This window comes from Aeromonas sp. 600479 (genome assembly GCF_049175515.1).
Taxonomy (GTDB): domain Bacteria; phylum Pseudomonadota; class Gammaproteobacteria; order Enterobacterales; family Aeromonadaceae; genus Aeromonas; species Aeromonas veronii_A.
Genome location: NZ_JAAKVF010000002.1, coordinates 341,844 through 399,000 on the forward strand (window position 1 = coordinate 341,844; position 57,157 = coordinate 399,000).

At 61.4% G+C, this 57,157-nt stretch carries 50 protein-coding genes and 1 pseudogene (2 of these 51 only partly in view); 25 read left to right on the forward strand and 26 right to left on the reverse strand.

What is annotated here, in order from left to right; translation table 11 throughout:
• Together G5149_RS04275 and G5149_RS04280 are read right to left on the reverse strand one after the other, a co-directional pair.
• Positions 1-293 carry the 5' portion of a hypothetical protein gene (locus G5149_RS04275; protein ID WP_216979154.1) on the reverse strand. Its footprint begins 82 nt before the window's first position, so 293 of the gene's 375 nt are visible here — the first part of the coding sequence; the start codon lies at positions 291-293; its stop codon lies off the left edge, out of view.
• Positions 294-734: 441 nt separating this feature from the next.
• Complete coding sequence (locus G5149_RS04280) at positions 735-920, reverse strand: DUF2892 domain-containing protein (protein WP_337073604.1); 186 nt, start codon at positions 918-920, stop codon at positions 735-737.
• 88 nt (positions 921-1,008) lie between these two features.
• On the opposite strand from G5149_RS04280, the gene G5149_RS04285 reads away from it, so the two are divergent.
• The 9 genes from G5149_RS04285 to G5149_RS04325 are packed head-to-tail and all read left to right on the forward strand — an operon-like array spanning position 1,009 to position 10,690.
• Positions 1,009-1,323: an ArsR/SmtB family transcription factor gene (locus G5149_RS04285; protein ID WP_124243227.1), complete on the forward strand. Its 315-nt coding sequence runs from the start codon at positions 1,009-1,011 to the stop codon at positions 1,321-1,323.
• Positions 1,323-1,736 carry a YeeE/YedE family protein gene (locus tag G5149_RS04290; protein WP_421211734.1) on the forward strand — a complete coding sequence of 138 codons (414 nt, stop codon included), beginning with the start codon at positions 1,323-1,325 and terminating at the stop codon, positions 1,734-1,736. The genes G5149_RS04285 and G5149_RS04290 overlap by 1 nt, the downstream gene beginning before the upstream one ends.
• A gap of 13 nt (positions 1,737-1,749) precedes the next feature.
• Positions 1,750-2,196 (forward strand): YeeE/YedE family protein, encoded by a 447-nt coding sequence (locus tag G5149_RS04295; RefSeq protein ID WP_160881858.1) that lies wholly within the window; start codon positions 1,750-1,752, stop codon positions 2,194-2,196.
• Positions 2,197-2,232: 36 nt separating this feature from the next.
• Complete coding sequence (locus tag G5149_RS04300; protein ID WP_337073603.1) at positions 2,233-3,270, forward strand: efflux RND transporter periplasmic adaptor subunit; 1,038 nt, start codon at positions 2,233-2,235, stop codon at positions 3,268-3,270.
• Positions 3,263-6,427 (forward strand): efflux RND transporter permease subunit, encoded by a 3,165-nt coding sequence (locus G5149_RS04305; protein ID WP_421211735.1) that lies wholly within the window; start codon positions 3,263-3,265, stop codon positions 6,425-6,427. The genes G5149_RS04300 and G5149_RS04305 overlap by 8 nt, the downstream gene beginning before the upstream one ends.
• Before the next feature lie 27 nt (positions 6,428-6,454).
• Complete coding sequence (locus G5149_RS04310) at positions 6,455-7,594, forward strand: efflux RND transporter periplasmic adaptor subunit (protein ID WP_421211737.1); 1,140 nt, start codon at positions 6,455-6,457, stop codon at positions 7,592-7,594.
• Positions 7,587-8,276: an ABC transporter ATP-binding protein gene (locus tag G5149_RS04315; RefSeq protein WP_201986045.1), complete on the forward strand. Its 690-nt coding sequence runs from the start codon at positions 7,587-7,589 to the stop codon at positions 8,274-8,276. The genes G5149_RS04310 and G5149_RS04315 overlap by 8 nt, the downstream gene beginning before the upstream one ends.
• The gene (locus tag G5149_RS04320) at positions 8,277-9,491 is read left to right on the forward strand and encodes an ABC transporter permease (RefSeq protein ID WP_421211739.1); all 1,215 of its coding nucleotides are present in this window, start codon (positions 8,277-8,279) and stop codon (positions 9,489-9,491) included. It begins immediately after the preceding gene.
• Positions 9,491-10,690, forward strand: coding sequence for an ABC transporter permease (locus G5149_RS04325; RefSeq protein WP_421211741.1), 1,200 nt, complete (start codon positions 9,491-9,493; stop codon positions 10,688-10,690). Before G5149_RS04320 ends, G5149_RS04325 begins: the two co-directional genes overlap by 1 nt.
• On the opposite strand, the gene G5149_RS04330 is transcribed toward G5149_RS04325, so the two are convergent.
• On the reverse strand, positions 10,687-13,149 hold the full coding sequence (locus G5149_RS04330) for a diguanylate cyclase domain-containing protein (RefSeq protein WP_421211743.1): 2,463 nt from the start codon (positions 13,147-13,149) through the stop codon (positions 10,687-10,689). The genes G5149_RS04325 and G5149_RS04330 overlap by 4 nt on opposite strands.
• Positions 13,150-13,768: 619 nt before the next feature.
• Here G5149_RS04330 and G5149_RS04335 point away from each other — a divergent pair.
• Positions 13,769-14,785, forward strand: coding sequence for a lipoate--protein ligase A (locus G5149_RS04335; protein ID WP_421211745.1), 1,017 nt, complete (start codon positions 13,769-13,771; stop codon positions 14,783-14,785).
• A gap of 218 nt (positions 14,786-15,003) precedes the next feature.
• Positions 15,004-16,698 carry a pyridoxal phosphate-dependent decarboxylase family protein gene (locus tag G5149_RS04340; RefSeq protein WP_421211747.1) on the forward strand — a complete coding sequence of 565 codons (1,695 nt, stop codon included), beginning with the start codon at positions 15,004-15,006 and terminating at the stop codon, positions 16,696-16,698.
• 146 nt (positions 16,699-16,844) lie between these two features.
• Here G5149_RS04340 and G5149_RS04345 read toward each other — a convergent pair whose 3' ends face one another.
• From G5149_RS04345 to yiaY, 3 genes are all read right to left on the reverse strand, one after another.
• A complete protein-coding gene (locus G5149_RS04345; RefSeq protein ID WP_103250592.1) occupies positions 16,845-17,474 on the reverse strand; it encodes an NAD(P)H-binding protein in 630 nt (209 codons plus the stop codon).
• 184 nt (positions 17,475-17,658) lie between these two features.
• Positions 17,659-17,997, reverse strand: coding sequence for an outer membrane protein assembly factor BamE (bamE, locus tag G5149_RS04350; RefSeq protein ID WP_005344334.1), 339 nt, complete (start codon positions 17,995-17,997; stop codon positions 17,659-17,661).
• A 137-nt stretch (positions 17,998-18,134) separates the two neighbouring features.
• On the reverse strand, positions 18,135-19,286 hold the full coding sequence (gene yiaY, locus G5149_RS04355) for an L-threonine dehydrogenase (protein ID WP_421211750.1): 1,152 nt from the start codon (positions 19,284-19,286) through the stop codon (positions 18,135-18,137).
• Between the two features lie 392 nt (positions 19,287-19,678).
• On the opposite strand from yiaY, the gene udp reads away from it, so the two are divergent.
• Positions 19,679-20,434, forward strand: a complete 756-nt coding sequence (gene udp / locus G5149_RS04360; RefSeq protein ID WP_005337975.1) for a uridine phosphorylase — start codon at positions 19,679-19,681, stop codon at positions 20,432-20,434.
• 140 nt (positions 20,435-20,574) lie between these two features.
• Here udp and G5149_RS04365 read toward each other — a convergent pair whose 3' ends face one another.
• Positions 20,575-21,303 carry an RluA family pseudouridine synthase gene (locus tag G5149_RS04365; RefSeq protein WP_421211751.1) on the reverse strand — a complete coding sequence of 243 codons (729 nt, stop codon included), beginning with the start codon at positions 21,301-21,303 and terminating at the stop codon, positions 20,575-20,577.
• A 222-nt stretch (positions 21,304-21,525) separates the two neighbouring features.
• Here G5149_RS04365 and rihA point away from each other — a divergent pair, with 222 nt between their 5' ends.
• Both rihA and G5149_RS04375 read left to right on the forward strand, forming a co-directional pair.
• Positions 21,526-22,461, forward strand: a complete 936-nt coding sequence (gene rihA / locus G5149_RS04370) for a pyrimidine-specific ribonucleoside hydrolase RihA (protein WP_421211753.1) — start codon at positions 21,526-21,528, stop codon at positions 22,459-22,461.
• 33 nt (positions 22,462-22,494) lie between these two features.
• A complete protein-coding gene (locus G5149_RS04375; protein ID WP_421211755.1) occupies positions 22,495-22,962 on the forward strand; it encodes a hypothetical protein in 468 nt (155 codons plus the stop codon).
• 101 nt (positions 22,963-23,063) lie between these two features.
• Here the strand turns inward: G5149_RS04375 and G5149_RS04380 are convergent, their stop codons facing one another.
• The 3 genes from G5149_RS04380 to G5149_RS04390 form a co-directional block, all read right to left on the reverse strand.
• On the reverse strand, positions 23,064-23,360 hold the full coding sequence (locus G5149_RS04380) for a winged helix-turn-helix domain-containing protein (protein WP_005344341.1): 297 nt from the start codon (positions 23,358-23,360) through the stop codon (positions 23,064-23,066).
• Positions 23,357-23,887, reverse strand: coding sequence for a DUF1523 family protein (locus tag G5149_RS04385; RefSeq protein ID WP_005344342.1), 531 nt, complete (start codon positions 23,885-23,887; stop codon positions 23,357-23,359). The genes G5149_RS04380 and G5149_RS04385 overlap by 4 nt, the downstream gene beginning before the upstream one ends.
• Positions 23,888-24,237: 350 nt before the next feature.
• Complete coding sequence (locus tag G5149_RS04390) at positions 24,238-25,860, reverse strand: methyl-accepting chemotaxis protein (RefSeq protein WP_421211756.1); 1,623 nt, start codon at positions 25,858-25,860, stop codon at positions 24,238-24,240.
• Between the two features lie 232 nt (positions 25,861-26,092).
• On the opposite strand from G5149_RS04390, the gene G5149_RS04395 reads away from it, so the two are divergent.
• Positions 26,093-26,725, forward strand: a complete 633-nt coding sequence (locus G5149_RS04395) for a LysE family translocator (RefSeq protein WP_069554739.1) — start codon at positions 26,093-26,095, stop codon at positions 26,723-26,725.
• Positions 26,726-26,798: 73 nt separating this feature from the next.
• Here the strand turns inward: G5149_RS04395 and G5149_RS04400 are convergent, their stop codons facing one another.
• The 8 genes from G5149_RS04400 to G5149_RS04435 all read right to left on the reverse strand — a co-directional run bounded on the left by G5149_RS04400 (position 26,799) and on the right by G5149_RS04435 (position 34,262).
• Complete coding sequence (locus G5149_RS04400; protein ID WP_421211758.1) at positions 26,799-28,007, reverse strand: cation:proton antiporter; 1,209 nt, start codon at positions 28,005-28,007, stop codon at positions 26,799-26,801.
• A 153-nt stretch (positions 28,008-28,160) separates the two neighbouring features.
• On the reverse strand, positions 28,161-29,264 hold the full coding sequence (locus G5149_RS04405) for a beta-N-acetylglucosaminidase domain-containing protein (protein WP_421211760.1): 1,104 nt from the start codon (positions 29,262-29,264) through the stop codon (positions 28,161-28,163).
• 43 nt (positions 29,265-29,307) lie between these two features.
• Positions 29,308-31,035 carry a potassium/proton antiporter gene (locus G5149_RS04410; RefSeq protein ID WP_337073590.1) on the reverse strand — a complete coding sequence of 576 codons (1,728 nt, stop codon included), beginning with the start codon at positions 31,033-31,035 and terminating at the stop codon, positions 29,308-29,310.
• Between the two features lie 269 nt (positions 31,036-31,304).
• Entirely contained in the window at positions 31,305-31,451 is a 147-nt protein-coding gene (locus G5149_RS04415) for a hypothetical protein (protein ID WP_005337933.1), read from the reverse strand.
• Positions 31,448-32,137 (reverse strand): M15 family metallopeptidase, encoded by a 690-nt coding sequence (locus G5149_RS04420; protein ID WP_421211762.1) that lies wholly within the window; start codon positions 32,135-32,137, stop codon positions 31,448-31,450. Before G5149_RS04420 ends, G5149_RS04415 begins: the two co-directional genes overlap by 4 nt.
• Positions 32,134-33,261 carry a succinyl-diaminopimelate desuccinylase gene (gene dapE / locus G5149_RS04425; RefSeq protein WP_421211764.1) on the reverse strand — a complete coding sequence of 376 codons (1,128 nt, stop codon included), beginning with the start codon at positions 33,259-33,261 and terminating at the stop codon, positions 32,134-32,136. The genes G5149_RS04420 and dapE overlap by 4 nt, the downstream gene beginning before the upstream one ends.
• Positions 33,262-33,280: 19 nt before the next feature.
• Positions 33,281-33,631, reverse strand: a complete 351-nt coding sequence (locus G5149_RS04430; protein ID WP_288726945.1) for an ArsC family reductase — start codon at positions 33,629-33,631, stop codon at positions 33,281-33,283.
• 316 nt (positions 33,632-33,947) lie between these two features.
• Entirely contained in the window at positions 33,948-34,262 is a 315-nt protein-coding gene (locus tag G5149_RS04435; protein WP_005344357.1) for a hypothetical protein, read from the reverse strand.
• Between the two features lie 285 nt (positions 34,263-34,547).
• Between G5149_RS04435 and dcuC the strand changes: the two genes are divergently transcribed.
• Both dcuC and G5149_RS04445 read left to right on the forward strand, forming a co-directional pair.
• Positions 34,548-35,924, forward strand: a complete 1,377-nt coding sequence (gene dcuC, locus G5149_RS04440) for a C4-dicarboxylate transporter DcuC (protein ID WP_040066062.1) — start codon at positions 34,548-34,550, stop codon at positions 35,922-35,924.
• 134 nt (positions 35,925-36,058) lie between these two features.
• Positions 36,059-37,198, forward strand: coding sequence for a M20 family metallopeptidase (locus G5149_RS04445; protein WP_337073586.1), 1,140 nt, complete (start codon positions 36,059-36,061; stop codon positions 37,196-37,198).
• A 138-nt stretch (positions 37,199-37,336) separates the two neighbouring features.
• On the opposite strand, the gene G5149_RS04450 is transcribed toward G5149_RS04445, so the two are convergent.
• The 4 genes from G5149_RS04450 to asnS all read right to left on the reverse strand — a co-directional run bounded on the left by G5149_RS04450 (position 37,337) and on the right by asnS (position 42,151).
• The gene (locus tag G5149_RS04450; RefSeq protein ID WP_337073585.1) at positions 37,337-37,993 is read right to left on the reverse strand and encodes a hypothetical protein; all 657 of its coding nucleotides are present in this window, start codon (positions 37,991-37,993) and stop codon (positions 37,337-37,339) included.
• 174 nt (positions 37,994-38,167) lie between these two features.
• Positions 38,168-39,511 carry an anaerobic C4-dicarboxylate transporter gene (locus G5149_RS04455; protein WP_005337916.1) on the reverse strand — a complete coding sequence of 448 codons (1,344 nt, stop codon included), beginning with the start codon at positions 39,509-39,511 and terminating at the stop codon, positions 38,168-38,170.
• Positions 39,512-39,884: 373 nt separating this feature from the next.
• Complete coding sequence (locus tag G5149_RS04460; protein ID WP_337073584.1) at positions 39,885-40,640, reverse strand: ABC transporter substrate-binding protein; 756 nt, start codon at positions 40,638-40,640, stop codon at positions 39,885-39,887.
• A gap of 110 nt (positions 40,641-40,750) precedes the next feature.
• Positions 40,751-42,151: an asparagine--tRNA ligase gene (gene asnS, locus G5149_RS04465; protein ID WP_216979129.1), complete on the reverse strand. Its 1,401-nt coding sequence runs from the start codon at positions 42,149-42,151 to the stop codon at positions 40,751-40,753.
• A 194-nt stretch (positions 42,152-42,345) separates the two neighbouring features.
• Here asnS and G5149_RS04470 point away from each other — a divergent pair, with 194 nt between their 5' ends.
• Positions 42,346-42,696 carry a hypothetical protein gene (locus tag G5149_RS04470; RefSeq protein WP_337073583.1) on the forward strand — a complete coding sequence of 117 codons (351 nt, stop codon included), beginning with the start codon at positions 42,346-42,348 and terminating at the stop codon, positions 42,694-42,696.
• A gap of 23 nt (positions 42,697-42,719) precedes the next feature.
• Here the strand turns inward: G5149_RS04470 and G5149_RS04475 are convergent, their stop codons facing one another.
• On the reverse strand, positions 42,720-43,532 hold the full coding sequence (locus G5149_RS04475; RefSeq protein ID WP_216979127.1) for a HAMP domain-containing protein: 813 nt from the start codon (positions 43,530-43,532) through the stop codon (positions 42,720-42,722).
• Positions 43,533-43,708: 176 nt separating this feature from the next.
• Positions 43,709-44,983, reverse strand: a complete 1,275-nt coding sequence (bioA, locus tag G5149_RS04480; RefSeq protein WP_421211767.1) for an adenosylmethionine--8-amino-7-oxononanoate transaminase — start codon at positions 44,981-44,983, stop codon at positions 43,709-43,711.
• Positions 44,984-45,176: 193 nt separating this feature from the next.
• On the opposite strand from bioA, the gene bioB reads away from it, so the two are divergent.
• The 5 genes from bioB to htpX all read left to right on the forward strand — a co-directional run bounded on the left by bioB (position 45,177) and on the right by htpX (position 49,990).
• Positions 45,177-46,265 carry a biotin synthase BioB gene (bioB, locus tag G5149_RS04485; RefSeq protein WP_337073581.1) on the forward strand — a complete coding sequence of 363 codons (1,089 nt, stop codon included), beginning with the start codon at positions 45,177-45,179 and terminating at the stop codon, positions 46,263-46,265.
• Entirely contained in the window at positions 46,262-47,458 is a 1,197-nt protein-coding gene (gene bioF / locus G5149_RS04490; RefSeq protein ID WP_421211770.1) for an 8-amino-7-oxononanoate synthase, read from the forward strand. Before bioB ends, bioF begins: the two co-directional genes overlap by 4 nt.
• On the forward strand, positions 47,451-48,266 hold the full coding sequence (gene bioC / locus G5149_RS04495; RefSeq protein WP_421211772.1) for a malonyl-ACP O-methyltransferase BioC: 816 nt from the start codon (positions 47,451-47,453) through the stop codon (positions 48,264-48,266). The genes bioF and bioC overlap by 8 nt, the downstream gene beginning before the upstream one ends.
• 60 nt (positions 48,267-48,326) lie before the next feature.
• On the forward strand, positions 48,327-49,004 hold the full coding sequence (gene bioD / locus G5149_RS04500; protein WP_005337893.1) for a dethiobiotin synthase: 678 nt from the start codon (positions 48,327-48,329) through the stop codon (positions 49,002-49,004).
• A 113-nt stretch (positions 49,005-49,117) separates the two neighbouring features.
• On the forward strand, positions 49,118-49,990 hold the full coding sequence (htpX, locus tag G5149_RS04505) for a protease HtpX (RefSeq protein WP_005337890.1): 873 nt from the start codon (positions 49,118-49,120) through the stop codon (positions 49,988-49,990).
• Between the two features lie 76 nt (positions 49,991-50,066).
• Here htpX and G5149_RS04510 read toward each other — a convergent pair.
• Together G5149_RS04510 and G5149_RS04515 are read right to left on the reverse strand one after the other, a co-directional pair.
• Positions 50,067-51,778: pseudogene (locus tag G5149_RS04510) on the reverse strand (methyl-accepting chemotaxis protein).
• Between the two features lie 213 nt (positions 51,779-51,991).
• Positions 51,992-53,794: an MOSC N-terminal beta barrel domain-containing protein gene (locus G5149_RS04515; RefSeq protein WP_337073577.1), complete on the reverse strand. Its 1,803-nt coding sequence runs from the start codon at positions 53,792-53,794 to the stop codon at positions 51,992-51,994.
• A 428-nt stretch (positions 53,795-54,222) separates the two neighbouring features.
• On the opposite strand from G5149_RS04515, the gene G5149_RS04520 reads away from it, so the two are divergent.
• Both G5149_RS04520 and nifJ read left to right on the forward strand, forming a co-directional pair.
• Positions 54,223-55,869 (forward strand): NAD(P)-binding protein, encoded by a 1,647-nt coding sequence (locus G5149_RS04520; RefSeq protein ID WP_421211775.1) that lies wholly within the window; start codon positions 54,223-54,225, stop codon positions 55,867-55,869.
• A protein-coding gene (gene nifJ, locus G5149_RS04525; protein ID WP_421211777.1) for a pyruvate:ferredoxin (flavodoxin) oxidoreductase crosses the window boundary here: on the forward strand, positions 55,866-57,157 show its 5' end (the start). 2,284 nt of this gene lie beyond the right edge of the window; the window shows 1,292 of its 3,576 coding nt (coding positions 1-1,292); its start codon is at positions 55,866-55,868; its stop codon lies off the right edge, out of view. Before G5149_RS04520 ends, nifJ begins: the two co-directional genes overlap by 4 nt.

Below are 57,157 nucleotides of genomic sequence, written 5' to 3' on the forward strand. Positions count from 1 at the left end.
TGCACCAGATAGCGGCGTTGGGGTGGAGAGCAGTGCACATTGAGTACCAGCTCACGCCCGCCGCTGCGACCCGGTTTCATCGATTGCATCGGTTGTAGCCCGGCCGGTTGCAGGGTGTGGTTCACCATATCCAGCACCTGTTCCATATCTGCACGATCCTCGCAGCGGATCTGCAGCCGGTAGTGGTGCTGGCGCGGTTTGCCGCCCAGCCAGCGTGGCAACATGCCGCGCCCCAGCTTGCTCAGCAGGGGATAAGTCCGGTTGGATACGGACAGAGTTGAAATAAAACGCATAGCAGCCTCCTTGTGGGAAGCAGAAACTATGCAGGCAAGGTGTCATGGCAAAGCCAGATCACCTGACGTCAAGTGTGAAATAAAGAGAAGAGGGGAGTGGATTTCCGCTTCTCGCAGGGCTGCGAGTTGCGGCAGAAGAAGACCTGCGGCTAGCTCGCAACCTTGGTACCGACGATGAGGGTCGGTCTACAACTGTCACTTGATGAGTTGCCCACTGATGGTCTCCGCTGTGTTAAGAACGGCAAAATGGTACTCATCCAGAGCGGTGAGGTAAAGCCTTATCGCCCTTTCAGCAACATTTAGATACAAGTTTGTCAATAATGGTGCCGACTGGTTATCTCCATAAGCATCACGGAGCGACGATAGCCATCGCTGCGCGATGACGCCCCGCTAGCAGAACCTATGCCCGATAGCAGGAGTTCCCCTGTCTTGCGCGACCTGTTACTTCAGCCCCAAGCGCTTCAGGATCAGGGCTGCCGGGCAGAACCCAGTGAACGCACTCTGGATCAGGTTGACCCCGACAAAGACGCTTAGCCAGACAAAGCCCGGATGCACCCAGGTGGTAAGGATCAGCGAGAGCAGCAACATACAACCCGCGACGATTCTGACTCCGTTATCTACTGTCATGGTCTTTCTCCCCATATATTTTAGATATTGCTAATTTAGTGTTGTTTTATACAATAGAACAAATATCAGCAATTGCTAATTTACTTCTATGAGCCAATTCGACGAGATGAACAGACATGCGACAGCCGCCGCCTCCCTGCTCAAGGCGTTGGCTCACCCTGAACGCCTGCTGGTGCTCTGCCAACTGGTGGAAGGGGAGAAGGGAGTCGGGGAATTGCTGGCCCACAGCCAGCTGGGCCAGTCGGCCTTCTCCCAGCAACTGTCGGTATTGAAGCGCTACGGCCTTATCCGTTCGCGCAAGGTCTCCCAGCAGATCTACTACTCGCTGGTGAGCGAGGCAGCTGCCGATGTGCTGGGGGCGCTGCAAACCCATTTTTGTCACTCGGAAAATAAGGAATCTTGATGATGGAAAGCCAATGGCTGCTCTCTTTGGGCGGCGGCATGCTGGCAGGGCTGTCGGCCCTGATCCTGATGTTGTTCAACGGCCGGGTGGCCGGGATCAGCGGCATTTTGGCCGGTGCGCTGCAACACCGTGCACCGTGGCGGGTGCTGTTTCTGCTGGGGCTGGGGGCGGGCGCCTGGTTGGCGCTGACTCTGGGTTGGGCCACCATGCCCGCATTCACCACCTTGCCCGGTTGGCCTGTTGTGCTGCTGGCCGGTTTGCTGGTTGGCATCGGTACCCGTCTTGGCAATGGCTGCACCAGCGGCCACGGCATCTGCGGCATGGGGCGGCTCTCCCTGCGCTCCATTGTCGCCACCCTGACCTTTATGGCGGCTGGCTTTATCACCGTCTTCATCACTCATCATCTGCTGTAAGGGGCTGATTGCCATGAAATTGCTGACAAGTTTGTTCGCGGGCCTGCTGTTTGGACTGGGGATGGCCATCTCCGGCATGGTGGATCCCGCCCGGGTCACCGGTTTTCTCGATCTGGCTGGCGCCTGGGATCCCAGCCTCGCCTTCGTGATGGGGGGGGCCCTGCTGGTCTTTATGCCGGGTTACTTCCTGCTGGTGAAACCCCGTCGTCAGAGTGTGCTGGGCGAGCCCATCGCGGCAGTACCTGCCCCCACGCTGGATCACCGCCTGATCGGTGGTGCCGCGCTGTTCGGTATCGGCTGGGGATTGGTGGGTATCTGCCCGGGGCCTGCCTTGAGTCTCATTTCCAGCGGCCAGCCCATGATAATGTTGTTTATAGTGGCCATGGTGGCCGGGATTTTGCTTGTTGATCGGGTTTGGGTGAAGGTGCGGGAGAAGCGCTGCCACCCCCGCTCTGTCTGAACGGATTGCCCCTGGTGTCGGGGAAGGAGGATTATCATGGAACAGATCCGCGTGCTGGGGGCCACCATGCTGGCCATGGTCTCCGCTCTTGTCTCTCCGATAACATGGTCTGCCGAGGCGAATGGCGATGCAACCCTGACCCTTGCCCCTCGTCAGGTGACCGACTGGCTGACGCTGGATGGCACCGTCAGTGCCATCAATCAGGGGACGGTGGCGGCCCAGACCAGCGGCCGGGTCTCCCGCATGCTGGTGGATGTGAACGATCAGGTGCAGGCGGGGCAGCCGCTGCTGGAGATCAGCGGCAAAGAGCAGTTTGCCGCCGTCACGGGGGCGCAGGCGCGGCTGGCGCGGGCGCAGGCCCAGCAAGTGGAAGCCGAGCGTCAGCTCGCCCGCTTTCAGGCGCTGATTGCCAAGGGGGTGATCACCCGCGCCCAGCTCGATAATGCCCAGGCGACGGATCGTGCCGCCCGCGCAGAGGTCAATGCCGCCAACGCGGCCCTCGCTCAGGCCCGCGAGGCCTACGGCTATACCCGCATTCTGGCTCCCTATGCCGGAGTGGTGACCAAACGGCTGGTAGAGCTGGGGGAGACTGTCGCCCCCGGTACCCCGCTGCTCTCCGGCTTCTCTCTAGACACACTGCGGGTGGAGGTGGAGTTGCCCCAATCCGCGCTGACGCTGGCTCGTGAGCCTGCGGATGTGCAGGTGCTGCTGCCGGATGGCAGGGCCGTTACCCCGGTCAAATTGACCCGCTTTAACTATGCCGACAGCCAGAGCCACGCCTTCAGGTTGCGCCTCGACTTGCCGCCGCAAACCGCTGCGGTATTGCCCGGCATGTGGCTCAAGGTTCAGCTCAAGCAGGGTGAGCGTCAGGTGTTGCAGGTGCCAGTACGCGCCCTGCTGCGGCAAGGGGAGTTCAATGGCGTCTATCTGCAGCAGCCCGCTGGCTGGGCCCTGACGCCGGTGCGGGTCGGCCATTGCTTTGAAGGGCAGTGCGAGATCCTGGCCGGGCTGCAAGCCGGTGACAAGCTGGCCCCCGATGCCTGGGCGCAGCAGCAGGAGGTGGCCCATGAGTAGCGAGCTGAACGGCAACAAGGAGAGGCTGGGGCCTGCCGGTCGGCTGGCTGCGCTGTTTCAGGGCTCGGCCATCACCCCGCTGCTGGCGCTGGTGGGGCTGCTGCTCGGCCTGTTTGCAGTGCTGGTGACCCCCAAGGAGGAGGAGCCGCAGATTGATGTCACCTTCGCTGATGTCTACATTCCCTTCCCGGGAGCCACTCCGGCTGAAGTGGCCTCTCTCGTCACCACCCCTGCCGAGCAGGTGGTCTCCCAGATAAAGGGGATCGATACTCTCTACTCTTTTTCCCAACCCGATGGCGCCCTGCTGGTGGTGGTGTTCAAGGTGGGGGTGAGCCGCGAGCAGGCTATCGTCGATCTCAACAACCAGCTCGACTCCAACCGTGACTGGTTGCCACAGGGGATCGGGGTCGGTCAGCCGCTGGTAAAACCCCGGGGGATCGATGATGTCCCTATCGTCAGTCTGACCTTATGGAGCAAAGAGGGGAGCAAGCAACTGGGGGCACCCGAGCTGACCCAGGTCGCCCATGAGCTGGAGACCGAACTCAAGCGCATTCCCGGTACCCGCGATATTTACACGCTGGGCAGCCAGAGTGCCGTGTTGCGGGTGATGCCGGATCCGGCGGCCCTCAGCGCCCACGGCATCAGCTGGGGCGATCTGAGCCAGCGACTGGCGGCCGCCAATCAGGTAGGCACGACACAGGCCACCTGGCAGGACAACAGTGAGATCAAGGTGCAGGTGGGGCAGTTCCTGCAAAGCGAGCAGGAGGCTAGAGAGCTGGTGGTGGGGCTGCACGACGGCAAGCCGGTCTATCTGGGGGATGTGGCCAGGGTCTCTCTGGGTCAGGAGACCCCGACCAAACGCAGCTGGATGGGGCTGGGGCAGGCCAGTTATCCGGCGGTGACCCTGGCCATCGGCAAGCAGCCGGGCCAGAACGCGGTCGATGTGGCCAAGCGGGTGGAGGCGCGGGTCGAGAGTCTCAAGAATCGGCTTATTCCGGCCGGGGTCGAGGTGACGGTGACCCGGGACTACGGCGTCACCGCCGAGACCAAATCCAACACCCTGATCGGCAAGCTGATTTTTGCCACCACGGCGGTGGTGCTGCTGGTGCTGGTGAGCATGGGCTGGCGCGAGGCGCTGGTGGTGGGCGTTGCCATCGTCATCACCCTGGCGCTGACTCTCTTCGCCAGCTGGGCCTGGGGCTTTACCCTCAACCGGGTGTCACTGTTTGCGCTGATCTTCTCCATCGGCATTCTGGTGGATGACGCCATAGTCGTGGTGGAGAACATCCACCGCCATCGCGGTTTGGGCAAGGGGGCGCTCAAGGATCTGATACCGGGGGCGGTGGACGAGGTGGGGGGGCCGACCATACTGGCGACCCTGACCGTCATCGCGGCCCTGCTGCCGATGGCCTTTGTCAGCGGGCTGATGGGCCCTTACATGAGCCCCATCCCCATCAATGCCAGCATGGGGATGCTTATCTCCCTGCTGGTGGCCTTCATCTTCTCCCCCTGGCTGGCGAGCCATTTACTCAAGGGGGAGGTGCACGGTGCCCACGGCGAAGCCAAGGCGGGTCTTTTTCACCGGCTGATGACCCCTTTTCTGATCGGTGATGGCGCCAAGCGCGCCAGACGCAAACTCTGGCTGGGGGTGTTGCTGCTGGTCGGGGCGGCCGCCGCCATGCCCATGGTGCAGTGGGTGGTGCTCAAGATGCTCCCCTTCGACAACAAATCGGAATTTCAGCTGGTGCTCGATATGCCGGAGGGGGCGACTCTGGAGCAGACCGAGCGCACTCTGCTGGCGGTCGGGCGGGAGCTTGCCAAGGTGCCCGAGGTGAAGGATTACCAGATCTACGCCGGTACCGCGGCCCCCATCAACTTCAACGGGCTGGTGCGCCACTACTTTATCCGCAGCGGTGCCAACGTGGGGGATATTCAGGTCAATCTGGTGGACAAGCATGAGCGCCATCGCAGCAGCCACCAAATTGCCCAATCGGTACGAGCCCCGCTGCAGGCCATCGCCAGTGCGGCAGGGGGCAACCTGAAAGTCGTTGAGGTGCCCCCCGGCCCGCCGGTCTGGTCTCCCATCGTTGCCGAGATCTATGGCCCGACTCAGGCCGCCCGCGAAGCGGCCGCTCGCGCCGTACAGGCCCGTTTTGTGGCCACGGCGGATCTGGTGGATGTGGATATCTATCTGACCGACCCGCAGCCCAAGTGGCGGCTGGTGGTGGATCGCAGCAAGGCGGCCCTGCTCGGAGTCGATCTCGGGGATCTGGTGAACACCCTCAATGGCGGGGTGGGTTATCAGGATGCCAGCTGGCTGCAGGGGCACGGTGCCAAGTATCCGGTGCCGATCCGCATCGAACTGGCTCCCGGTGACAAACGGGATCTGGCGGGCGTACTGGCCCTCAAGGTGCGCAGCCAGAGCGGCCAGCTGGTGCGGGTCTCCGAGCTGGTGAATCGCCGTGATGAGGTGGTCCCCAGCTATATCATGCACAAGAACATGCAGCCTATGGTGATGGTGGTGGCCGACATGGGTGGACATACCGACAGCCCGCTCTACGGCATGTTTGCCGCCGGTGCCGACATCGACCTGCCCCAATATTACGTGCAGCAGCCCGATAAATTGGGAGAGGTGGCGCTGTTGTGGGACGGGGAGTGGAAGATCACCTACGAGACCTTCCGCGACATGGGGCTAGCCTACGGGGTGGGGATGATCCTCATCTACCTGCTGGTGGTGGCCCAGTTCCGCTCCTATCTGGTGCCGCTCATCATCATGGCTCCCATTCCGCTCACCATCATAGGGGTGATGCCGGGCCACGCCCTGCTGGGGGCCCAGTTTACCGCCACCTCGATGATCGGGATGATCGCCCTGGCCGGGATCATCGTACGCAACAGCATCCTGCTGGTGGACTTTATCGAGCAGCAGCGCAGCGCCGGGGTGGCGTTCGAGCAGGCGGTAATCGAAGCGGCGCAGGTGCGGGTCAAACCCATCATGCTGACGGCGCTGGCGGCGATGATCGGGGCCCTGTTTATCCTCGACGATCCCATCTTCAACGGGTTGGCCATCAGCCTGATTTTCGGGATCCTGGTCTCCACTTTGCTCACCCTGGTGGTGATACCCTTGCTCTATTATGCCCTGCTCTCCCGACGCACATGACGGGAGTCACTAGCGAAAGGATGCGCGATGAAGAGAGGTTGGTTGTGGTGGGGAAGTGGCGCTGTGGTGGCGGTGGCTGCTGTGGCATGGTGGTGGCGACCGCAGCCGACGTCGATCAGGCTGGCTGAGGTCGGGCGGGGGGATGTGCTGGTCACCGTGGTCAATACCCGGGCCGGCACCATCAAGTCGTGTCAGCGAGCCGGACTCAGTCTGCCCGGTGGCGGCGTGGTGGAGCAGATCGCCGTCAAGGCCGGGGAGCGGGTAGCCCGGGGAGATCTGCTGCTGACCCTCTGGAGTGACGATATTCACGCCGATCTCGCCCGGGCCCGCGCCCAGCAGGCCCTTGGCAAGACCCAGCGCGAGGAGCGTTGCAGCGAGGCGGACTACTACGAGCGGGAGGCCAACCGGCTGGCCACCTTGCTGGCCAAAAACCTCACCTCCCGCACCCTCGCCGAGCAGGCCCAGAATCTGGCCGATACCCGCCGCTATGTCTGTCAGGCATCCCGTCAGCAGGAGCGGGTTGACGAGGCGCAGGTCGCCCAGGTGGAGGCACGCTTGAGCGAGCGCCGCTTGCTGGCGCCGTTTGCCGGAGTGGTGGCGGAGGTCAACAGCAAGCTGGGCGAATACATGACCCCCTCACCGCCCGGAGTGGCCATGCCCCCCGTTATCGATCTCATCGACGATCGCTGTCTGTATGTCTCAGCCCCCATCGATGAGGTGGATGCCGCCCGCCTCAAGGTGGGGCAGCCTGCCCGGGTACTGCTCGACGCCATGCCCGGGCGCGATTTTGCCGCCACCGTCACCCGCATCGCCCCCTATGTGAAGGAGCTGGAGAAGCAGGCCCGCACCGTCGAGGTGGAGGCATCGCTCACTGCCCTGCCCACTGATGTGCCCCTGCTTATCGGCTACAGCGCCGATCTTGAGGTCGAGGTGACCCGCGCCACCGATGTGCTGCGGGTAGCGGCCAGCAGCCGGGCCGACGATGGCAGCGTGCTGCGGCTGGAAGGGGATAAGCTGGTGCGGGTGGTACCCCGCTGGGGCGTGGAAAACTGGAACTGGATTGAGGTGGCCGAGGGGCTCGCCGCCGATGATCGGCTGGCAGCCCAGCCCGGACAGATTGTCGGGGAGGGCCCTTTCAGCGCCGCCACGGAGCAGACGGATGAGTGATCTCATTCGCCTCGAGGCCGTCAGCCGTCGTTTCACTCTGGGGGGAAGCGAGGTGGCCGCCCTCGATCGCGTATCCCTGCGGGTTGCCGAGGGTGAGTATCTGGCGGTGATGGGCCCCTCGGGCTCCGGCAAATCGACCCTGCTCAATGTGCTGGGGCTGCTGGATCGGCCCGACGATGGGCGTTACTGGCTGGGAGGGGAGGATACCGCCACCCTGTCAGAGCCGGCGCTGGCCCAGCTGCGCGGTCATCGCATCGGCTTCGTGTTCCAGTCGTTTCACCTTATCTCCCGCCTCACCGCCCGTGAAAACGTCGAGCTGCCGCTGATGTTGTGCGGGATCGCCCCCGTCGAGCGCCATCGCCGCAGCCAGCAGTTGCTGGGGGAGCTGGGGCTGGAGAACCGGGCCGGACACCGCCCTGCCGAGCTTTCCGGTGGTCAGCGTCAGCGGGTAGCCATCGCCCGTGCCATGGCGATGGCGCCGCGGCTGATCCTGGCCGACGAGCCCACCGGCAATCTCGACTCCCGCTCCGGGGAGGAGGTGATTAGCCTGCTGGAGGGGCTCAACCGGGAGCAGGGGATCACGCTGGTGGTGGTGACCCACGATCCGCGCCTCGGTGATCGGGCGGGCAGGCGGATCCTGATGAACGATGGCCGCATCAACATTGATAGCGGCGGTGGCTGAATGCGGCGCCCCGATGTGATCCGCTTTGCCGCCGTGGCCCTGCTGCGCCAGCGCTCACGGGCGCTGGTCTTGATCCTGGCGGTGAGTTTGAGCGTCACCTCGGTGCTGCTGCTCACCGCGCTGGGGGAGGGGGCGAGGCGCTATGTGGCCGACCAGTTCAGCTCCCTTGGCAAGGATCTGCTGGTGATGTTCCCGGGCCGCAAGGAGACCACCGGCGGGCTGCCGCCGGTCACCGGCAACAGTCTGCGGCAGATCACACTCGATGACATGCACTACCTTGGCCAGCATCAGCCAAACGTGCGGCTGGTGCCGCTGGTGATGGGCTTTGCCGAGGCCAAGCAGGGGGCGCGGCTGCGCCAGACTATGCTGCTTGGCAGCAGCAACGGGCTGCGCGATACCCACGGGCTGGAGCTGCTCTCCGGCCGCTGGCTACCGGGGGATGCCGCAGAGGATCGCCCGGCCGTTCTGCTCGGGGCCAAGGTGGCCCGTGAGCTGTTCGGTCAGGCCGATCCGGTCGGCCTGTGGCTGCGTTTTGACAATCGCCGCTTTCGGGTGGTGGGGGTCTTCACCAGCCAGAGCAGCAATCTGGGGATGGACATGGCCGAAGCCGCGCTGATCCCGGTCGGTAGCGCCATGCGGCTGTTCAACACCGAGGGGCTGTTTCGGCTGCTGATCCAGCCGCTGGCGGGGCAAGCGGTGCCCCCGCTGGTCAAGCGACTGGAGCAGCTGATGCAATCGCGCCACGGGGTGCTCGATGTGACCGTGGTGCGCCGTGACGCCATGCTGGCCACCTTCTCCACCATTCTCTCGACTCTCACCCTGGCCGTTGCCGGTATCGGCGCCATCAGCCTGCTGGTCTCTGGCATCATGATGATGAATCTGGCGCTGATCAGCACCCGCCAGCGCACCGGCGAGATCGGCCTGCTCAAGGCGCTGGGGGCCGACAGTCGCCAGATCCGCCAGCTGTTTTTGTGGGAGGCGCTGCTGCTAAGCGGCAGTGGCGCGCTGTTTGGCACTGTGTTGGGCTATGCCCTTGTTGCACTCGCCGGAGTGATTTGGCCCGGATTTCCGGCGGCGGTCCCTCTGCTCGCTACTTTCTGCACCATACCGGCGGCCCTGCTGACCGGGCTGTTTTTTAGCTGGCTGCCCGCCTCCCGGGCGGCACGGCAAGATCCGGTCAGCAGCCTGCGCAGCGGGCAGTGGAGCGGTGGCTGATGCGCGCCGCCGATCTGCTGTTCTGGCTCTGGCGCGCCTTGCTGGCGGGGCGCAGCCGCAGTCTGCTGTCGGCGCTCGGCATTGCCATCGGGATCGCCTCGGTGACCCTGCTCACCGGCATCGGCGAGGGGCTCAGGCTCTATCTGCTCGACAGCTTCTCCCAATTTGGCACCCGGTTGATCGCCGTGACCCCGGGCAAGACCGAAACCGCAGGCGGCCCGCCCGGCATCCTCTCCAGCAGCCGTCCCCTGCTGCTGGAGGATGGCGATGCCCTCGCCAGATTGGCAGGGGTAGAGGCGGCGCTCCCTGTGGTGCAGGGGCAGGGGGAGGTGCGCAGCCGCGGACTGACCCGCAGTACCGCTATTCTGGGCACAGGCTCGGCGGCGCTCTCCGGCTGGCGACTCACCCTGGTGCAGGGACGTTTTCTGCCCGCGGACGACAGTGCCATGCCCCGCGCCTATGCGGTGCTGGGGGCCAAGGTGGCGGCTGAGCTGTTTCCCGGTGGCGATGCGCCTGGGAGTCTATTGCGCGCTGGTGATCGCCGTTTTCGGGTGGCCGGGGTGCTGGCGCCCAAGGGGCAATTTCTCGGCTTTGATCTGGATGACATGATCTATCTGCCCGCCGCCCACGCCCAGGCGCTGTTCAACAAGGAGGGGCTGCAGGAGATCGACGTCATCTATCGCGCTGGGCAGACGGAGGCCGATATCACCGCCCAGATCCGGCGGGTGCTGATCGCCCGCCACGGCGCCGAGGACTTCACTCTCGCCTCCCAGCAGGACATGCTGACCAGCCTCGACAAGATCCTCTCCATCATCAAGCTGGCGGTGGGCGGGCTCGGCATTATCTCGCTGCTGATCGGGGCGGTCGGCATCTTCAGCATCATGAGCATCGCCCAGCAGGAGCGGATCCCCGAAGTGGGCTTGCTAATGGCGCTGGGCTGCCCACGGCGGCGCATTCTATTGCTGTTTCTGCTCGAAGCCGTGGTGCTGGCACTGCTGGGCGGGGCTATGGGACTGGCCCTGCTCGGCGGGCTCAAACTGCTGCTCGGATTGCTGGCGGCCGGCTTGCCGCTCACCCTTCATCCTCTCTATCTGCTGTTGGCGCTCGGTTGCAGCGCCCTGGTCGGTCTGCTGGCCGGGGTCGCACCCGCCTTGCGGGCAGTACGCCTCGATCCCGTGGTCGCCCTGCGGGGAGACTAGGCGGCCCCTTCCGCAATAGGCAAGCAGCGTTCTGGTCTGAACTGGGGGAAGTAACGACGATCCGCCTGACTCATGTGTCCGACCACCAGCTCCTGAATGATGAAGTTGAGCAGCTCGTCGTTGCCCAGCGTCCCCGCTTTGGCGGCGAGGAGCAACTGGCTTGCCTTGTTGAGCAGGCGCAGGTGATCCTGACGGTGACTGGCGAGTTCCCGATAGTCGATCTCCACCAGCATCTGCTCTTCAAAAGCGAAGTGATGGCGGGCCATCTCTAACAGTCTCTCAAGACTATCCAAAAACGGAGCAGGGTTGTCGTGCTGAGCTTTCATCCGCTCCAGCAGCCGATTGGTCAGCACGAACAGCTGACGATGCTCGGCATCGATACGCGGGTGACCGCATTCGTGGCCGGGTTGCCACAGCAGGGCACCCTGTTCCGGATCAAGGCCCGGGGTAAAGAGGCAGACCCGGCCGCGGCCGCGATGCTTCGCCTGATACATAGCCTGATCGGCGTGGTGCATCAGGGTTTTGGCATCCTCCCCGTGCTCGGGATAGAGCGCCAGCCCGATACTGCTGGAGATAAGCAGCTTCTGCTCCTCCAGTTGGAATGGATGGCGCAACTGCTGGTGCAGCTTGTCGGCCACCGCCAGCACTTCGTCGCCAGTCTCCGGCAGCAAGATAACGAACTCGTCGCCCCCCAGCCGTGCCACCAGGTCCTGTTTGCGCACGCAGTGGCTCATCCGCTCGGCCACCAGATTGAGCAAGATATCCCCGGTTTCATGGCCGAAGGTATCGTTTATCGGCTTGAAGTGATCGAGATCGATAAACATCACAGCCAATGGACGAGGCGTCTCCTGCTCCAGCAGCTCCTTGAGTCGTTGTTGCAGCAAGCGGCGATTGGGTAGGCCAGTGAGGGAGTCATAGAAGGCGAGGCGGCGCATCATCTCCTCCCGCGCCGCCCGCTCGGTGATATCCCGGGTGACCCCGAGGATCGCCTCCGGTTGGGTCTTGTGGTTACCATGAAGGGTAGTAATGGTCTCGGTCGCTACCAGATGGCCGTCCTTGTGGCGCAACTGGGTGCGAATGACGCGGCGGGTCTGGTCATGCTCTCCCCGTAACCATGCCTCCAGGGTGGCAGAGAGCTCTTCGCGCAGCAGTTGTCTTGAAGCATCCGGCAGCAGCTGTTTGAGGGGCAGGGCAAACAGCTCGGGGGCCTCGTAGCCGCTCAGGGAGGCGATGGCCGGACTGATATAGCGAAAGCGCAAGCTGGCGGCATCCATGGTCCAGATCACATCGGCGCTGTTCTCCGCTACGAAGCGGTAGTGTTGCTCACTCTGGGCCAGCTCGCGGGTTAGCCGCTGGCGATCCAGCGCCTCCTGACGCAGGCGCAGGTAGAGGTGCAAGAAGATGCCGAGTAATGTCATCAGGGTAAAGGTGATAAGCATGGCCACCGCCACGCTCTTGTCGAGCAGTTGCCGTTGCTGGCGCAGCCGCTCCTGCGTGGGGTCGTAGATAAAGCGGTCGAGGTTTGGCAATACCGTGAGCATGCCTGCCTCCAGATAGGTTTTGGCGATCTGCTGCCAGCGCTCCTGTTGCATATACCCGGGTTCGATAAGGTCCGGTTGCATCAATTCTCTGGTTTCGCGGGCCTCGAACTCAAGCTGTTCACGACTTGCAGCGTTGGGATACAGCGCCATGATCAGGTTGATCATCTCTTCGGGGTGTTCCATTGCATAGCGCCACCCCTTGAGGCTGGCCTGCTGGAAGGCGTATACCCGATCCTGTCGGGTGATCAGCTCCCGCTCGGAGGTAAACAGGTTGTCGCCGTAGAAGTCAAAGTCGATGGTGCGCGGACTGAAGACCCGATAGGGGATCCCTTTTTGTTGCAGATAGAAGGGCTCGGTAGTGCTATAGGCACTGATGGCATCCACCTTGCCCGCCAGCAGTGCTTGTATCCCCTCTTTGTAGGGGAGGGTGACCCAGTCGCGGCTGCGGGTCTGGTGGGAAAGGTAGGTCAGCAGCTCGTTGGAGCCTGGCTCCAGCATCAGTCGCTTGTTGGCCAGATCGGCCGGGTTGCGAATATCTGGCCGATCCCGCGTGAGCAGAACCAGAGGCGAGTGCTGCAGCAGTGCGGCGAGCACCACTACCGGACGACCGGCAGCCCGATCCAGCAGCAGATCACTGCCGCTGATGCCAAAATGGGCCTTTCCCGAGATCACCTCGCTGACCACATCGGTGCGGGAATCCGCTTCGCGCAGGGTCACTTGCAGACCGGCCTCCCGATAAAACCCCTTGGCGATGGCCGCATAGTAACCAGCAAACTGGAACTGGTGTTGCCATGGCAACTGGACGATGACTTGCTCCCGGGCTCGCACGGGGATTGAAGTCAGAGTGGCGATAACCATACCGACCAGCATTGGCAGAAACCAGCTGAGGTGCTGGCGAGGGGCTGCGTTCTCCGTCATACAATGTTTCTCTCGGGAGCTGTGTCCAGGGTCTGTTGATGTCTCTGCACTAGCCACACAGCCCGCAGGGCCGGGGCTGTGGTGTCGCGCATTGCCGTGATTGGCGCGATTATCGGGTGAACTCCACTTTTGGGGAGCGATCAACCTTACCTCTCGTTCCTCGCTGCGCGTTAGAACGGACCATGGTCGCGGTCGTGGTGAAACAGCAGCAGATTCTAAGCTGGACTCAAGCACTTCTTTGTAACCTGCAAGGGGAGAACAAGTCTCTGCAACGAGGCATCGGTGGGTTGGGTAGTCATTTTGTTGTCATTCATCACACTGGATATATACATGCTGTTTCTCGCAAGCCAGGTGATTAATAAGAGATCCATATGGCTTATCTCTGTGGTCGCATTCTAGCCATTTTCTCCCGTTTTTATTGTTTCGATTGCGGCTTAACCGCGATTCCTCGGTGGTTGCACGTCAGGCTGTGTCGTTATATCAATAGATACTTTTATGGGGCGGTCAGGTGTAACGCAAATGTGTCACACCTGCTGCACATCGGTTAATGCGTAACGGGCCAGTGATGGGACCCCGTCAGTGTTATCATGCTGCTCCCTGTTCCGGATAAGGTCTTTTTATGTCCCGCTTGCGTCTGCTTGTCTCCGACTCTCACGATCCCCTGTTCAATCTGGCCGTAGAGGAGTGCATTTTCCGCCAGATGGACCCCGGCCAGCGGGTGCTGTTCCTCTGGCGCAACGCCAATACCGTGGTGATCGGCCGGGCCCAGAATCCGTGGAAGGAGTGCAACACCCGCCGAATGGCGGAGGACGGGGTGACCCTGGCTCGCCGCAGCAGTGGGGGGGGCGCCGTGTTTCACGACCTTGGCAACAGCTGTTTTACCTTCATGGCGGGCAAGCCGGAGTATGACAAGAGCGTCTCCACCGCCATCGTGCTGGACGGGCTCAAGCGATTGGGGATCGAGGCGTTTGCCTCCGGTCGCAACGATCTGCTGGTGGTCACCCCGGACGGGGAGCGCAAGGTATCGGGGTCGGCCTATCGGGAGACTCTGGATCGCGGGTTCCACCACGGCACCCTGCTGCTGGATGCCGATCTCGGCCGCCTTGCCAACTACCTCAACCCCGACCCCAAGAAGCTGGCGGCCAAGGGGATCACCTCGGTGCGCAGCCGGGTGGCCAATCTGTGCGAACTGCAGCCGGGGATCGACCATCAACAGGTGAGCGAGGCGCTGCAGGAGGCCTTTTTCCATCATTACGGCGCGCGAGTTGAGCCCGAGCATATCTCCCCGGAGCAGATGCCGGATCTGCCGGGCTTTGCCGAGACCTTCGCTCGCCAGCGCAGTTGGGAGTGGAACTATGGCCACGCGCCCGCCTTCACCCATCTGCTGGAGGAGCGGTTCAGCTGGGGCGGGGTGGAGCTGCACTTTGATGTGGAGAAAGGGGTCATCACCCGGGCGCAGCTCTTTAGCGATACTCTGGAGCCGGCCCCGTTTGATCGGCTGGCGGCCGAACTGGCGGGTTGCGGCTATCGAGCGGAGGCTGTTTCCGCGCGCCTGCTGCCCTGGCTGGCGGCCTTTCCGCAGCAGCAGAGTGAGCTGACGGAGTTTGCCGAGTGGCTGTTGGCCTCCCTGCGTTGAGGGCTGCGCTGATGGCGGTCCGGTAGTGAGGGCGCTGTCAGCCAGGATGGGAGCAAGATCACGAAATATAAAGAGGCGCCTCAAAGGCGCCTTTTTGCCAGCCCTTGTGATGGCTGATACATGACAAAAAGTAGGGTAGGCCATTAGATATTGTCACTGTTGGCCCCGCTGACACAGGGGTATAACGGCCGCACACTTGCTGTACTAATGGTATAAAAATGAGTGACTTAGTTTATCTTAAAGACGACAGCGTCAATGCCGTCCACCCCGATTTCTCCGCCCGTTTCGCCACCGTCAAAGCCAACTTTTTCTCGCGTAATCCCGATCTCTGGCCCGTTTTTCGCGAACCCGGATTTGCCACCCTCAACGAATTTCGGGCCCGTGGCCTGGCGCCGGATGCCCGCCTGAACGCCTGGCCTGATGGCCGTGCCCGCCTGGCCGATCTCTGCGAGACCATGCCGGTGCCCGCCACCATGCGCACCCCGGGCGAGCCGATGGCCGAGTTGCTGTTTGCCGCTGCTCTATCGAAGGATTGGGAGAACCCCTCCAGCGTCGAGAACGTCATCACCATGTCAGCGGATCCCGCCATTTACGGTGCCCAGTTGGGCATTCTGGCCAACCCCAATCTGGTCTACTCCGAATATGCCGGGGTCGCCGAGGAGCTGGAGAAGAAGGTGGTGCGCCAGATTGCCCTGCTGGCGGGTTATGACCCCGAGCGTGCCACCGGCATCTTCACCCAGGGGGGGACCTTCTGTAACCTCTACGGCTACCTGCTCGGCATTCGCAAAACCTTGCCCGAAGCCAAGCACAAGGGGCTCGGCCACTATCAGGATTACCGCATCATCAACTCCCAGGGCGGTCACTACTCCAACATCACCAACCTCTCCCTGCTCGGGGTCGACATCGAGAACAAGACCATCCGCATTCAGGTGGGGGAGAACAATGACATCGATCTCGACCACCTCGAACGCACCCTGACCGCCTGTTTTGCCCTGAAACACGTGGTGCCCACCATCATGCTCACCATGGGCACCACCGACACCTTCGGGGTAGATCAGGTGAAACCCGTGTTCGAGCTGCGCAATCGCCTCTGCGAGCAGTTCGAGGTGGCGGTCAAGCCCCATATCCACGTCGATGCCGCCATCGGCTGGTCGATGATCTTCTTCCTGGGTTACGACTTTGCCGCCAACCCGCTCGCCATCAACAGCGCCACTCTGGCGGGGATCGAGCGCAACGTGGTGCGCTTTGCCGAGCTCAAATATGCCGACTCCTTCACCGTCGACTTCCAGAAGTGGGGCTATGTGCCCTACACCTCCAGTCTGGTGATGATCAAGGAGCAGGATGACCTCAAGGCGATGGAGAATGACCCGGAGAACTTCTCCTACTTCGAGCGGGATATTCAGGGCCAGACCCACCTGCAATCCACCATTGAGTGCTCCCGCGGCGCGAGCGGCCTGTTCGGTGCCTATGCGGCGCTCAACTATATGGGGGTCGAGGGGTATCGCACCGTGCTGGCCCACTGCCTGCAAAATGCCAATTACTTCCGCTTCCGGTTAAGCCAGCTGGGCAACGTCAAGCTGGTGGCGCAGGAGAATCAGGGGCCGAGCGTCGGCTTCAAGATCTACAACCCCGAGTGGGTGAGCGATCCGGAGGCCGAATTCGCCTTCGAGCTGGCCCGCTCCAGCGACCCTGCCTACAAGGCGCGGTTGCAGCGCAACACTGACTACCACCGCAGCCTGTTCAAGGGGCGCGGCAAGGTGGGGCTCTACACCAACTGGGTGGAGGCGGTGGCCCACTCTGACTACGATGCCCGCGGCAAATACTCCTACATCGCCGGGGAGAAGGCGGTCTTTATGAATCCTGCCTGCACTCGCGAGCAGATCGACGCCTTTATCGACCATATTCGCGGTTGATGGCGGTTGCCCTGACTGCCGAGCGCGGTCAATGGTGGCAAGAGATGGTTGGGGTGTATCACGCCAACAGATAGACAAAGGGCAAGCCGGTTGGCTTGCCCTTCTGTTTTCACGACGGTATGCGAAAGCGGTGGAAAAGGCCGGGCTCAGAGGGCCAGCAGTTGCTCATTCTCGACAATCTCGCACCCGGCGGGCAGTTTCGAGAGGGCGATCATGGCGTGGGCCACCTGACGGGCCTCGATGGCGCGCCAACGGGCGAGCTTGCCCACCAGCAGTGGCCGAAACAGCGGGTAGATGGTCTGAAAGATCTGCTCGGAGAGGCGCGGTGGCTGGCGATCCCCGAGCAGCATAGCGGGCCGTACGATGGCGAGCCGTGGCCAGGATTGGGCCAGCAGGGCCTGCTCCATCTCCCCCTTGGTACGCGGATAGAGAGCCGGGGACGATGCACTGGCCCCCATGCTCGAGACCACGATAAGGCGCTGACAGCCGTGACGGCGGGCCAGCTCGGCAAAGGCGACCACATAGTCGAGATCGACCCGGCGAAACGCCTCGGCAGAGCCTGCTTCCTTGCGGGTGGTGCCGAGGGCACAGAAGGCGATATCCACCGGGCGGGAGAGGGTGACGCTGGCCAGATCATCAAAATTGACCGGTAGCCAGTGGTGCGCCTCCTTGCCCGGCTTGCGACAGAGCAGGGTCAGTTCATGTTCGGCAGGCAGTTGCTGCACCAGTTCGCGACCGATCAGGCCGCTGGCTCCGGCAATCAGGATCCGGCTCATGGGGATTCTCCCTGTGTCATTCGATGGTGTTGAGGTTATGGTGGCTGCTCATCAGCATCAGCCAATTTGCAGGCAGCTGCAATGGGAGGATATGACACGACATTCCCTGACAGGATAACGGGCGGGATACATAGTGCGGAGGCTGGATAAAACAAAACCGGCACGAGGCCGGTTTTGCGGTATATCAGAGCGGGGTATTGAAAGCTGCTGGCAGCGGGAAGTCACCCGTCACTGTGGTCAGCCTGTCATTGGCGAAGGTGACGGTGAGCTCCTTGCGCTCTTTCTCACCGCGCCCCGGCTGGAACTCATAGAGGTAGTACCAGGTGTTGGGATCAAAGCCGTCACGCAGCATGGGGGTTCCCAGTACATAGCTGACCTGCTCGCGGGTCATCCCCTGGCGCAGTTTGTCGACCTGTTTTTGTTCCACATAGTTGCCCTGGGGAATATCGATACGATAGACCAGGCTGCAACCGGAGAGGGTGAGGGCGGTCAAGGCCGCGGCAATCAGGTGTTTCATCCGCATATCGAGTTCAGATCATCCATACAGTCTTTTTTGGCTCGGCAAATCATACCGACTCCCTCCACGGAAGTAAAAAGCCATTGATCCATCAGCCAATAAAAAGGGTCGCACTGCGACCCTTTCTGGCAATCAGGCTACAATCACATTGCAGCGCGGAAGATGGCGACGATCTCTTCGTGGCTCGCCTGTTTCGGGTTGGTGAAGCCACAGGCATCTTTCAGGGCGTTGCTGGCCAGGGTATCGAAGTCATCGGCCTTGACGCCGAGCTGCTCCAGACCGGTCGGGATCTTCACATCCAGCGCCAGTTGCTTGATGGCGGCAATGGCAGCGGCGGCGCCCTGCTCGTCGCTCATGGCGCTCACGTCCACCCCCATGTAGCGGGCCACATCCTTCAGACGTGCGGCGCTAACCTGGGCGTTGAACGCCTGAACGTGGGGCAGCAGCACGGCGTTGCAGACACCGTGGGGCAGGTCATAGAAACCACCCAGCTGGTGGGCCATGGCGTGCACATAGCCCAGGCTTGCGTTGTTGAAGGCCATGCCGGCCAGGAACTGGGCATAGGCCATCTGCTCGCGGGCGTGCAGATCATCGCCGTGGTGAACGGCGGTGCGCAGGTGCTTGGCAATCAGCTCGATGGCCATCACGGCGCTGGCATCGGTTACCGGGGTGGCGATGGTGGAGACGTAGGCCTCGATGGCGTGGGTCAGGGCATCCATACCGGTGGCGGCGGTGAGACCAGCCGGCTTGGCCAGCATCAGCTCGGGATCGTTGACCGACATCAGCGGGGTAACGTGCTTGTCGATGATGGCCATTTTCACGTGGCGGGCTTCGTCTGTGATGATGCAGAAGCGGGTCATCTCGGAGGCGGTACCGGCGGTGGTGTTGATGGCGATAAGCGGCAACTGCGGCTTGGCGGAGCGATCCACCCCTTCGTAATCCTTGATGCTGCCACCATTGGCGGCCACCAGCGCGATGCCCTTGGCACAGTCGTGGGGCGAGCCGCCACCCAGCGAGATGACGCAGTCGCAGCCGTTGGCCTTGATCATCGCCAGACCCGCTTCGACGTTGCTGGTGGTGGGGTTGGGTTTGGTCTCATCGAAAACTGCGCTTTCAATGCCATGTTCAGCCAACAGGGTGGTGAGCTTGGCGACCACGCCGATCTGGTTGAGAATTTTGTCGGTAACGATCAACGCCTTGCGATAGCCGTAACCTTTGATATCGGCGGCGGCCTCTTGCAGACAGCCGGCACCCATCAGGTTGATTGCGGGAATATAGAATTTGAATGTAGCCATGATGGACTCCCTGTGGTTAGCCATTAAGTGGTAGTTTGGCGCCAACATAACATCGTCAGAGGGGATGGAAAGGGGTCAATGGTATCTGCTTTACAACTTTATGGACTCGATCACGTACCGAAAACATGGGGCCAGACAGGGATTGACAAGCGCTATTGCCCGTTCATGGGAAGAAAAACGTTTTTCAATTAATTCATCAGGTTAGCAAACGTTTTGCGTGGAATTTGTGACTGTCAATGCGTGGAAGTGTGAGGCGCTTCAAGGAATTGGAAAGCGCTTTCGACCATAGTTGGCGCCTCCCCGAAGAGGGGGGTAAAGGCTTGAAAGTATCATAAAGAATCATCTTAACTTGTGCCCTGACCATGCTGGCAGGGGGCAACCAGGAGTCCAATATGTCTGATGTATTTCACTTGGGTTTGAAGAAAGCGGATCTGCAAGGCGCCACCCTGGCGATCGTCCCCGGTGACCCCGAGCGCGTGAAGCGTATCGCAGAGCTGTTGGATAACCCGGTGCACCTGGCCAGCCATCGTGAATTCACTACCTGGCGCGGCGAGATGGACGGCAAGGCCGTGATCATCTGCTCTACCGGTATCGGTGGCCCGTCCACCTCCATCGCGGTAGAAGAGCTGGCCCAGCTGGGCATCCGCACCTTCCTGCGTATCGGCACCACTGGCGCCATCCAGCCGCACTTGAACGTGGGTGACGTGATCGTGACCACCGGTTCCGTGCGCCTCGACGGTGCCAGCCTGCACTTCGCACCGATGGAGTTCCCGGCTGTTGCCGACTTCGACTGCACCACCGCGCTGGTGAACACCGCCAAAGAGATGGGCTCCAAGCTGCACATCGGTGTGACTGCCTCCTCTGACACCTTCTACCCGGGTCAGGAGCGTTACGACACCGTATCCGGCCGCGTAGTGAGCCGTTTCCAGGGTTCCATGAAAGAGTGGCAAGCCATGGGCGTGCTGAACTATGAGATGGAGTCCGCAACCCTGCTGACCATGTGCTCCAGCCAGGGCCTGCGTGCCGGTATGGTGGCTGGCGTTATCGTCAACCGTACCCAGCAAGAGATCCCGAACGCCGAGACCATGGCGAAAACCGAATCTGATGCCATCAAGATCGTACTGGGCGCTGCCCGCAAGCTGATCTGATAGCACCACAAAGAGTGGGGGGTGGGGGCCGTTGCGAAAGCGCGGCCCCTATCTTTATCCGCCGTTTGCCGCTTTTCCTCTCCCGTCACGCCTTTCACTGATCCCGTCGCACTCGCGCTTATTGTTCCTACTTGTTGCACTTAAAAAGGCGCAGCACAGCGTACTTGCATCGGCTCGCCGCTCACCGGATGAGTAAAATCCAGCTCGCTGGCGTGCAGCATCAGCCGCGGCGCCTGTTCGCAGCCGGGCGGCAGCAGGCCACCATAGAGATCGCAGCCGAGGATGGGGTGGCCCAGCAGCTGGCTGTGGATCCGTAGCTGATGGGTGCGGCCGGTCTCCGGCACCAGTCGTACCCGGGTCAGTGGCACGGTCTGCCCCTGTATCTGCTGCGCCAGCCGCTCAATCACCTGATAGTGGGAGCGGGCGGGTTTGCCGCTGGCGGCGCAGATCTTCATCAGCGGAAAGAGGGCCGGATCCTTGGCGATGGGGGCGTCGATAACCCCTTCGTCGTCAATCAAATGACCGCAGAGCAGGGCGCTGTAGGCTTTGCTCACCGCCCGCTGACTGAACTGCTGGCAGAGCAGGGCATTGATGGCCTTGTTTCTGGCCACCACCATGATGCCTGAGGTGCCAAAATCTAGGCGATGCACCAGGGTGTAGCCGGGGAAATCCTGCACCAGTCGATAGTGAACCGAGTCGAGGTTCTGCGGATTTTTGCCCGAGAGGCTCAGCAGGCCGCTCGGCTTGTTGATGAGCAGCAGATGCTCATCCTCAAACAGGATCTCGATGGCGGCACTGCAGGGCGGGGCGATAAAGGTGTCGACGATAACAGACATAGGGCACACGGGCTGGAAACGGGGGACGATCATACCCGAACCGGCGCGGCCGGGCGAATGGGTGGTGCGCTGCCTCGGAAAATGAACGGCATGACGTCATGCAACCTCTTGATAATGAGCCGCTTTGAGCGATGCGGCGTGCCGTGCAAACCGCCCAGGTCAGCAACAAGGCCCCGTTTTGTGACCCCTTCCCGAGTTCATCCGAGGCTTGCTTGTTAAGGTATGGCTCCCTGTTATGTTGTAAGGACCCTTTCCATGGCACTGCCCGTTATTCTCGATTGTGATCCCGGCCACGACGACGCCATTGCCCTCATTCTGGCGCTGGCCAGCCCTGAACTTGAGGTGCTGGCGGTCACCACGAGCGCGGGCAACCAGACACCGGACAAGACCCTCAACAATGCCCTGCGCATCCTTACCTTGCTGGGACGGGATGATATTCCGGTGGCGGCTGGGGCGCCGAAACCGCTGGCCCGCGAGTTGATTATTGCCGACAACGTCCATGGCGAATCGGGCCTCGATGGCCCCAAACTGCCGGATCCCGCCTTTGCGCCGCAGGGGATGACGGGGATCGAGCTGATGGCCAGATGTCTGCGCGAGAGCCCGGAGCCCGTGACTTTGGTGCCGACCGGCCCGCTCACCAACATCGCCCTGCTGCTGGCGGCCCACCCCGAGCTCAAACCCAAGATCGCCCGTATCGTGCTGATGGGGGGCGCCGCAGGGACCGGCAACTGGACGCCGGCGGCGGAATTCAATATCTATGTGGACCCGGAAGCGGCCGATATGGTGTTCAAGTCGGGTATCCCCATCACCATGTGTGGCCTCGATGTGACCCATGAGGCGCAGGTGATGGACGAGGATATCGAACGGGTACGCGCCATCACCAATCCGGTGGCCCAGTGTGTGGCCGGTCTGCTCGATTTTTTCATGATCTACCATCGGGACCCCAAGTGGGGATTTGCTGGCGCGCCGCTGCACGACCCCTGTACCATTGCCTGGTTGCTGGCTCCCGAGCTGTTCCACGGGGTCGAGTGCCGGGTCGATATCGAGACCCGGGGGGAGCATACCGTGGGGATGACGGTGGTGGATCGTTATGGTCTGACCGGCAAGCCAGCCAATGCGCTGGTATTGTTGGGGCTGGATCGTCCGGGCTTTATCGATCTGCTGGTGACGCGGCTGCGGGCGTTTGACTGAGCGCCGGTTCATTTTTGCAAGAAGGGGCGGGGAATGTGGAAGAGAGGCTTGGCGCTGCTGGCCGGGTTGCAACTGACAGGCTGTGCGACGCCATTCGAGCGGATGTGGCAGGGGCTGGCGAGCTGTGAATTTACCGATCTCTATGTGAATGAGACGGGCAGGGCCGCCAATCTACAACTGGCCAATTACACCCCCTACAAGGTGAGCGACGGCTTTGCCTGGTACAAGGTGCACGAGGAGCTGCACGGCCTGCCGGTGGTCGGTTTTATCGTGCCCGCCTCCAGCTTCGAAGTGCACGCCCTGTTTGTCGATACCCCCATCGCCAACGCCCGCCGCTTGACCCATAACGCCTACGGCAGCGAGTTTGGCGACGAGCAGAAGCATGACGAGGGTGTGGCGCCCCTGCTGCTGCGCGACCCCAACAACCCCAAGCGATCCATCATCGACTGCACCCGTGGCGAGTCTGACGGGGAGCTTGAGGATTCGGCATTGCCCGAGTAGGGCAACCTACCACACCATCGGCCTGAAAAAAGAGGGGCCAGCCTTGCCGGCTGGCCCCTCTTTAATTCAACGCTGGGTGTGATTGCAGAGCAGTTCCCGGATCAGGGATAGCTCAGCGTCTCTTTGATAAGCGGCAGCTGGGCCTTGATCCACGCCGGATTGATGGGGCCCCAGTCGCTGATGCGGTAGTGCCCCTGCAGGTGGCGCGCCCCCTCGGTCTGCTCGAAGGCGCAGCTGATATCGAGTTCGGCCAGCGCGCTTAGAGTATCCTGCGCGGTGCGGCGTGGCATGCCGGTCGCTTCCATGATGGCGGGCACCGTATCCGTGCCCTGACTGATCAGCCAGGCCACGTAGAGCCGCCGGTAGAAGCTGGTGCGGGTCTTGCTCGGCTCGCTCATATCTCGTCCTCAAGACGATCGAAGTAGCGCCAGGTTGCGATGGCGGCTTTGCCCATCACCAGTGCCCAGAGACCGAACCAGAACCAGCGGAAGAAGCTCCAGGTGGAAGCATCAGGCTCGGTACTCTCAATCTTGGTGACGTTGGGGAACATGGAGAACATGTTGATGCGCCAGCCGTAGGAAGTAATGATGGCCAGACGCTTTTCAAACTCCATCGACTTGGCCTTGGCCTGCACGTCGGCGGCGTTGAACTTGAAGTAGAAGGGCCAGCCCCACTCGGTATCCTCATTTCTGAACACCCGGATCTTCTCGCCGGGGCGTTCGGTATAGATGTAGTAGACGTCGGTGGTCGGGCCGTCAGCCGGGTTCTTCTGGCTGATGGGACCATCCTTGTCGGTGCGCTTCACCTCGACCCCGGTGATGGTGGCGATGGTGTGCTCTGGCAGGTAGTAGTCGAGCCAGGCGGCAGAAATGAGGGCGATGAGCCCAAGGGCAATAAAGGCGGGTTTCTTGAATCTCAGGCTCATGGTGTTCTCACGTGAGGGGAAGTGACGTGCCTCTACCATACTCACATTTGCCCCCTCAGCCCAGCCCCTTATGGCTCCGCAAGCCAAAAAATGGCGTTTAAAACAACTGCCTCCTGCACCACGCTTCGTGGTTAAACCTGTCGCAATGCGTTGTTCGGACGGTTACCGGAGGAGGGGAAAAACGTGTTGATTGACACTCTATGGAGGCGTAAGGGGCGTGTGTGAAGGGACATGTGGCCGAATAAATAAAGCCCCTTATTTTATAAATAAAGCCCCTTATTTATAAAATAAGGGGCTTTATTGCTATCCAGAGGCCTGTGCCGGCCTCTTTTTATCTTTCAGGCCGCGTGTCAGAGCTGGAAGTGAGAGAGCTGCTTGCGCTGCTGCTCGGCCAGCTCCGAAAGCTCGTGGCTGGCGCTGGCGCTCTGGCTGATGCCGGCGGAGCTCTGGCTCACGATCTCGTGAATATTGGTGATGTTGCGGTTGATGTCGGCAGTGACGCAGGACTGCTCCTCGGCGGCAGTGGCGACCTGGGCGTTGGCGTCGTTGATCTGGCGTACTGCACCGGTAATGCCGCTCAGCAGATCCTGCACCTGAGCTGACAGGCGTTGGTTATGACCGAGGATCTCCAGGGTTTCCTGCACGCCGTTGTTGGCGGATTGGGACTGGCTCTGCAGCCGCTCGATGATGGCCTGGATCTCCTTGGTGGAGTCCTGAGTACGGGCTGCCAGCATTCTCACTTCGTCGGCGACGACGGCAAAACCGCGTCCGGTTTCGCCGGCACGGGCCGCTTCGATGGCAGCATTGAGCGCCAGCAGGTTGGTCTGCTCGGAGATCCCCTGAATCACTTCAATCACCTTGCCGATCTGCTCGGACTGGGATTTGAGCTGGGCTACGATGGCGGCGGCATCTTCCAGGCTGCCTGCCATCCGGCTGTTGGCTGCGATGCTTTCGGTAAAGAGGGCTAGCCCCTGTTCAACCCTGCCATTGGCCTCCCGCGCCAGCTCATCGGCGATAGCGGCGTTGTGGTTGACGTTGTCAGCGGTGCTGGAGAGTTCGGTCACGGCGGAGGCGACCTGTTCGATCTCGCTGTGCTGCTGCTTTGCATTGGCCTCGGACTGGGTCATCACGGCGGCCAGCTCGGTGGCGGCGGAGGCGACGCTGTTGCTGATCCCGGTCAGGTTCTCGATGGTGCTACCAAGTTGCCCCAGAGTGAGGTTGATATCTTTGGCCAGACGGGTCAGCTCGTTGTTGCCCTCCGCTTTGGCGCGCACGTTGAAGCGCCCTTGCGCCACGGCGTGCATCACCTCTTGCAGCTGACCGATGGGGCTGACGATGCGACCGGAGAGGACCCAGCCGCAGATCAGCGCCGCCAGCAGGGTACCAGCGGTGAGCAGCAGGGTACGTAGCAGGGTGGCGTCATAGTGAGCCTGCTCTTCGGCCAGCTCTTGCTGGATCAATTGGTTGATGTGGGCTGACATACTGTCGATCTGTTTGATCAGCTGCTCACCCAGTTCGCGGAAATGGAGGCGGGCCGCCTCGTAGGCGACCGGATCGCCACCTCCCTGATGCTTTTCTGCCAGTAACGGCAGCATATTATTTCGGGTGTGGCTGAGGTAGGCCTGCAGGGCTGCAGCGACCTGACGGTTATCCTGCTCGGCACCGGGGACAACCAAGCGACCGAGGATGGCATTGATCTCCTGCTCGGCGCTGTTGAGGTTCGCGGGCAGTGCGGCAAACAGCTTGGCATCGTACAGGCCATAGATGGCGCTGGTGCGCAGCCGGTAGGTGGTGTGGATCAATGTGGCAATATCGTCCTTGTGCCGGACTACGCTCTGGGTCGTCTCATCTATGTCACGGATGGCATCGTCCAGCCCCTGTTTACTGATGGCGATCATTACCATCATCAGCAGGCTGGCCAGCAGCAGCGGTATCAGGACCTGGACACGTATTGATAGATTATTCAATGACATAAATGGCTCTAATCCGAAATGGGAGGAGCTGACATATTACACATCTACGTCAGGAGCTGTCACAGTCTTTTATTGCTGAAATTTGCTGAAGAAAAGGTTTTTCCTTGTGCGAAAGGCACCATATAGGCATGATTGAGCGCTTAATCCCCTGAATATGTGGTACAACTGGCCGGGTTGTGTCAACCCTGTCCCGTTTTCGTGATTTCTCGCTCTCGTCATATGGAGGTGTGCTGTGTCCAGCTGGATCGATCCGGCCATTCTGGCTCTGTTTATTCCGACCTTTTTCTTTGTCTCGGTGACCCCCGGCATGTGCATGACCCTGTCGATGACGCTGGGGATGAGCCTGGGTGTGCGTCGCACCCTGCACATGATGTGGGGGGAGCTGATCGGCGTCGGCCTGGTCTCGGTGCTGTCGGTGATCGGGGTCGCTGCCATCATGCTCAACTATCCGGGGATCTTCGCCGCCTTTAAATACGTAGGGGGCGCCTATCTGGTGTGGCTAGGTATCCAGATGTGGCAGGCCAAGGGGAAGATGGCCATTCCGGCGGATCTCTCGGCCGGTCAGCAGACCAGCGCCATGGGGCTGGCGGTGCAGGGTTTTGTCACCGCCATTGCCAACCCAAAGGGATGGGCCTTTATGATCTCCTTGCTGCCCCCCTTTATCTCCGCCGACAAGCCGATGGCGCCGCAGATCAGCGCGCTGGTGGCGCTGATCCTGGTCATCGAATTCTCCTGCCTGCTGCTCTACGCCAGCGGCGGTCGTACCCTGCGCCACTTCCTCGCCAAGAGCGGCAACGTCACCCTGATGAACCGCATCGCCGGTACCCTGATGTTGGGAGTGGGGGTCTGGCTGGCGCTCGGTTAAGAGCCGTCAGTGACCCATGCCACCAAAGAAAAATGCCACCGGTCGGTGGCATTTTTAATGGGCGCAGGGTGGCTCAGCGCGGTTTGAAACGCTCGACCCAGGGGGTGGCGGTGAGGCCGTGCAGGACGACGCTCAATATGATGGTGCAGAGCACAGTGGCGATGATGGGCCGCTGGCCGATAAGGGCAGGCTGGTTTTGCAGCACCATCACCGCAAAGACGATGCTGGCAAGGCCCCGCGGCCCGAACCAGCCGATAAAGAGCTTGAGCTCGGGCTTGAGGCCGGTGCCGATGAGGCTCAGCCAGACCGGCACCATCCGCAGCAGGGTGAGGCTGGCAATGGCATAGAGCCAGTATTGCCAGTGCAGCAGCTCGGGCAGGATGGGCATCAGGGTGGCACCAAACACCATCCAGATCACCACGGAGAGCAGGTCGCCGTAGCCTTCGCAGCTGTCCATATAGGCGTGCTTGTGCTCGCCCAGGCGGCGTCCCATTAGCAGGCCACCAACGAAGGCGGCGATAAAGCCGCTCCCTCCGAGAGTCTGGGCCAGCGCAAAGCAGAGCAGGGCCAGCCCCGGCATGGTGAGCTGGCGCCAGAGCGGCAGTTGCCAGCCGTTGAGATAGGAGATTTTCAGCAGCCGGATAGTGAGGCTGGTCAGTACATAAGCGACCAGGAGGCCAATGCCGATCTCCTCCAGCATCAGGGTGAGGGCCAGAGTGGCGGTGCCTGCATGCTGTTCGGTGGGGGCAATAAGAGCCAGCAGCAGAAGCAGCACCGGTACGCAGATGCCGTCGTTGAGGCCACTCTCCTGATTGAGCCCTTCACGCACCGGTGCCGGTACGGCCGGGTTGCTTACCACCGCCTTGCCGAGCGCCGCATCCGTGGGGGCAAGAATGGTGGAGAGGATAGCCATCTCCAGCAGTGGCAGGTCGGGGAAGATCCAGTGACCAAACAGGGCACCACAGAGCAGGGTAAGAGGCAGGCCGATCATCAGCAGCCGGATGGGGAGCTGCCGGTTGGCCAGCAATACTTGCCAGTTGGTGTTGGCGGCATCGTTGAACAGCACGATAACCAGCGTCAGCTCGGCCAGCAGCTTGATGCCGTCACTGTCGATAGAGAGGGAGAGCAGCTCCAGCCCGCCAGGCCCCAGCAACCAGCCGGTCAGCAGAAAGAGCAGGGGGCCGTTGACCAGTTTTGATTCGAAGCGCCCCGCGATCAGGCTGTAGATCAGCAAGAAGGCGGCGATCACCGCCAGATTCTGGTAAAGCAGATGTGTATCCATACAAGCTCCCTTGAAACCATCTTGTCAGGGCTGTTTAACTGCCATCCTGGCCCCGGGTTATGCCCGATATTCTCAGTGATTAACTCTTCGTTGCCGTAACTGTGCGCACACCTTGTCCAGAGTGGCTGTGCCCATCACGCCTGCCGAGGCAGATCAATCGGTCAGACAGTCGGGGTCGAACACATACTCCCCGTCCAGCCAGCGCACGATTTCGTCGACACAGGATTGGTCGCGAAACGGCAGGTAGCGGGCCTTGAGATGGGCCACCTGCTCAGGGGTCAGCTGGGCCAGCCCTATGTCCTGAAACAGCGGCAGGTCGGCCTCGATCATCGCCGAGATCTGCGGGCCACAGGTGGCGTTGAGGGCGGCGTGCAGCGCCTTGCCGGGGTCGTACTGCTTGCCGAGTCGGTAGCTCATTGGCAGGGTGGCGAGGGGCAGGGCGGAGAGCGCCGCCTGCTTCATCGGGTTGACCGCATGGCCAGAGACCAGCTCCGCCAGCTCGGCGGGGCGGTTCTCGAAAGCGCGCAGGTGCAGGTAGCTGCTCGCCTTGCTGCCATCGTTAACCGGGTAGTTGTCCCAAAGGAAGGGCTTGCGGCCGAGCAGGTCGGTCACCTGCTTGAGGTGGCTGGCCGGATATTCGCTGGAGCAGACCTTGGGGCCGGTCCAGAAGATCTCGAAACGGCGGTCGAGTTGCTCGCCAAGCTCCTCCAGATAGCGGGGAGGCATGGCGCCAAACACCTTCTCCAGCACCGGATCGGTCGAGTAGTAGCTGGGACAGAAGATGAGGCGGGTCGCCTTGCTGTGGGCCGCGATATCGTGGGCGATGGTGAGCTGGTGACGGGCCAGATCCGGGGTATCCCCCTTCATGTCGTCAAACAGCACCGCCAGGATATCGGGCTGGAGCATCTCGTCGATGAGGCGCACTTTCTCAAGCAGCGCCGGGCGTTTGCGATCGTAGTCGTGATGGGCCCCCATGGGGCTTAAGCCCACCCCGAAGGCGAGCCCGTTGGCGCGGCACTGGCGCGCCAGCTCGGCGAGATCCGCCAGCTGCTGCTCGGGCCAGGGGAGGGCCCAGTGCTTGCGCAGATAGCCATCCTCTTTCGGTGCATAGATATAGAAGCCGTAACCGTGGCGTGGCAGCCACTGTGCGTAGCGGGCGCGGGCCTGCCAGCTCCATCCCTTGCCAAAAAAACCTTCAATGACCCCCAGATTGGCAGCTGGGGGGAGGGGGCCGGACAGCAAACTTTGATATGGCATAACGCTCTCCCTTCTTGCAGGGGACTTGATACGGGACGGTCGGTCAGACCGGGTCCTCTTCCTGAAAGCGCACCCCGATTTTGCTCGGCACGCTCTCGTCCATTTCGGCCACGGTCCAGATCAGGCCCTGCCATTCGATGTTGTCACCGACCACCAGATTATCGCCCAACTGGCTGGCAATAAAATCACCCAGTGTCTGATCCGCCACCTCGCTCACATCCAGCCCGTAGAGAGGGGCGAGATCCACCAGCCGCGCGGCTGCTTCCAGCAGGAAGTCACCGAAGAAGCGGGGGCCGAGATCCTGCTCCGGTGCCTGACTGAACAGCTGGCCTAGGGCGGGGAGGTCACGTTCGTGACCGATCACGCAGAGGATGTCATCGGCCTGCAGACAGGTACTGCCCGAGGGGTGGAGCAGCTCGCGGCCACGAAACAGGGCGCAGATCCGGGTGCCGGCGGGCATCTGCAGATCCCGCAGCGGCGAGCCGATGCACCACTTCTCCTCCCCCAGCTGGTAGACGAAGGTCTCCCACTGGCTGTCGAGATCGATCTCGAGCCCCGAGCGGTTGATGGGCGACGGTGGTGCCGGCACCTCCACCCGCGCCAGTTTTGAAGCCAGCGGCAGCGAGCTGCCCTGCAAAATCAGCGAAACCAGCACCACGAAGAAGGCGACGTTGAAGTAGAGCTGGGCGTTGGGCAGCCCCGCCATCATGGGGAACACCGCCAGAATGATGGGCACCGCGCCGCGCAGGCCGACCCAGGAGATAAACCAGCGCTCGCGGGGGGCGAAGTTCTTGAACGGTAGCAGCCCGATCCAGACCGACACCGGGCGGGCAAACAGGATCATCCAGGCTGCCAGCGCCAGTGCGGGCAGGGCGATGGGTAGCAGCTTGTGGGGCGAGGCGAGCAGCCCCAGCACCAGAAACATGCCGATTTGGCTCAGCCAGGTGAGTCCATCCAGTACCGACAGGGTTGTGCTACGGCTGCGCAGGGAGAGGTTGCCGAGCAACAGACCTGTGAGGTAGATGGCAAGAATGCCGCTGCCGCCTACGGCAGTAGTGAGGGCAAAAATGAGCAGGCCGCCGCTGACGGTGAGCAGCGGATAGAGCCCCGGGGCCAGGCGGGCGGTGTTGATGAGGCGCCACAGCAGCCAGCCGCCGCCAAGGCCGATCCCGGCACCAAGGCCAAACTGCTTGACCAGTTGTAGCAGCAGGAAGCCCGCATCCAGCCCCTGCTGGGCGGTTGCAAGTACCTCAATCAGGGTGACGGTGAGAAACACCGCCATGGGGTCGTTGCTGCCTGACTCTATCTCCAGGGTGGCGCTCACCCGCTCGTTGAGACTGCGCCCGCCGAGCAGGGAGAAGACCGCCGCCGCATCGGTGGAGCCGACGATGGCTCCGATCAGCATCCCCTGCATCAGGTTGAGGTCAAACAGCCAGGCGGCGGCCAGGCCCGTCAGGCCGGTGGTGATGGCCACCCCGACCGTGGCCAGCGACAAGGCTGGCCAGAGTGCCACCCGAAACGAGGAGACCCGGGTGCGCATGCCGCCGTCAAGCAGAATGATGGCTAGCGCCAGGTTGCCTACCAGATAGGCGACGGAGTAGTCGGCGAAGTGGATGCCACCTGGACCATCTTCACCCGCCAGCATGCCGACGGCGAGGAAAATGACCAGAATGGGAATGCCGAGGCGGGAAGAGAGTGCGCTCAACAGTACGCTGGCTCCCACCAACAGGGCAGCGACAAGAAAGAAACTGTTGATGGTAGCGGCATCCAAGGGCGAACTCCTTCTTGGTAATGTGCAAAGTAGGCACATTATATGCAGTTAGGTCCCCTTTGTGTGGCTTATTTGTGCATCAATTTGCACTTTTTTACATTTTTTGCCTCATGGCTACGCCATATTCTGACTGTGACGGGGTTAACGAAAGCAGTGTAAAAGGTGCATCGATATCGGGATGCGCAGGGAGGAGCGGGCGGGGAAAAGCGAAATGACACGGCAGAGGAAGAGGGGAGCACAAGGGCGCTCCCCACGGGATGGAGCGGGACTCAGTCGTCCTCGTCATCCTTTACTTCGCGGATCTTGTCCTTGTAGTTGGGCAACTGCTTCTCCAGCCGTTTCATGTCTTTGATGGCATTGAGAAACAGCCCGAGCAGGAACAGCAGCGGCAACCCTATCCACAGCCAGAGATTCATGGGATTTTCCTTTCGTCAGGACTGGTGGTGACATAACGGTCCAAAATTTCATCAAGGTTGGCCAATATGGTCGCCTTGCCTTCAATATCCGCCTGTTGCAGGCAAAGTGCCAGCGTCGTCGGGTCGAGCCGTTGCGCACGGGACTCGGGCCCGAAGCTGATATGCCAGGGCTCGTAAGCGACCCCGCTCCCCGCCCCGACCGGTTTGGCATAAGGGAGGAAGAAGCCAAAGTCGCTCATATGGTCGTTTAGCCACTCGCTGAGATCTGCAAACCAGCCCCCGGCCTCATACTCCCAGGGTTCCAGCGCCAGCTTGGTGTCGGCGGGCAGGCAGTCCGGGTCGTAGATGTCGAGATCGGTACCCCAGTGGTGGCGACTGGTGCCCGGTAGGGCGCTCCAGCGCAGAATGGCGTGCAGCCGCGCCTCGTCACTCAGTTGCAGGGCATCGATGGGCTGGCTGTTGGCATCGAGCAGTGGCCGTTCGCCGCGCCACTTGCCGTTCCAGATGGCGAGCTGGCGATCAAAGCTGCGCCAGCTGGAGGCCGGTTGCAGATTGAAGCCAGCGTGGGCGGCGGCTACCTGCATGTCGTTGAAGACCGCCGCGGTGGCGGCGGTCAGACGATGAGGGCCTTGCCCCACCAGAATAAGGTGGCTCTCGTCGAGCCCCAGCAGTTGTTCCTGGGTCATGCCAGCAATCTCTCGAGCACCCCTTGGTACATGTCCGCCAGCAGATCCAGATCATCCGCCTTCACACACTCGTTAACCTTGTGGATGGTAGCGTTGACCGGGCCGAGCTCGATCACTTCGGCGCCGGTGGGGGCGATAAAGCGCCCATCCGAGGTGCCGCCGGTGGTGAGCAGGGCTGGCTGCTGGCCATTGACCGCCTCGATGGCGGAGACCGCCGCTGCCAACAGTTTGCCGGTGTCGGTGAGGAACGGCTGGCCGGAGAGGGTCCAACTCAGCTGATAATCGAGGCCATGTTTATCCAGCAGCGCCTCGACCCGCTCGCGGATATCCAGGTCGGTCAGTTCGGTACTGAAGCGGAAGTTAAACTGCACCTGCAATTCGCCCGGAATGACGTTGGAGGCGCCGGTGCCGGCCGAGATGTTGGCGATCTGGAAGCTGGTGGGGGGGAAGTAGGCGTTACCCTCATCCCACACGGTCGCGGCAAGCTCGGCCAGCGCTGGCGCCGCCTTGTGGATCGGGTTGTCAGCCAGATGGGGATAGGCCACATGCCCCTGCACCCCGCGTACAAGCAGATCGCCGGTGATGGAGCCGCGGCGGCCGTTCTTCACCACATCCCCTACCACGGCGGTAGAGGAGGGCTCGCCGACGATGCACCAGCGGATCTTCTCGTTGCGGGCCTCCAGGGTGTCGATCACCCGGGTGGTGCCATTGATAAAGGGCCCCTCCTCATCGGAGGTGATGAGAAAAGCGATGGACCCGGTGTGATCCGGATGCTCGGCCACGAAGCGTTCGACCGCCACCACCATGGAAGCCAGCGAGCCCTTCATGTCGGCGGCGCCGCGCCCGTAGAGCACACCATCCTTTATGGTCGGCTCGAACGGCGGGGTGTGCCATTTGTCCAGCGGCCCGGCGGGCACCACGTCGGTGTGACCGGCGAAGCAGAACAGCGGCCCCTCGCTGCCACGGCGGGCCCAGAGATTGGTGGTGTCCTCAAACACCATGGGCTCGATAACAAAGCCGAGTTTGGCGAGGCGCTCCGCCATCAGGGTCTGACACCCTTCATCGAGGGGGGTAACGGAGGGGCGGCGGATCAGATCCTTGGCCAGTGCGATGACATCCGACATCAGTTGTCCTTAGTTGTCCTTAACGGGAGAAGAGGGATTGGTAGTGATCGGCCTTGAAACCCAGAGTCAGTTCGCCGTCACGGTCGAGCAGCGGGCGCTTGATCATGGCCGGATGTTCCAGCAGCAGGGCACGCGCTTTGGCGGTATCGAGTCCATGTTTGGCCTCGTCCGGCAGGGCGCGGAAGGTGGTGCCGCGGCTGTTGAGCAGGGCTTCCCAGCCGAGTTGTGCCAGCCAGCTGTCCAGATCGTCCGGGTTCAGGCCGTCGGCGCGGTGGTCGTGAAAGCGGTAGTCGATACCGGCCTCATCCAGCCACTTGCGGGCTTTTTTGATGGTGTCGCAGTTCTTGATGCCATAGAGGGTGATGGCCATGGGGAGTCCTTCTCTTGTGGGCGCTGGCCGTGGCCGTGCCCGAAAATCCGAATCAACAGAGTGCAAGGGCCCGATTCTGGCATTGTGGCAATCCCATGGCAACGCCGATGGTCCGGCTCGCGGGTTTTACCGGAACTGGTCACACCTGAACGGCGATTTTGAGATCAAGATCAGAAGCTGTGCGGCGGGTATGCCCGATGGGGCGGGTATTGCGGGAGAAGAGCCGCTATCGCAGGAGAAAAAGAGAAAGGGCAAACGCCAGATAGCCAAAACGCGCCAGCGGGCGCGTCTTGGTTGGCATCATCAAGCACCTCAATCAGTGCAGGGGGGCCCACTCATGGTCAAAGACCCGGGCCCGTTCCCAGGGTGCATCAGGCAGGCTGGAAGAGAGGCCAGTGTATTTGCCCACGTCGTCCACGACGATGGCGGAGAGGATCGGCAGGTTGTTTTCTGTGCAGTACATGCGAATGCGCTGCAGCAGGGTGCGCAGTTCATCCTGGCACTGTTCCAGCCCGGCCTGCTTGGCCAGTTTGGAATAACGAATGGTAGTGCGTTCCTTTGCAGACTCGACGAGGATGTCCCACAGCTTGTAGTCGCAGGTCGAGACACCTGCGGTGGCTTGGCTTGTCATAACTCTCTCCGGCGCGAAATGGTCGCTATATGTCGAAGCGCATCTTCGCCACTTCGGCGCTGTCGTATGTTGATCCAACGCAAAAAAGAGGGGAGTCGCGTCAGACAATTCTCTTTCCGAGAATGGTAAAGGTTTTTCTGTGGGTGAAAAAACGAAAATTTGGCACTTGGCTAACATATTGTGCTGTCAAAGCCCAATGTCGTCACCTTTATTGATGGGGATCAAAGGCAAACAGTAGTCAGATCACTAGATTTCGCTCCTCGATAAATTTATCAGGAGTGAATATTGGAACTTTTATTCGTCTTGCTCGTTCTGGTCGCCGTGGTCTACGGCATCATCAAGGATTACAACCCGCAGGCGGTGCTGGCGCTGGCGGGCATGGCCATTTTTGCAGTGGCCTACTGGTTGGGGCTGCACCCCATTCTCCCCGCTGACAAGAGCACCGGCTTCGCCCTGTTCGACCTGTTCGAAGTGTTCAAGGGGATCTTCTCCTACCGCGCGGCGGGCCTCGGCCTCACCATCATGGCGGTGGCGGGTTTTGCCACTTACATGTCCCATATCGGGGCCTCTCAGGCGCTGGTGCGGGTGGCGGTCAAGCCGGTGGCGGGCATCCAGTCCAGCTACCTGATGCTCGCCATCTGTTATCTGGTGGCGGTCTTTGTCTCCCTGTTCGTCACCTCCGCCACCGGCCTTGGCCTGTTGTTGATGGTCACCATGTATCCGGTGATGCGCAACCTCGGCATCAGCCCGGCCTCCGCCTGTGGTGTCATCGCCACCTCCCAGGCGTTTGAAATTGGCCCGACCCAGACCAACGCCATCTTCTCCGCCGGTCAATCCGGCATGGATCCGACCAGCTATTTCGTCGACTACCAGATCTGGCTGGTGGCCCCCATGCTGCTGGTGACCATGGTGCTGCACTTCTTCTGGCAGCGTCACTGCGATCGCAAGGATGGCTGGGATCCTGCGCTCCATCGCGGCGATCACGCCGAGCTGGACGAGCAGGGCACCGAGAGCGTGCAGGCCCCCACCTGGTATGCGCTGCTGCCGATCATCCCCTTCGTGCTGATGATGACCTTCTCCAAGCTGCTGGTGAGCGACATCAAGATGAGCGTGGAGGTGGCTATGCTGCTGTCGGTCTTTATCGGCATGCTGTGCGAGCTGCTGCGTAGCCGCTCGGTGCGTACCGCGTTTGCCGGGCTCTCCAGCTTCCTCGACGGCATGGGCAAGGTGTTTGGCCCTGTGGTGGCGCTCATCGTCTGTGCCGAGCTGTTTGCCGAATCTCTCAAGGCCATCGGCGCCATCGATACCCTGCTGCACTCTGCCAGCAATGCCGGTATCGGCAGCGGTCTGATGACCCTGGTGATGGTGGCGCTGATCATGGTAGCGGCGGTCATCATGGGCTCCGGCAACGCGGCCTTCCTCAGCTTCTCGACCCTGGCACCGGCGGTGGCGGCCAAGTTTGGCGTACCGGCGGTGACCATGCTGCTGCCGATGCAGCTCGCTTCCAGTATCGGCCGTACCGTCTCTCCCATCGCGGCTGTGCTGATCGCCTGTGCGGGGATTGCCAAGGTATCGCCCTTTACCGTGGTCAAGCGCACCAGCGTGCCGATGGCGGGGGCGCTGGTGACGGCGCTGACCCTCAACTATCTGCTGTTCATGTAGTGATGTGGGTTATGTAGTGGTGTTTGGAATTTACCGGTCGGGCGGGTGGCATGGCTGCCCGCCTTTTTCTCACTGTGTCGCATTGTTGCAATAGACGATCGGCCATCAATGCTGATTGTTGCATGGAGAAGATAATGACAGTTGTAAAGAGCCCGTTTTCCCTCGATAACTATCTGGCCGATTTGGCCCCGCTCATCAACCTCGATTGCGGTACTCGCACCCCGGCCGGGGTAGCGAAAGTGGCCGACATCATGACCGAGAAATATGAGGCCATCGGCTGGCAGGTGACTCGCCACCAGTTCGCTGCCGAGTGCGGCCCCTGCCTCGAGATCACCAATGCGCCGGGTGCAGATCACTACGACGTGATGCTGTGCGGCCACATGGATACCGTCTTCCCCGAGGGGACGGCGGCCAAGCGCCCGCTGAAAATCGAAGGCAATCAAGCCTTTGGCCCCGGCGTTTCGGACATGAAGAGCGGCTTGCTCTCTATCTGGTATGCCCTCAAAGAGATGGACCCGGCATTGCTTGCCAAGCTCAAGGTGCTGGTCTGCTACAACTGCGACGAAGAGATTGGCTCCCCCTGGTCCAAGGATTGGCTGGTGAAAAAAGCCAAACAGAGCGGCTGCGTGCTGGTGGCCGAGGCAGCCCGTCCCAACGGGGATCTCATCAGCGCCCGCAAGGGCAATGCCAAGTACCGCATCACCTTCCACGGCAAGGCGTCCCACGCCGGTTCGGCCCTGACCGAAGGGGTCTCTGCCATTACAGAACTCGCTCATTGGGTGCTGGCCATCAACGAGCAGGTCAACATGACCACGGGCACCACCATGAACGTTGGCGTGGTACAGGGCGGCACCGGTGTCAACGTGGTGCCGGACTTTGCCGAGGCGATCGTCGATCTGCGCTTCTGGAGCAACGAAGAGGCCGCTGTGGTACACGATCGGCTCACCTTTATGGCCAACAACCCCTTCCTCGCGGGTTGTCGGGTCGAGGTGGATCGCCAGACCTTCAAGCCGGCGATGCGCCCGAGTGGCGACACCGAGGCGCTGATGGCACTGGTGGAGGCGGCAGCCAAGGAGGAGGGGATCCCCTTCAACTGGCTGGAGGCCGGTGGCGGCTCGGATGCCAACTTCACCGCCGCCGCGGGGGTGCCGTCGCTGGATGGCTTCGGCCCCATGGGGGGCGGTTTCCACTCGGAGGCGGAGTTCCTGCTGCTGGAGAGCATCGAGCCGCGCATCCGCCTGCTGCAGCGGGTGCTGGGCAAGCTGGCGAAATAAGCCGGTTTATCCCTTGTTCGGGTCGTTATTGGCCCGCTCAAAACTGGTCCGCTCAAATCCAAACGGGAGGCTGTTGCCTCTGTTTTTTTATCTCGATTTTTCGCGCGCTGAGTGAGCGGGCCAGATGGCTTGCGGCCGTTACCCCTGCGGCTCGGCCAGATAGGCCAGATGATCCTGCCGCGTCACCTGCCAGCCATCGAGGCGCAGCGGGGCGGCAAAGCCCGGGCCGTCGGTCACCATGGTGTGGTACTCCCCTTGCTCGCCGCAGGCATCGAAGCCCTCGTGCTCGGCCAGTTGCTGCAGATCGCTGAGGGTGGTGGCATCAAGGGTGCGTCCAGTCCACTCGGGGGAAAGCACCCGGGTATCGACGCAGGAGAGGTGGGCGACGATGCCACGCGCCAGCATATCCGCCAGCAAGGCTTGACGAGATTGCTGCCAGAGCGGGGTATGGACGGTGAGGCCCAGCGGCTGGCAGCGTTCGCGGATCCAGTTAGGCGCACCGCCCACGCTGTCGATATCGCCGGTGACCACGCCATCGAGTTGCCACTCCTCCTTGAGCCGTGCCAGTGCCCGCTCATAACCGAGATCGAACGGCGCTTCTATGGTGACCAGCAGATGGGGCAGCCCGAGGGCTTCCGCCTGACGGCGCACCAGCGGCAAGGGGTGAGCGAGAAATCGGGGCTCAGGCGGCGCAAAGGTGGCCAGTGCCACCAGCTGATGGCCCGCTTGGCGAGCATGACAGAGGGCCAGCATGGCATCTTTGCCACCGCTCCAGAGCAGGATGACGCGAGACATGGATGAGATTCCGGTGGTGAACGAGGGGGCATGCTACCCAGCGGCGGGGGCAGAGGTAAAGGTATTGTGTCCGGAAATGGCGGCGGGGAAGTGGTTGAGGTAACTGAGCGGGGAAAAAAGCAGGCCCCCGAAGCGGGGGCCTGTATTGCAATAGCGTGGTAAACGCCGCTGCGATTAGAGCAGGATGCTGGTGAGGATAAAGCCCAGCGAGCAGGAGGTCACCACCCCGATCAGCCCCGGAATGATGAAGCTGTGGTTGATGATGAATTTGCCGATGCGGGTGGTGCCGGAGCGGTCGAAACCGATACAGGCCAGATCGCTCGGGTAGGTCGGCAGCACGAAGTAGCCGTAGCTCGCTGGCAGGAAGGCGATCAGCAGCTTCGGCTCGACACCCAGCGCCAGACCCATGGGGGCGATGGCGGTGAGGGCGGCGGCCTGGCTGTTAACCAGCTTGGAGATGAGGAACAGCACCAGGGCGTAGGTCCAGGGCTGGGCCTGTACCACATGGGCCAGGGTCTCTTTGAGCAGCGGCATGTGGGCCTGGAAGAAGGTCTCACTCATCCAGGCAACCCCGAATACGGAGAAGATGGCGACCATGCCCGCCTTGAAGACGGCGCCGTTGGCGATCTCGCCCGGCTTGACCTTGCAGCGCATCAGGATGATGGCACCGGCGATCAGCATCATCATCTGGATCACCAGGTTCATGGAGAGCGGGCCGGTCTTGTCCTTGATGGTGAACACCGGCCGCAGACCTTCGTTGGCGCCGAGCAATACCACGGCAGCGATGGCGGCGAAGAAGATCCAGGTAGACCAGTAGGCCTCTTTCGGGAACTTGGTGTTGAGCAGGGTCTCGCCACCACCGTAGATAAAGGCACGCTGCTCCGGGTCTTTGATCTTGGCCTGGAACTCTTCATCCTTGTCCAGATCCTTGCCGCGACGCAGGCTCCACAGGGCCGCCACGATGACACCGGTCAGGGAGGAGGGGATGGCGATCATCAGGATGTCGAGCAGGCCGTAAGCCTGACCGATACCGTGACCTGCCGCCAGAATGGAGACCATGGAGACCACGGCAACGGAGACCGGGGAGGCGCAGATGGCCATCTGGGAGGCAACGGAGGCGACAGCCATCGGGCGCTCGGGACGGATGTTCTTCTGCAGCGCAATGTCAGCGATGATGGGGAACATGGTGTAGACCACGTGGCCGGTACCGCACAGGAAGGTGAGGGTCCAGGTGGTGAGCGGCGCCAGGATAGTGATGTATTGCGGGTGACGGCGCAGCAGGCGCTCGGCCACTTGCATCATCAGGTTGAGGCCACCGGCAGTCTGCAGGGTGGCGGCACAGCCGATCACCGCCAGAATGGTCAGCATTACCTGAACAGGCGGTTCGCCCGGCACCAGGCCGAAGACGAAGGTCAGCAGGAAGAGACCGATACCACTGATGAGACCGAGTCCCATGCCCCCAAAGCGGGTACCCAGCAGCAAGCAGCCGAGTACCACTAAAAATTCCATCAAGATCATTCCGTTACCTCGTGTGATTCAACCCATATTGCCGCGGGTAGCCTGAACCATGAATTGTCATTGTCTGTTTTATTTAGCCCAAAAGGGTTAGTTGCTATTCTGCTCCCCTGAAAAAGTGAAAAAATTGAGTTACTTCAATAACTCGATGAATTTCAGATTAAACCACTTAAAAACCACGTACTGATAAAGGCGTTACTTATTCTGGCGAGTTGTATCATTCGGGGCTTAACCATCCGCGCGCACCAGAAGCGCCATTATGGGAAATGAGTCTGTAAGGAAGGGGTGGAAAAAGGTCCGAAACAGGATAGAAAAGGCTGTAAAAACGCAGGCTCAAGCCATCTTTTCCGCCAAAAGGGGTGTTTTGCCACTCTGTTCATCGGGGGGCGGGGGCTGATAGCAGATAGCGACGCTGATACTGTTCGCTAAGCTCCTTGATATCGAGTCTGGCTAGCGCATTGTTCACTCGCTGTTGCAGTTGCTGTTGATCGGGACGGAACATGATGTGCAGGCTCTTGTACCCGAGGATCTTCGGGTTGAACTGCAGCTGTTCGGGGTGGAGCTTGTCATCGTGATAGGTGAGCCAGTAGAAAACATCCCGGTCGATCACGGCCAGATCGAGCCGGTCGCGCTGCAATTTTCGCAGGTTGAGGTGATCGTCGTCCACGGCAAAGGTGTTGAGGCGCTTGCTGGCCATCAGGGCATCAAATTCACGGGTATTGATATAACCTGCGACGACCCCAATCCGGTAGGAAGCGAGATCTTCGAGTCGCTGCCAGTGGATAGGGGGGCCGGCTTGCTGCGCCATGCCCAGCACACTACTGCCCACGCTGGTGGATATATGCCACCGTTTATCCAGATCATCGGCGAAGTATTTGGGGAAGTAGCCGCTGTAGTGCTGGGCGGGATCGGATGCCAGCAACATGGCTCGATGCCAGGGGTAGAAGTCAAACTGAACCTCCAGCCCCGCTTCGGCAAATGCACGCTTGACGATATGACCGGTAAGGCCACCATCAGGGAGATGCTGGCTGGTATAGGGGGGCCACTCCAGGGTGGTCAGGTGCACGGGTTCTGCCCGCAATTGCAGGGGGAGCCAGAGCAGCAAGAGTGTCAGAAGCCGACGATATCCCATGAACGACCCATTCCTTGTGTCGATTGGTTCTGAGTATTACCCATAACGGGGGTAATAAAAAAGCCGACCCTGAGGACGGCTTTTGCAATGTAGTGGCAATATGCCGCTGATCAGAACTCGGCGGTACGCGGAGTTCGCGGGAACGGGATCACGTCGCGGACGTTGCCCATACCGGTCACGTAAACCACCAGACGCTCGAAGCCCAGACCGAAGCCGGAGTGCGGGACTGTGCCGTAGCGGCGCAGATCGCGATACCACCAGTAATCTTCCTGCTTCAGGCCCATCTCGGCCAGGCGGGCATCCAGTACCTCCAGACGCTCTTCACGCTGGGAGCCACCGATGATCTCGCCAATACCAGGTGCCAGTACGTCCATCGCGGCAACGGTCTTGCCGTCGTCGTTGAGGCGCATGTAGAAGGCCTTGATATCTTTCGGATAGTTCTTCACCACCACCGGAGACTTGAAGTGCTCCTCGGCCAGATAGCGTTCGTGCTCGGAGGAGAGATCGATGCCCCAGGAGACCGGGAACTCGAACTTCTTGCCGCAGTTTTTCAGCACTTCGATGGCATCTGTGTAATCAATCTGGGCGAAGTCGGAGGCGACGAAACGCTCCAGACGGCCGATGGCATCCTTGTCCACGTGCTGGGCAAAGAACTCCAGATCGTCGCGACGCTCGGTCAGGACGGCGTTGAAGACATACTTCAGCATGGCTTCGGCCAGGGCGGCGTTATCTTCCAGATTGTTGAAGGCCACTTCCGGCTCCACCATCCAGAACTCGGCCAGGTGACGGCTGGTGTTGGAGTTTTCAGCGCGGAAGGTCGGCCCGAAGGTATAGACCTTGGAGAGGGCGCAGGCATAGGTTTCGGCGTTCAGCTGGCCGGATACGGTCAGGAAGGCCTCTTTGCCGAAGAAATCTTCGTTGTAGTCCACCTTGCCGGCGTCGGTACGCGGCAGGTTTTCCAGATCCAGGGTAGAGACACGGAACATCTCGCCGGCCCCTTCGGTATCAGAGGCGGTGATGAGCGGGGTCGCAACCCAGACAAAGCCCTCTTCGTGGAAGAAGCGGTGGATAGCTTGCGCCAGGCAGTGGCGAACCCGGGTCACGGCACCCACGATGTTGGTGCGCGGACGCAGGTGGGCCTGTTCACGCAGGTACTCGATGCTGTGGCGCTTGGCGGCCATCGGGTAGGTATCGGGATCTTCGACCCAGCCGACGACCTTCACATCGGTGGCCTGCAGTTCGAAAGCCTGGCCGCTGCCCTGGGATTCGGCGATGATGCCAGTCACTTCCACGGAGCAGGCGGTGGTCAGACGCAGCACTTCATTCTCGTAATTGGCCAGGGTATTGGGGACGACGGCCTGTACCGGATGGAAACAGGAGCCATCGGAAATGGCCAAAAATGAGATCCCCGCCTTGGAATCACGGCGAGTCCGGATCCACCCTCGTACAGTCAGGGTGGTGCCAACCGCATATTTACCGGTCAGCACATCAACTACGGATGCGTGCGTCATCGAAATATTGTCTCCAGCTTGTTCTTGCAGCGCTATTTGCAACACTAGGGAGTCTGGCCCGGGCACAGATGGCCCACCATGGCAGACTAAGCCGTCAATCTTACCCGCGCGGGTTTGATAAACAAGCAAAAATGTCGGACTCTGGTGGGGTTTTCAGCATGGTTCACCCAAGCAGGGTTCCCTCGGGACAGGAGATGCGAGTGAAAGAGCGGCGACAAGGGCCGGATTGGCTGACACGACTGTTGCGAACAATGGTGCTGATCTGCTGGTGCGGTTTTATCGTGCTGCTTGCGCTCTATCACTATGCCAGGCCGGAGATTGCATATGGTTTTCTGGTTTACGGCGGCATCAAGGTACGCGATTACTGGGATCCCGCACTCACTCCCTGGTTGGTGCATGGCCTGTGGGGTTGCAGCTTGCTGACCCTGGCTGTACTGCTGCTGGAGCGGCGGCGCAGTCGGCGCAGGGATGATGCCTATCACGTCAATCTGGCGATCCTGCTGCTGATCCTTATTGCTTGTCTGCTGTTCTATTACACCGGTTAGCCGATGCCGGGCGGTGTGGTCCGCTATTCGCCAGGGCGAGCTCCCGGCTTGCCGCCGAGCGGTCGCTTGCCGAGCTGGCGCTCCACACTGTCGAGCATCTGGTTGTAGGCCACCGCCACCCGGCCAATCTCGTCGCCGTCATCCCCCTCCAGCCGGTGGCCGAAGTCGTGCAGGTCGGTGGCCTCTTCCATGGAGCGGGTGAGCTGGTTGAGGGGGCGTACGATCCAGGTGCGGATGACCCAGAGGGTCAGCAGCAGTCCCATCCCGAAGATGCCGGTGAGGATCAGCGCCGAGGTGAGAATGTTCTGCTCGACCCGGGTAAACAGCGAATCGAGGGAGTAGTCAAAGCGCACCGCACCAAGCACGGTATTCTCCGGCACCAGATGACAGCTGGTGCAGTCGGTGCCGCGAAAATCCTTCTTGGCCAGCAGCGGTCGGGTGACCACCAGACGGCTGTGCATGCCGTTGTGCACCACCTCCAGGCTCCCTTTGCCCGCCAGTGCCAGCTCATCAAACTCATCTTTTACCTGTTCTGTCTCCCGTCCCGGCCCGAACTGTTTGCTCACCGCGTCGCCACGAACGATGCGTGCATCCTCCACATGGGCGTGGTCGAGAAACTTGCCGCGCAGAGTATCGCGGGCATCCATCTTGCCGGTCAGCATCAGCATGTTGAGGCCGTCGAAATAGGCTTCGGTCTGCTCGCGGCTCTGCTCCTTGATGAGGGTCAGGATGAGATCGCGCTCGCGCACCGCCTGATAGGCGGCGGAGAAGACCAGTACCATGGAGAAGATGAAGAGCAGGAAAAAGTTGATTTTGGCAGCAATGGAGAGGCGCATGAGCAGTCTTTCTTGATGGTAAAACCGCAGCAGTTTACCCCTCTTGGGGCCTCAGGTCTGGTGTTTTGCTCACATTACGGCAAGTGAAAGCGCGCTGAAGTGGATAAAGTCGCCCTCTTTATATATCAAATGCCGGTAGTCAAACGGGCGGCAGCGATGGCCGCCCGCTGCATGCATTAAAACTCGCCTTCGGTGATGGCCTGACGGATGGCGCCGGTCAATACCCGCAGCTCTTCAGGGGTGATGACAAACGGGGGCATCAGGTAGACCAGCTTGCCAAAGGGGCGGATCCAGGCGCCCAGTTCGACAAACTTGCGCTGGATGCGCGCCACATCCACCCGCTCTTTCATCTCCACCACCCCGATGGCGCCGAGCACCCGCACATCAGCGACCGCCGGGTGCAGGGTCAGCTCTACCAGTTCGGTACGCAGCTGATACTCGATGGCGCGCACCCGCTCCTGCCACGGTGAGGCCAGCAGCAACTCGATGGAGGCGTTGGCCACCGCGCAGGCGAGGGGATTGCCCATAAAGGTGGGGCCGTGCATAAAGACCCCCGCCTTGCCGTCACAGATGGTGCGGGCGACCTGCTCGGTGGTCAGGGTCGCCGAGAGGGTGAGGTAGCCGCCGGTGAGCGCCTTGCCCAGACACATGATGTCGGGGCTGATCCCCGCCCAGTCGCAGGCAAACAGCTGGCCGGTGCGGCCAAAGCCGGTGGCAATCTCGTCAGCTATGAGCAGCACGCCGAACTCGTCGCACAGGGCGCGTACCCACTGCAGATAGCGGGGGTGATAGAAGCGCATGCCGCCAGCGCCTTGCACTATGGGTTCGAGCACGATGGCGGCGATCTCCTCGTGATGATCTGCCATGAGTGTGGCCAGCTCCACCACGCACTGCTCGTCCCACTCGGCGTGGAAGCGACAGCTGGGCGCATCGACAAAATGGTGCTCCGGCAGGAATCCCTTGTAGAGCTCGTGCATGCCACCATCGGGATCGCAGACGCTCATGGCGCCAAAGGTGTCGCCGTGATAGCCGCTGCGCAGGGCGACGAACTTGGCTCTGGGCGTTCCCTTGGCGTGCCAGTACTGCTGCGCCATCTTGAGCGCCACTTCCACTGCCACCGAGCCGGAATCGGCCAGAAAGACCCGATCAAGCCCCTTCGGAGTGATCTCCACCAGTTTGCGGCAGAGCTCGACCGCCGGGGGGTGGGTCAGCCCGCCAAACATCACGTGAGACATCTTGCCGAGCTGGGCGGTGGCGGCGGCGTCCAACTCCGGCACCTGATAGCCGTGCACGCAAGCCCACCAGGAGCTCATGCCATCCACCAGTTCACGGCCGTCGCTGAGGGTGATGGTCACCCCTTTGGCGCTGGCTACTTCATAGCAGGGCAGGGGGTGAGTGAGGGAGGTATAGGGGTGCCAGATGTGGTGCAGGTCGAATTCTTGGTTGGTCATTTGTTGTTCTGTTGTCAATTGGTTTGATCTGGTCGGTGTTGACAGTCTACGCGTGCTCTCTACACTAGCCAACAATTTCAGCCACTTGGCACTGCGCATCACCCTGAGCGCGCGGGCCCGGCGGCGGGTTTTGTGGCCGTCCATCCCAAGATGGCGGGCGCAGGATCCCACTAATAACAACCGGAAGCCATGTATGAATGCTCTCACCGCGGGCGGTCACGCCCTTCGTCACGACTGGACACTCGCCGAGGTTCAGACCCTGTTTGCCCTGCCGTTCAACGATTTGCTGTTTCAGGCCCAGACTGTCCACCGCGCTCACTTTGACCCGAATGAAGTGCAGGTGAGTACTTTGCTCTCCATCAAGACCGGTGCCTGCCCGGAAGATTGCAAATACTGCCCCCAGAGCGCCCGTTATCACACCGGGCTTGAGGTCGAGCGGCTGATGGAGGTGGAAAAGGTGCTGGAGCGGGCCCGCGAAGCCAAGGCCAACGGCTCGTCACGCTTTTGCATGGGGGCCGCCTGGCGCAACCCCAAAGAAAAAGACATGCCCTACATCATCCGGATGATCGAGGAGGTGCGCGGGCTCGGTATGGAGACCTGCATGACGCTGGGGATGCTCACCGCCGATCAGGCGGCCCGTCTTGGTGCTGCGGGGCTCGATTACTACAACCACAACCTCGACACCTCGCCGGAGTTCTACGGCGAGATCATCTCCACCCGCACCTATCAGGACCGGCTCGATACCCTGGAGCATGTGCGCGGTGCGGGCATGAAGGTCTGCTCCGGCGGTATCGTCGGCATGGGCGAGCAGGCCAAGGATCGGGCGGGTTTGTTGATGGCGCTCGCCAACCTGCCCCGTCACCCCGAAAGTGTGCCCATCAATATGCTGGTCAAGGTGAAGGGGACGCCGCTGGAGGATCAGGAGAACCTCGATCCGTTCGAATTTATCCGCACCATCGCGGTGGCGCGGATCATGATGCCCGCCTCCCATGTGCGCCTCTCTGCCGGACGGGAGAAGATGAACGAGCAGATGCAGGCGATGTGCTTTATGGCGGGGGCCAACTCCATCTTCTACGGCTGCAAACTGCTGACCACTCCCAACCCGGACGAGAACAGCGATATGCAGCTGTTCAAGCGGCTCGGCATTCGCCCCGCCCAGCGGACCCAGAAGCCGGATCAGGTTCAAGAAGAGGAGCTGCTGGCCGAGGTGAGCCGCCAGAGCGAACCTGCCGAAATGTTTTATGACGCCACCCGCCCCCGTGCTGGGGCCGCCAGGTCATGAAGGGCCCTGCAGTAACGGGCCCCTTTGCGCTGGGCGCGACGCTGGCCGGGCGCGAGCAGGTGGGTCTGCTGCGCAACCGCATCGCGACCGACGGGGCGAGTGGCGGGCGGCTCAGGGTTGCAGGACGCGACTACCTCAACTTTTCCGCCAACGACTATCTGGGACTGGCAGATCACGGCGCCATCAAGGCCGCCTTCAACGCGGGGATTGAGCGCTATGGTGCGGGCTCCGGCGCCTCGCCACTGGTGACCGGTTACAGTCATGCCCACCAACAGCTTGAGGAGACCCTGGCCGAGTGGCTCGGGGTGGAGGCGGTGCTGCTGTTCAACTGCGGCTTTTCTGCCAATCAGGCGGTGCTCAAAGCGCTGCTCGGCAAGGAGCATCTGCTGTGGCAGGACAAACTCAACCACGCCTCTTTGCAGGAGATGGGCAGCCAGCTCCCCTGCAAGATGAAACGCTTCGGTCACAACGATATGGCGGCCCTTGAACGGCAGCTTGAGCCAAATCGCGGACTGATTGTCTCGGAAGGGGTGTTCAGTATGGACGGGGATCAAGGCCCCTGGCGCGATCTCGCAACCCTGGCCGCCCGGAGCGGCAACTGGTTGATGATCGACGATGCCCACGGCCTCGGTGTGCTGGGCCCCGAGGGGCGTGGCACGCTGGCCGCACAAGGGGTGAACCCGGCCTGCGTACACATCCAGATGGGCACTTTTGGCAAGGCGCTCGGGGTTGCCGGTGCCTTTGTCGGCGGCAGTCGCGAACTGGTGGAGTATCTGGTCAACTTCGCTCGCCACTATGTCTACAGCACCCATATGCCTGCCGCGCAGGCTTGCGCGGTCAGCAAGAGCATCGAACTGGTGCGCGCGGCTGATGAGTCCCGCGCCCATCTTGGCCAGCTGATCGCTCGCTTCCGGCAAGGGGCAAAGGCGCAGGGTTGGCAACTGGGGGCGAGCGACACCCCGATCCAGCCGCTGCTGGTGGGGGAGAGCAGTGTTGCCCTGCAACTGGCCGAACGGCTGCGCGAATGCGGCGTCTGGGTGAGCGCCATCCGCCCGCCCACTGTGCCAGTCGGTACGGCCCGGCTGCGCATTACTCTGAGTGCAGCCCACCGCGAGCAGGATGTGGATTGCTTGCTCGATGCCTTGGGGGTCTGCCCTGCAGTTACAACGCTTGGGGAGGCTCACCATGACTGAGCGTTTTCAAACGGTCGACAAGGCGCAGCTTGCTCGCCGTTTCGGCGCCGCCGCTCGTCATTACGATGCCCACGCCCGCTTTCAGCAGGAGGTGGGGCAGGCGCTGCTGGAATGGATGCCGAGCAGGCCGGTTGGCACTGATCTGACGGTGAGCGGGCTGGATCTGGGCTGCGGTACCGGCTTTTTCTTGCCCCAACTGGCGAACCGTTGTCATCAGCTGGTGGGACTGGATCTTGCCCCCGGCATGCTGGCGCAGGCCGCCTTGCGTGACAGCGGTGCTCGCCTGCTCTGCGGCGATGCGGAGCAGCTCCCTTTCGCCGATAACACATTCGACTGGGTTTTCTCCAGTCTGGCGTTGCAGTGGTGCGAGCGTCCGGCCCAGGCTTTTGGCGAGCTGCTGCGGGTGGTCAAACCGGGCGGCCAGATCTTTTTCTCGACCCTGCTCGATGAGTCGCTCTGGCAGTTGCGAACCGCCTGGCAGCAGCTTGATGGTCGCGCCCATGTCAATCGCTTCCTCAGCCTGCCACAATTGGAGCAGGCGCTGGCTAGCGCCGGGGTCTCTGCTCCCGAGCTGCGTTGTATCACCTGGGATCTCGCCTATCTTGAATTGCCGCAGTTGTTGCGCGATCTCAAGGGGATTGGGGCCAATCAGGTCAATGACAATCAGGGGCGCGCCGCCCCGGCCGGTCTGAGCGGTCGCGCCAGATTGCAGCAGCTGACTCAGGCGTATGAGGCGTTTCGCCAGCCCGATGGCAGGCTGGTCGCCAGTTATCGGGTGTGCCTCGGCCGTCTCAGCAAGCCTCGCTGAGCGCCGGGAATCGCAGTGTGTGCAGGGCAGTGTGCCACTCCCTGCCAAGGAGAGAACCGTATGAAATCATTCTTTATCACCGGCACCGATACCGATGTGGGCAAGACGCTGGTGGCGCGCACCCTGCTGCGCGAATTCAGCGCACAGGGAATCAAGTGCGCGGGTTACAAGCCGGTCTCGGCCGGATGTGCTCGCACTCCGGACGGGCTGCGCAACCTGGATGCCGTTCTGTTGCAGGAGGCGGCGAGCCTGCCGCTGCCCTATGAGGTGGTCAATCCGTTCGCCTATGAGCCGCCGATTGCACCCCACATTGCCGCCAGCGAGGCGCGCCAGCCTATCACCATGCAGGGGTTGAGCGAGGGGCTACGCAAGATTGAACAGGCCGGGGCCGAACTGGCAGTAGTGGAAGGTGCGGGGGGCTGGTATTTGCCGCTCGATCGCAAGCATCTGCTGTCGGACTGGGTCAAGCAGGAGAACATGGCGGTGATTATGGTGGTGGGGGCCAAGCTGGGTTGCCTCAACCATGCGCTGCTCACCTTTGCCGCCATTCGCAATGATCAGCTGCCGGTGGCGGGGTGGGTAATTAATCGGCTCCATGGTTCCATGAGCCATTATCAGGAAAATCTGGACACCCTGAGGGGCTTGCTGCCAGCCCCCTTCCTCGGCGAAATTCCGTTTATAAACAATCCGCTTGAAGCCGATTTGCAGGGGCGTCTCGATATCTCGCCGCTACTTTGACGGCATATTCAGCGAACATTCATCGAATCTCCCTAGAATGTCGACATTAACATGATCAGGTGGGGATCCCGAGTGATCCCCGGTCATGTCCCTTATCTTCACAAGGAGTCTATATGAAGCGAATTATGCTATTCCTGGTGACCAACCTGGCCGTCATGCTGGTGCTGGGGGTGGTACTCAATATCCTGTTCTCGGTTCTGGGGATCAACAAGTCCAGCATTTCCGGGCTGTTGGTGTTCTGTGCCGTGTTCGGTTTTGGGGGTTCCTTTATCTCCTTGCTGATGTCCAAGTGGATGGCCAAGCGCAGCTATGGCGTCCAGGTCATCGAGCAACCCCGTAACGAGACCGAGCACTGGCTGGTGAGCACTGTGGCCCGTCAGGCCCGCGAAGCGGGTATCAAGATGCCGGAAGTGGGGATCTACGACTCTCCCGAGATGAACGCCTTTGCGACCGGCGCCCGCCGCGATGATTCGCTGGTGGCGGTCTCCTCCGGCCTGCTCTACAGCATGAGCCGTGACGAGGCGGAAGCGGTACTGGCCCACGAGGTGAGCCACGTGGCCAATGGCGACATGGTGACCCTGACCCTGATCCAGGGTGTAGTGAACACCTTCGTGATGTTCTTCGCCCGTATCGTGGCTGGCGTTATCAGCAACTTTTTCAGCTCCAACAACGAGGAAGAGAGCAGCAGCACCGGCGGTTTTGCCTACATGATCACCGTGTTCGTGCTGGAGATGCTGTTCGGTATTCTGGCCTCCATCATCGTCATGTGGTTCAGCCGTCAGCGTGAGTTCCGGGCCGATGCCGGTGCCGCCAAGCTGGCTGGGCGCGACAAGATGATTGCCGCCCTTGAGCGACTTTCCCGTGGTGCCGAGCCGCAGCTGGAAGGCTCCATGATGGCCTTTGGTATCAACGGCAAGCGCTCCATGAGCGAGCTGTTCATGAGCCACCCGCCCATCGAACAGCGTATCGCTGCCCTGCGTGGTTGATAGATACTGAATGACGGGGATAACCCCGAATAAAAAACGGCTGCCTGCGGGCAGCCGTTTTGCTTTGCAGCGTTCTTTAAAGCTTGAAGTGCCCCATCTCCTGACGCAACACCCGTGACAGTTGCTTGAGCTTGGCCGCCTCTTGGGACACATGGCGAGCGGCATCCCCCGATTGTTCGGAGAGGGAGGTGATGTTGCCGACGGTAGAGACCACCTCGTTGGCGGCGGTGGATTGCTCGCGCAGGGTGTGGCTGATCTCTCCCATCAGACCGGTGAGGTTGGCGGCGTGATTCTGAATGCTGGCGATGGCCTGCCCGGTCTGATTGGCCAGCGTGACCCCGCGGGAGACGTTGTTGACCGTGTTCTCCATGCTGCGGATAGAGGCATCCGCCCCGCTCTGGATCTTGCTGATCATCCCGGTGATCTGCTGGGTCGAGGCGGCCGAGCGGCTAGCTAGGTTACGTACTTCGTCGGCGACCACTGCAAAGCCGCGCCCCTGTTCACCGGCCCGCGCCGCCTCGATGGCCGCATTGAGGGCCAGCAAATTGGTCTGATCGGCAATGCCACGGATCACTCCGATGATTTCGGAAATCTGCTGGGTATGACTGTTTAGTTCAGCAATGGTGCTGGCCGCTTCGCCGACTGTAGTCGAGATATTCTCGATGCTGCCGAGGGTTTCCTTGATGACCCCCGATCCCTCTTCCAGAGTGTCGGCAGAGACCTTGCTGAGTTCGTCTGCATGGCTGGCGTTGTCAGAGAGATGGCTGATGCTCACCACCAACTCTTCGATGGCGGCGGCCATGGTCTGGGTGCTGCTCTGCTGGGAGGTAGCAAACTGGGCTGTCTGCTCGGCTATCTGGGCGATGCTGTCAGCCGACTCTGATAGCTCTTCACTTGAGCGCGATACCTGGGTGATGATCCCCTTGAGGGTGGTCTGCATGGTGGCGAGCTGGCCGATCAGGCTCTCCTTGGCACCGGCCGGCACCTTGATGGGCTGGGAGAAGTCCCCCTCGGCCAGGTGGTTGAGATCGCTTCTGAGCTGGTCGACCGAGGTGCCGACCAGGTCGAGCAGCGCCTTGTAGGTGCGCCAGAGGAAGAACATCAACACCAGACCCAGCGCGATGAACAGGTAGCGCAGCATGGCGGACTGGCTGGCAGCATCGTCCACCGCCTGCTGGGTGCGGTTTTCCATCATGACGTAGAAGTCGTCGATGGGGGACATGATGCGTCCCTTGTTCTGGTGATAGGCCTTGTCATGCATCATGGTGATGGCTTTTTGCTGGTTGGCGGCCAGATCGCCGTCCGTCTGTTGCACCAGCTTGAAGGCGGCTACCTCGGTGTTGACCAGGGCATCCGAGTTGTTCTTGGCCTCGTTGAGCTTGGCCAGCTCCCCTTCAGTAAAACCGGTCTCTTTCATCAGGTCGATAAGACTACGCCGTATTGAGCTGTCGGGGCGGGGATTCTGCCCGTTGGCCGCGACAAAATCCCAGTAGATACGGTTGTAGCCATCCGGCCTCGGTTGCTCGCCGTTGCGAATGGCCAGGATCCGCATGTATTGCTGCTCGTAGGCGGGGTCTTTGGTGATAACGTAGGTGCGGCCGAGTCGTGTCAGATCATCGGAGGATTGGCGCAGTTCATCGGCTAGCAGATAGGATTGATAGCGCTGTTGATAACTCTGCTCCACTTTTTTTCCGACCAGCTGTAAGCAAAGAAAACCAATGACAGCAGGATCAGTGTAATGACGGAGAGCAAGAGATTGAGCTGAAAGGCGGGTTTATTCTGTTCCATGGTTTGAGCGTCCTTATTCTCACCAGTATGATCCCTTGGGCAGACGGACAGCGCCGCTACATCGCTGGGGGTTTTATTGTTATTACTGTGAGTATAGAGCGGTAGCCGATATGATTGCGGTGAGTACGCGAGAAAGGACGATCAGCTTGTCGACATGGGCGAAAAGACCAGCCAGGGACGGGGTCTGGCCAGCCTTTTCGTAGCTCGATCACCTTATTCGATGACGAGGTCGGTCAGCGGCACTGCGCAGCAGGTGAGGATTTTTCCCTCGGCCCGCTCGGCGGCGCTGATGGCGGGGGCGTCGGGATGATCCACCTCGCCCGAGACCAGCGTCTGCTTGCAGCTGCCGCAGATGCCGGCGCGGCAGCTCCAGGGGAGATCCACCCCCTGCTTGCTGGCCTGATCGAGGATTGTGCCCTGATTGTTGCCGGCAAACTCCCGCTCGCCGATGCGCAGTTGCACTGGCTGATGAGCGCGGGCAACCGAGAGAATGGCGCCGCCAAAACTCTCCTGCCGGATGCGTGTGGCAGGCACGCCCAGGGCCGCTACTTTCGCTGCCGCATCGGCCATAAAGCCGTGGGGGCCGCAGATAAAGACTTCCCGCCCCGCCAACCCTTTGACCAGCGCGAGATGCTCATCGCCGAGCCGCCCTTTTTGCCCCTGCCAGTGACTGTCCGGCTGGCTCAGGATAATGGTGAGGGTCATCCCCTGCTGCGCCATGGCGTGCAGCTCACTGGCTGCCGGAATATCCGCCTCGCTGCGGCACAGATGCATAAAGTGCACGTCGTCGAGTTCATCCCGCAGCAGCAAGGTGCGGGCGATGGACAACATGGGGGTGACACCGGAGCCTGCCGAGAGCAGCAGAAGCGAGCGCTCGGCACCAAGGTGAAACTCGCCAGCTGGCGTGGCGGCCAGCAGGGGGTTGCCTACCTGCATCTGCTGGTGCAGCCAGTGTGAGATGCGACCACCTCCTACCTTCTTGACGCTGATGCTGTAGCGCTCCGGACGATCCGGTGTGGAGCTCAGGGTATAGCGGCGCTGAACCCGCTCGTTTTTGATATCGAGGCTGATGGGCAGATGCTGGCCCGGCAGGTAGTCGGGCAGTGGCTCGCCATCGGCGGCTTCGAACCAGAAGGTCTCCAGATCCCGCGCTAGCGGTTCGCGGGCCACGCAGATCAGCTCGCGCTTTTTCGGTGCGCCGTCAGGGTAGGGAGCAGGGCGCTTGCGCTCCAGCACCTCGATCTCGCTACCTGCTTCAATCCACCCCTCGTTCAGGGCGATCAGGTTCTGGCCGAAGTAGACCTCGCCATCCTCGCCGCGCCGGTAACGGGTGAGGGTCGCCAGCGGCTCTTTGAGGGCATTGAAGCGATCGGTGCCCGCTTCCACTGTGGTCATGATGCAGCGGCTGCAGGGCTTGGCGACCTGAAACTCCACCTCGCCGATACGGATGCGAACCCAGCTGTCCTCCTCGAAAGGGCGGGTGCCGCTCGCCACCAGATTGGTGCGAAACTGGCTCATCTGGTGCAGCGCATCGGAGCGCAGATTGAGGTCATCCAGCGAGGCCTGACTTATCAGCAGCAGCGGGTAACCGTCGGCAAAGCTGACCCGGGTGCCGGTCTTCTCGCGAAAGCGGTCTGACTCTGCGCCGAGCCAAAGCAGCGCTACCGGTTCGCCAGCAACCCGGCTCAGCCAGCTGTCGGCGATGGAGGTGGTATGCAGGGCGGTGAAGCGGTCTCCCCAGACCCCTGTCGCTTGCGGCTCACGGCTGAAGTCGGACTCTTGCAGGGCGAGGGGCTCGAACCCCGGATAGTTCAGTTGCAGGCCCCCTGCAACTGGAGTTGCAACCACCTGCTGCAACTGGGGATGGGTACGGGCGGTGATGAAGGTGCCATCAGGCTTGACCACCATGTAGCGGCGATCCCCTGCGAGCCCCTCCTGGGTGACCCGGGCGCGTGCCTGAGGCATGCCGGCGGTCGATTTGATGGGGTAGAGGTGAATGCTGTCTAGCCTTGGCATCTTCGTATCCTTGTGAAGCGGCGCTTTCGCCTGGAAAAAGGGGAACATAACGGTTCCCACTGCGAGGGGCAATCTCTTTGCGGGGCGCAGAGATGCTGGTTCGATAGATGCAGTTTTTTTTGCAAAAAATCGCAGAGGGGCAACCGGGCTATCCGGTTTTTGCCCGCGTGGCCTCAACCTTGGCGAGGTAAGGAGTGGAGTCAAGCGGGAAAGATGTTATCCCGGTCACGTTCTGTTTAAAACCACCCATTTAATGCAACATTTTTTGATCCTGATTCGCTAATCAGTACAAAAAAGCGGCCATTATCGACTCAGTTCCCAGTTTCTAACGCTTTCGCTTCTTCCCCATCCGGCCACCGTCCGCTTCGGCTACACGGTATCAAGCGCCATCGGGTGGGGCCTGTCACACAAAAAGAAGAAAGCAATGTATGAGCAAACAACTGGACATGACCCCATTGCCGGATCTTTCCCTGAAAACGGGAACAGGCCCGGTGCGTACCCGGCTACCCGTCTGGCGGCCGGCCCTGCCACCCTGCAATCACGCCTGCCCGGCCGGAGAAAATATCCAGGCCTGGCTCTCTTTGGCGCAGGCCGGCCGCTTTGAGGCGGCCTGGCAGACCCTGATCGAAGAGAACCCCTTGCCCGCCATTCATGGCCGGGTCTGCTATCACCCCTGCGAGAGCGCCTGCAACCGCGGTCAGGTGGATGAATCCGTCTCCATTCACGCCATCGAACGCTTCCTCGGCGACGAAGCGCTGGCCCGTGGTTGGCAGCCAGCGCCACCAGCCCCTGCCAGCGGTAAGAAGGTGCTGGTCATAGGCGCTGGTCCCTCCGGTCTCTCCTGCGCCTGGCACCTCAACCGGCTCGGCCATCAGGTGGAGATCCGCGAAGCGGGGCCGCTTGCTGGCGGCATGCTGCGTTTCGGTATTCCCGCCTATCGTTTGCCCCGCGATGTGCTGGATCGGGAGGTGGCCCGCATCGTGGCGGCCGGGGTGACGCTGACCCTCAACCACAAGGTGGAGGATGTGCTGCGCGAGCGCGACGAGGGGGGCTTTGATGCCGTCTTTATGGCTATCGGTGCCCATCTGGCCAAGCGGGTCGATATTCCGGCCCGGGAAGCGGGCAAGATCCTCGATGCGGTGAGTTTCCTCGAGCAGGCCAGTCTTGCCGAAGAGCAGGGCTTACCACCCCCCAAACTGGGACGGCGGGTGGCCATCTACGGCGGCGGCAATACCGCCATGGATGCGGCCCGTACCGCCCACCGTTTGGGCGTTGAAGAGGCAATGATCATCTATCGCCGCGACCGGGACCATATGCCGGCCCACGCCTTTGAAGCCGACGAGGCCGAGGAGGAGGGGATCAAGATCAACTGGTTGCGCAGCATCCGCCAGCTCGACAACACCAATATCGAGGTGGAGGTGATGGCGCTGGATGCCGATGGCAAGCCGGTGCCCACCGGCAAGTTTGAAACCCTCGAAGCGGACTCCCTTATTCTGGCGCTCGGTCAGGAGGTCGATCTCTCTGTGCTGGAGAGCATTCCCGGCGTGCGGGTCAACAAGGAGGGGGTCGTACAGGTGGCTGGCAACCTGATGACGGATGTGCCGGGTCTGTTTGCGGGCGGCGACATGGTGCCCTCCGAGCGCACCGTCACCATCGCCACCGGCCATGGCAAGAAGGCGGCGCGCCATATGGATGCCTGGCTGCGCGGTCGCCACTATCAGAAGATGGTCTCTTACCCGCTGGTGGGGCCGGAGCAGTTGCAACTCTGGTTCCAGACCCACGCGCCCGCCAGCAGTCAGCCGGTCAAACCGGCATGGGCGCGAGATGACTTTGGCGAGATCATCGGCGGGCTGGATGAGGTGGCCGCCCGTTACGAGGCGGCGCGCTGCTACTCCTGCGGCAACTGCTTCGAGTGTGACGGCTGCTACGGCAGTTGCCCCGAGCAGGCCATCGCCAAGTTGGGGCCGGGTCTGGGGTATCAGGTGGATGCCGAGCGCTGCACCGGCTGCGGTGCCTGCCACGACCAGTGTCCCTGTCACGCCATCCTGCTGCGCCAACCGGAGGAGTCCCAATGAAACATGAACTGATCATGGTCGATGGCAACGAAGCCGCGGCCCGGGTGGCCTACCAGCTGAGCGAAGTGTGTGCCATCTACCCCATTACCCCGAGCTCGACCATGGCCGAACTGGCCGATGCCTGGGCGGCGGAGGGACAGACCAACCTGTGGGGCAACATCCCCACCGTGGTGGAGATGCAGAGTGAAGGGGGGGCGGCCGGTACAGTACACGGCGCCCTGCAGGCGGGGGCGCTCGCCACCACCTTCACCGCCAGTCAGGGGCTGATGCTGATGCTGCCCAACATGTACAAGATCGCCGGTGAATTGACCTCGGCGGTGTTCCATGTGGCGGCCCGTTCGCTCGCGGCGCAGGGACTGTCGATTTTTGGCGACCATCAGGACGTGATGGCGGCGCGCAGCACCGGCTTTGCCATGCTCGCCTCCGGCTCGGTGCAGGAGGCGCAGGACCTGGCCTTGGTCGCTCACAGCGTCACCCTGCAGTGCCGGGTGCCCTTTATCCACTTCTTCGACGGGTTCCGTACCTCCCACGAGGTGAACAAGATCACCGCCCTGCATCGGGATGAAATTCGTGCCCTTATCGACAACGACTGGGTGCGTGCCCACCGTGCCCGGGCGCTGAACCCGGATCATCCGGTGATGCGCGGCACCGCCCAGAACCCGGATACCTATTTCCAGTCCCGCGAGAGCGTCAACCCCTTCTACGAAGCGGTACCTGTGCGGGTGCAGCAGTGCATGGACAACCTCGGCGAGCTGACCGGCCGCCACTATCGACTGGTGGAGTATCACGGCGCGCCTGATGCCACCGACGTCATCGTGCTGATGGGCTCGGGGGCGGCTACCGCCTGTACCACCGTGGATTGGCTCAACCAACAGGATCGCAAGACCGGGGTCTTGGTTGTGCGCCTCTATCGCCCCTTCCCGGTACAGGCGCTGCTCGATGCGCTGCCCGCGAGCGTGCGGCGCATGGCGGTGCTGGATCGCACCAAGGAGCCGGGGGCCGGTGGCGAGCCGCTGCTGCTGGATGTGCAGAGCGCCCTGATCGACGGTTTGCAGCGCGGCCTTATCAAGCGGCTGCCGTGGCTCAGTGGCGGTCGCTATGGCCTCTCTTCCAAAGAGTTCACCCCTGCCATGTGCGCGGCGGTGTTTGAGGAGCTGGCATCGGATGCGCCGCGTCCGCGCTTTACCGTGGGGATTGTGGATGATGTGTCGGGGCTCAGTCTGGCCTGGCACCCCATCGGCGATCTGGAGCCCGCCAGCCGGGTGCGGGCACTCTTCTTCGGCCTTGG

Coding starts and splice junctions, on each gene's coding strand:
- G5149_RS04405 (WP_421211760.1), bottom strand. CDS start 29,264: ATGCCATATCAAAGTTTGCTGTCCGGCCCCCTCCCCCCAGCTGCCAAT.
- G5149_RS04455 (WP_005337916.1), bottom strand. CDS start 39,511: ATGATCTTGATGGAATTTTTAGTGGTACTCGGCTGCTTGCTGCTGGGT.
- G5149_RS04285 (WP_124243227.1), top strand. CDS start 1,009: ATGAGCCAATTCGACGAGATGAACAGACATGCGACAGCCGCCGCCTCC.
- G5149_RS04335 (WP_421211745.1), top strand. CDS start 13,769: ATGTCCCGCTTGCGTCTGCTTGTCTCCGACTCTCACGATCCCCTGTTC.
- G5149_RS04420 (WP_421211762.1), bottom strand. CDS start 32,137: ATGACCCAGGAACAACTGCTGGGGCTCGACGAGAGCCACCTTATTCTG.
- G5149_RS04305 (WP_421211735.1), top strand. CDS start 3,263: ATGAGTAGCGAGCTGAACGGCAACAAGGAGAGGCTGGGGCCTGCCGGT.
- G5149_RS04330 (WP_421211743.1), bottom strand. CDS start 13,149: ATGACGGAGAACGCAGCCCCTCGCCAGCACCTCAGCTGGTTTCTGCCA.
- asnS (WP_216979129.1), bottom strand. CDS start 42,151: ATGACGCACGCATCCGTAGTTGATGTGCTGACCGGTAAATATGCGGTT.
- bioA (WP_421211767.1), bottom strand. CDS start 44,983: ATGACCAACCAAGAATTCGACCTGCACCACATCTGGCACCCCTATACC.
- G5149_RS04280 (WP_337073604.1), bottom strand. CDS start 920: ATGACAGTAGATAACGGAGTCAGAATCGTCGCGGGTTGTATGTTGCTG.
- bioD (WP_005337893.1), top strand. CDS start 48,327: ATGAAATCATTCTTTATCACCGGCACCGATACCGATGTGGGCAAGACG.
- G5149_RS04385 (WP_005344342.1), bottom strand. CDS start 23,887: ATGAGCCTGAGATTCAAGAAACCCGCCTTTATTGCCCTTGGGCTCATC.
- G5149_RS04415 (WP_005337933.1), bottom strand. CDS start 31,451: ATGAATCTCTGGCTGTGGATAGGGTTGCCGCTGCTGTTCCTGCTCGGG.
- G5149_RS04315 (WP_201986045.1), top strand. CDS start 7,587: ATGAGTGATCTCATTCGCCTCGAGGCCGTCAGCCGTCGTTTCACTCTG.
- G5149_RS04515 (WP_337073577.1), bottom strand. CDS start 53,794: ATGCCAAGGCTAGACAGCATTCACCTCTACCCCATCAAATCGACCGCC.
- bioB (WP_337073581.1), top strand. CDS start 45,177: ATGAATGCTCTCACCGCGGGCGGTCACGCCCTTCGTCACGACTGGACA.
- G5149_RS04380 (WP_005344341.1), bottom strand. CDS start 23,360: ATGAGCGAGCCGAGCAAGACCCGCACCAGCTTCTACCGGCGGCTCTAC.
- G5149_RS04445 (WP_337073586.1), top strand. CDS start 36,059: ATGACAGTTGTAAAGAGCCCGTTTTCCCTCGATAACTATCTGGCCGAT.
- G5149_RS04435 (WP_005344357.1), bottom strand. CDS start 34,262: ATGACAAGCCAAGCCACCGCAGGTGTCTCGACCTGCGACTACAAGCTG.
- htpX (WP_005337890.1), top strand. CDS start 49,118: ATGAAGCGAATTATGCTATTCCTGGTGACCAACCTGGCCGTCATGCTG.
- G5149_RS04290 (WP_421211734.1), top strand. CDS start 1,323: ATGATGGAAAGCCAATGGCTGCTCTCTTTGGGCGGCGGCATGCTGGCA.
- G5149_RS04430 (WP_288726945.1), bottom strand. CDS start 33,631: ATGGCCATCACCCTCTATGGCATCAAGAACTGCGACACCATCAAAAAA.
- G5149_RS04310 (WP_421211737.1), top strand. CDS start 6,455: ATGAAGAGAGGTTGGTTGTGGTGGGGAAGTGGCGCTGTGGTGGCGGTG.
- rihA (WP_421211753.1), top strand. CDS start 21,526: ATGGCACTGCCCGTTATTCTCGATTGTGATCCCGGCCACGACGACGCC.
- G5149_RS04300 (WP_337073603.1), top strand. CDS start 2,233: ATGGAACAGATCCGCGTGCTGGGGGCCACCATGCTGGCCATGGTCTCC.
- G5149_RS04460 (WP_337073584.1), bottom strand. CDS start 40,640: ATGGGATATCGTCGGCTTCTGACACTCTTGCTGCTCTGGCTCCCCCTG.
- G5149_RS04365 (WP_421211751.1), bottom strand. CDS start 21,303: ATGATCGTCCCCCGTTTCCAGCCCGTGTGCCCTATGTCTGTTATCGTC.
- G5149_RS04320 (WP_421211739.1), top strand. CDS start 8,277: ATGCGGCGCCCCGATGTGATCCGCTTTGCCGCCGTGGCCCTGCTGCGC.
- bioC (WP_421211772.1), top strand. CDS start 47,451: ATGACTGAGCGTTTTCAAACGGTCGACAAGGCGCAGCTTGCTCGCCGT.
- udp (WP_005337975.1), top strand. CDS start 19,679: ATGTCTGATGTATTTCACTTGGGTTTGAAGAAAGCGGATCTGCAAGGC.
- G5149_RS04345 (WP_103250592.1), bottom strand. CDS start 17,474: ATGAGCCGGATCCTGATTGCCGGAGCCAGCGGCCTGATCGGTCGCGAA.
- yiaY (WP_421211750.1), bottom strand. CDS start 19,286: ATGGCTACATTCAAATTCTATATTCCCGCAATCAACCTGATGGGTGCC.
- G5149_RS04295 (WP_160881858.1), top strand. CDS start 1,750: ATGAAATTGCTGACAAGTTTGTTCGCGGGCCTGCTGTTTGGACTGGGG.
- G5149_RS04375 (WP_421211755.1), top strand. CDS start 22,495: ATGTGGAAGAGAGGCTTGGCGCTGCTGGCCGGGTTGCAACTGACAGGC.
- G5149_RS04340 (WP_421211747.1), top strand. CDS start 15,004: ATGAGTGACTTAGTTTATCTTAAAGACGACAGCGTCAATGCCGTCCAC.
- G5149_RS04520 (WP_421211775.1), top strand. CDS start 54,223: ATGAGCAAACAACTGGACATGACCCCATTGCCGGATCTTTCCCTGAAA.
- G5149_RS04450 (WP_337073585.1), bottom strand. CDS start 37,993: ATGTCTCGCGTCATCCTGCTCTGGAGCGGTGGCAAAGATGCCATGCTG.
- bamE (WP_005344334.1), bottom strand. CDS start 17,997: ATGCGGATGAAACACCTGATTGCCGCGGCCTTGACCGCCCTCACCCTC.
- G5149_RS04475 (WP_216979127.1), bottom strand. CDS start 43,532: ATGCGCCTCTCCATTGCTGCCAAAATCAACTTTTTCCTGCTCTTCATC.
- dapE (WP_421211764.1), bottom strand. CDS start 33,261: ATGTCGGATGTCATCGCACTGGCCAAGGATCTGATCCGCCGCCCCTCC.
- G5149_RS04325 (WP_421211741.1), top strand. CDS start 9,491: ATGCGCGCCGCCGATCTGCTGTTCTGGCTCTGGCGCGCCTTGCTGGCG.
- G5149_RS04400 (WP_421211758.1), bottom strand. CDS start 28,007: ATGGATACACATCTGCTTTACCAGAATCTGGCGGTGATCGCCGCCTTC.
- G5149_RS04390 (WP_421211756.1), bottom strand. CDS start 25,860: ATGTCATTGAATAATCTATCAATACGTGTCCAGGTCCTGATACCGCTG.
- G5149_RS04470 (WP_337073583.1), top strand. CDS start 42,346: ATGCGAGTGAAAGAGCGGCGACAAGGGCCGGATTGGCTGACACGACTG.
- bioF (WP_421211770.1), top strand. CDS start 46,262: ATGAAGGGCCCTGCAGTAACGGGCCCCTTTGCGCTGGGCGCGACGCTG.